This window comes from Corallococcus sp. AB032C (assembly GCF_003668935.1).
Classification (GTDB): Bacteria; Myxococcota; Myxococcia; order Myxococcales; family Myxococcaceae; genus Corallococcus; species Corallococcus exiguus.
Genome location: NZ_RAWP01000015.1, coordinates 57168 through 113135 on the forward strand (window position 1 = coordinate 57168; position 55968 = coordinate 113135).

General features: G+C 69.2%; 54 protein-coding genes (2 of these 54 running past the window's edge). 26 read left to right on the top strand and 28 right to left on the bottom strand.

What is annotated here, in order from left to right:
• The 4 genes in view from D7X99_RS09270 to D7X99_RS09285 are tightly spaced (each overlapping or abutting the next) and all read right to left on the bottom strand, a layout consistent with a single transcriptional unit that may run on beyond the window.
• A protein-coding gene (locus D7X99_RS09270) for a 1,4-dihydroxy-2-naphthoate polyprenyltransferase (protein WP_121777449.1) crosses the window boundary here: on the bottom strand, nucleotides 1-741 show its 5' portion. Its footprint begins 180 nt before the window's first position; 741 of the gene's 921 nt are visible here — the first part of the coding sequence; it begins with the start codon at nucleotides 739-741; the stop codon falls past the left edge of the window.
• Complete coding sequence (gene menH / locus D7X99_RS09275) at nucleotides 738-1589, bottom strand: 2-succinyl-6-hydroxy-2,4-cyclohexadiene-1-carboxylate synthase (protein ID WP_121777450.1); 852 nt, start codon at nucleotides 1587-1589, stop codon at nucleotides 738-740. Before menH ends, D7X99_RS09270 begins: the two co-directional genes overlap by 4 nt.
• Nucleotides 1580-3352 carry a 2-succinyl-5-enolpyruvyl-6-hydroxy-3-cyclohexene-1-carboxylic-acid synthase gene (gene menD / locus D7X99_RS09280; RefSeq protein ID WP_233613226.1) on the bottom strand — a complete coding sequence of 591 codons (1773 nt, stop codon included), beginning with the start codon at nucleotides 3350-3352 and terminating at the stop codon, nucleotides 1580-1582. Before menD ends, menH begins: the two co-directional genes overlap by 10 nt.
• A complete protein-coding gene (locus tag D7X99_RS09285; protein ID WP_121777451.1) occupies nucleotides 3349-4644 on the bottom strand; it encodes an isochorismate synthase MenF in 1296 nt (431 codons plus the stop codon). The genes menD and D7X99_RS09285 overlap by 4 nt, the downstream gene beginning before the upstream one ends.
• Before the next feature lie 147 nt (nucleotides 4645-4791).
• On the opposite strand from D7X99_RS09285, the gene aroF reads away from it, so the two are divergent.
• The 8 genes from aroF (at nucleotide 4792) to D7X99_RS09325 (ending at nucleotide 12970) form a co-directional block, all read left to right on the top strand.
• Nucleotides 4792-5688, top strand: a complete 897-nt coding sequence (gene aroF / locus D7X99_RS09290) for a 3-deoxy-7-phosphoheptulonate synthase (RefSeq protein WP_121777452.1) — start codon at nucleotides 4792-4794, stop codon at nucleotides 5686-5688.
• Nucleotides 5685-6374: a bifunctional demethylmenaquinone methyltransferase/2-methoxy-6-polyprenyl-1,4-benzoquinol methylase UbiE gene (gene ubiE / locus D7X99_RS09295; protein WP_121777453.1), complete on the top strand. Its 690-nt coding sequence runs from the start codon at nucleotides 5685-5687 to the stop codon at nucleotides 6372-6374. The genes aroF and ubiE overlap by 4 nt, the downstream gene beginning before the upstream one ends.
• A 103-nt stretch (nucleotides 6375-6477) precedes the next feature.
• Nucleotides 6478-6954, top strand: coding sequence for a shikimate kinase (locus tag D7X99_RS09300; protein WP_233613229.1), 477 nt, complete (start codon nucleotides 6478-6480; stop codon nucleotides 6952-6954).
• The gene (locus D7X99_RS09305; protein WP_121777455.1) at nucleotides 6951-8201 is read left to right on the top strand and encodes a shikimate dehydrogenase; all 1251 of its coding nucleotides are present in this window, start codon (nucleotides 6951-6953) and stop codon (nucleotides 8199-8201) included. The genes D7X99_RS09300 and D7X99_RS09305 overlap by 4 nt, the downstream gene beginning before the upstream one ends.
• Nucleotides 8198-9217 (top strand): chorismate synthase, encoded by a 1020-nt coding sequence (aroC, locus tag D7X99_RS09310; protein ID WP_121777456.1) that lies wholly within the window; start codon nucleotides 8198-8200, stop codon nucleotides 9215-9217. The genes D7X99_RS09305 and aroC overlap by 4 nt, the downstream gene beginning before the upstream one ends.
• Nucleotides 9214-10284, top strand: coding sequence for a 3-dehydroquinate synthase family protein (locus D7X99_RS09315; RefSeq protein WP_121777457.1), 1071 nt, complete (start codon nucleotides 9214-9216; stop codon nucleotides 10282-10284). The genes aroC and D7X99_RS09315 overlap by 4 nt, the downstream gene beginning before the upstream one ends.
• A complete protein-coding gene (locus D7X99_RS09320; RefSeq protein WP_121777497.1) occupies nucleotides 10281-11576 on the top strand; it encodes a 3-phosphoshikimate 1-carboxyvinyltransferase in 1296 nt (431 codons plus the stop codon). The genes D7X99_RS09315 and D7X99_RS09320 overlap by 4 nt, the downstream gene beginning before the upstream one ends.
• Before the next feature lie 86 nt (nucleotides 11577-11662).
• Nucleotides 11663-12970 (top strand): citrate synthase, encoded by a 1308-nt coding sequence (locus D7X99_RS09325; protein WP_120576549.1) that lies wholly within the window; start codon nucleotides 11663-11665, stop codon nucleotides 12968-12970.
• 78 nt (nucleotides 12971-13048) lie between these two features.
• On the opposite strand, the gene D7X99_RS09330 is transcribed toward D7X99_RS09325, so the two are convergent.
• Nucleotides 13049-14869 (bottom strand): long-chain fatty acid--CoA ligase, encoded by a 1821-nt coding sequence (locus tag D7X99_RS09330; protein ID WP_169824602.1) that lies wholly within the window; start codon nucleotides 14867-14869, stop codon nucleotides 13049-13051.
• A gap of 95 nt (nucleotides 14870-14964) precedes the next feature.
• Here D7X99_RS09330 and D7X99_RS09335 point away from each other — a divergent pair, with 95 nt between their 5' ends.
• From D7X99_RS09335 to pyk, 3 genes are all read left to right on the top strand, one after another.
• Nucleotides 14965-15327, top strand: a complete 363-nt coding sequence (locus tag D7X99_RS09335; RefSeq protein WP_158620561.1) for a hypothetical protein — start codon at nucleotides 14965-14967, stop codon at nucleotides 15325-15327.
• Nucleotides 15328-15456: 129 nt separating this feature from the next.
• Entirely contained in the window at nucleotides 15457-16251 is a 795-nt protein-coding gene (locus D7X99_RS09340) for a bifunctional nuclease family protein (protein WP_169824601.1), read from the top strand.
• 210 nt (nucleotides 16252-16461) lie between these two features.
• Nucleotides 16462-17862, top strand: a complete 1401-nt coding sequence (pyk, locus tag D7X99_RS09345) for a pyruvate kinase (RefSeq protein WP_121777458.1) — start codon at nucleotides 16462-16464, stop codon at nucleotides 17860-17862.
• 39 nt (nucleotides 17863-17901) lie between these two features.
• Here the strand turns inward: pyk and D7X99_RS09350 are convergent, their stop codons facing one another.
• The 9 genes from D7X99_RS09350 to D7X99_RS09390 all read right to left on the bottom strand — a co-directional run bounded on the left by D7X99_RS09350 (nucleotide 17902) and on the right by D7X99_RS09390 (nucleotide 27395).
• Nucleotides 17902-18567, bottom strand: a complete 666-nt coding sequence (locus tag D7X99_RS09350; protein WP_120576546.1) for a hypothetical protein — start codon at nucleotides 18565-18567, stop codon at nucleotides 17902-17904.
• A 19-nt stretch (nucleotides 18568-18586) separates the two neighbouring features.
• On the bottom strand, nucleotides 18587-19714 hold the full coding sequence (gene carA / locus D7X99_RS09355; protein WP_121777459.1) for a glutamine-hydrolyzing carbamoyl-phosphate synthase small subunit: 1128 nt from the start codon (nucleotides 19712-19714) through the stop codon (nucleotides 18587-18589).
• A complete protein-coding gene (locus D7X99_RS09360) occupies nucleotides 19714-21015 on the bottom strand; it encodes a dihydroorotase (protein WP_169824600.1) in 1302 nt (433 codons plus the stop codon). The genes carA and D7X99_RS09360 overlap by 1 nt, the downstream gene beginning before the upstream one ends.
• Entirely contained in the window at nucleotides 21012-21905 is an 894-nt protein-coding gene (locus D7X99_RS09365) for an aspartate carbamoyltransferase catalytic subunit (RefSeq protein WP_121777460.1), read from the bottom strand. The genes D7X99_RS09360 and D7X99_RS09365 overlap by 4 nt, the downstream gene beginning before the upstream one ends.
• Nucleotides 21906-21981: 76 nt before the next feature.
• Nucleotides 21982-23229 carry a signal peptidase I gene (gene lepB / locus D7X99_RS09370; protein WP_121777461.1) on the bottom strand — a complete coding sequence of 416 codons (1248 nt, stop codon included), beginning with the start codon at nucleotides 23227-23229 and terminating at the stop codon, nucleotides 21982-21984.
• A 5-nt stretch (nucleotides 23230-23234) separates the two neighbouring features.
• On the bottom strand, nucleotides 23235-25046 hold the full coding sequence (gene lepA, locus D7X99_RS09375) for a translation elongation factor 4 (protein WP_120594043.1): 1812 nt from the start codon (nucleotides 25044-25046) through the stop codon (nucleotides 23235-23237).
• Nucleotides 25047-25212: 166 nt separating this feature from the next.
• Nucleotides 25213-26157, bottom strand: coding sequence for an NAD-dependent epimerase/dehydratase family protein (locus tag D7X99_RS09380; RefSeq protein ID WP_121777462.1), 945 nt, complete (start codon nucleotides 26155-26157; stop codon nucleotides 25213-25215).
• Between the two features lie 71 nt (nucleotides 26158-26228).
• On the bottom strand, nucleotides 26229-27188 hold the full coding sequence (locus D7X99_RS09385; protein ID WP_121777463.1) for a UDP-glucuronic acid decarboxylase family protein: 960 nt from the start codon (nucleotides 27186-27188) through the stop codon (nucleotides 26229-26231).
• Nucleotides 27189-27212: 24 nt separating this feature from the next.
• Nucleotides 27213-27395 carry a ribbon-helix-helix domain-containing protein gene (locus D7X99_RS09390; RefSeq protein WP_120576540.1) on the bottom strand — a complete coding sequence of 61 codons (183 nt, stop codon included), beginning with the start codon at nucleotides 27393-27395 and terminating at the stop codon, nucleotides 27213-27215.
• 93 nt (nucleotides 27396-27488) lie between these two features.
• On the opposite strand from D7X99_RS09390, the gene D7X99_RS09395 reads away from it, so the two are divergent.
• On the top strand, nucleotides 27489-28088 hold the full coding sequence (locus D7X99_RS09395; protein WP_121777464.1) for a hypothetical protein: 600 nt from the start codon (nucleotides 27489-27491) through the stop codon (nucleotides 28086-28088).
• 57 nt (nucleotides 28089-28145) lie between these two features.
• On the opposite strand, the gene D7X99_RS09400 is transcribed toward D7X99_RS09395, so the two are convergent.
• The 4 genes from D7X99_RS09400 to D7X99_RS09415 all read right to left on the bottom strand — a co-directional run bounded on the left by D7X99_RS09400 (nucleotide 28146) and on the right by D7X99_RS09415 (nucleotide 32078).
• On the bottom strand, nucleotides 28146-28532 hold the full coding sequence (locus tag D7X99_RS09400; RefSeq protein ID WP_223738386.1) for a cupin domain-containing protein: 387 nt from the start codon (nucleotides 28530-28532) through the stop codon (nucleotides 28146-28148).
• Nucleotides 28533-28537: 5 nt separating this feature from the next.
• On the bottom strand, nucleotides 28538-29485 hold the full coding sequence (locus tag D7X99_RS09405) for an SPOR domain-containing protein (RefSeq protein ID WP_121777465.1): 948 nt from the start codon (nucleotides 29483-29485) through the stop codon (nucleotides 28538-28540).
• 186 nt (nucleotides 29486-29671) lie between these two features.
• Complete coding sequence (mnmA, locus tag D7X99_RS09410) at nucleotides 29672-30718, bottom strand: tRNA 2-thiouridine(34) synthase MnmA (RefSeq protein ID WP_121777466.1); 1047 nt, start codon at nucleotides 30716-30718, stop codon at nucleotides 29672-29674.
• Nucleotides 30719-30812: 94 nt separating this feature from the next.
• Nucleotides 30813-32078, bottom strand: coding sequence for a CCA tRNA nucleotidyltransferase (locus tag D7X99_RS09415; protein WP_121777467.1), 1266 nt, complete (start codon nucleotides 32076-32078; stop codon nucleotides 30813-30815).
• Nucleotides 32079-32297: 219 nt separating this feature from the next.
• Here D7X99_RS09415 and D7X99_RS09420 point away from each other — a divergent pair, with 219 nt between their 5' ends.
• Complete coding sequence (locus D7X99_RS09420; RefSeq protein WP_120576536.1) at nucleotides 32298-32687, top strand: hypothetical protein; 390 nt, start codon at nucleotides 32298-32300, stop codon at nucleotides 32685-32687.
• A gap of 71 nt (nucleotides 32688-32758) precedes the next feature.
• Nucleotides 32759-32911, top strand: coding sequence for a hypothetical protein (locus tag D7X99_RS42735; protein ID WP_158626965.1), 153 nt, complete (start codon nucleotides 32759-32761; stop codon nucleotides 32909-32911).
• Here the strand turns inward: D7X99_RS42735 and D7X99_RS09425 are convergent, their stop codons facing one another.
• Entirely contained in the window at nucleotides 32912-33958 is a 1047-nt protein-coding gene (locus tag D7X99_RS09425; protein ID WP_121777468.1) for an alpha/beta hydrolase, read from the bottom strand.
• A 173-nt stretch (nucleotides 33959-34131) separates the two neighbouring features.
• Here D7X99_RS09425 and D7X99_RS09430 point away from each other — a divergent pair, with 173 nt between their 5' ends.
• The 5 genes from D7X99_RS09430 (at nucleotide 34132) to D7X99_RS09450 (ending at nucleotide 37692) form a co-directional block, all read left to right on the top strand.
• Complete coding sequence (locus tag D7X99_RS09430) at nucleotides 34132-34650, top strand: glycoside hydrolase family 16 protein (RefSeq protein ID WP_147476095.1); 519 nt, start codon at nucleotides 34132-34134, stop codon at nucleotides 34648-34650.
• A 119-nt stretch (nucleotides 34651-34769) separates the two neighbouring features.
• Entirely contained in the window at nucleotides 34770-35114 is a 345-nt protein-coding gene (locus D7X99_RS09435) for a hypothetical protein (RefSeq protein WP_121777470.1), read from the top strand.
• Between the two features lie 37 nt (nucleotides 35115-35151).
• Complete coding sequence (locus D7X99_RS09440; protein ID WP_121777471.1) at nucleotides 35152-35775, top strand: DUF1877 family protein; 624 nt, start codon at nucleotides 35152-35154, stop codon at nucleotides 35773-35775.
• A gap of 324 nt (nucleotides 35776-36099) precedes the next feature.
• On the top strand, nucleotides 36100-36945 hold the full coding sequence (locus tag D7X99_RS09445; protein ID WP_121777472.1) for a kelch repeat-containing protein: 846 nt from the start codon (nucleotides 36100-36102) through the stop codon (nucleotides 36943-36945).
• Nucleotides 36946-37011: 66 nt separating this feature from the next.
• The gene (locus D7X99_RS09450; protein WP_121777473.1) at nucleotides 37012-37692 is read left to right on the top strand and encodes a tyrosine-protein phosphatase; all 681 of its coding nucleotides are present in this window, start codon (nucleotides 37012-37014) and stop codon (nucleotides 37690-37692) included.
• A gap of 46 nt (nucleotides 37693-37738) precedes the next feature.
• Here the strand turns inward: D7X99_RS09450 and D7X99_RS09455 are convergent, their stop codons facing one another.
• Nucleotides 37739-37921 carry a hypothetical protein gene (locus D7X99_RS09455; RefSeq protein ID WP_121777474.1) on the bottom strand — a complete coding sequence of 61 codons (183 nt, stop codon included), beginning with the start codon at nucleotides 37919-37921 and terminating at the stop codon, nucleotides 37739-37741.
• A gap of 687 nt (nucleotides 37922-38608) precedes the next feature.
• On the opposite strand from D7X99_RS09455, the gene D7X99_RS09465 reads away from it, so the two are divergent.
• The gene (locus D7X99_RS09465) at nucleotides 38609-39598 is read left to right on the top strand and encodes an aldo/keto reductase (protein ID WP_121777476.1); all 990 of its coding nucleotides are present in this window, start codon (nucleotides 38609-38611) and stop codon (nucleotides 39596-39598) included.
• Nucleotides 39599-39616: 18 nt separating this feature from the next.
• On the opposite strand, the gene D7X99_RS09470 is transcribed toward D7X99_RS09465, so the two are convergent.
• Entirely contained in the window at nucleotides 39617-40522 is a 906-nt protein-coding gene (locus D7X99_RS09470) for a LysR family transcriptional regulator (protein WP_121777477.1), read from the bottom strand.
• A gap of 78 nt (nucleotides 40523-40600) precedes the next feature.
• Nucleotides 40601-41506 (bottom strand): LysR family transcriptional regulator, encoded by a 906-nt coding sequence (locus D7X99_RS09475; protein ID WP_121777478.1) that lies wholly within the window; start codon nucleotides 41504-41506, stop codon nucleotides 40601-40603.
• Between the two features lie 146 nt (nucleotides 41507-41652).
• Here D7X99_RS09475 and D7X99_RS09480 point away from each other — a divergent pair, with 146 nt between their 5' ends.
• Nucleotides 41653-42696, top strand: coding sequence for an NAD(P)-dependent alcohol dehydrogenase (locus D7X99_RS09480; protein ID WP_121777479.1), 1044 nt, complete (start codon nucleotides 41653-41655; stop codon nucleotides 42694-42696).
• Nucleotide 42697: 1 nt separating this feature from the next.
• Here D7X99_RS09480 and D7X99_RS09485 read toward each other — a convergent pair whose 3' ends face one another.
• Genes D7X99_RS09485 through D7X99_RS09495 form a run of 3 tightly spaced genes read right to left on the bottom strand, consistent with a single transcriptional unit; the run spans nucleotide 42698 to nucleotide 47151 of the window.
• Nucleotides 42698-44290, bottom strand: coding sequence for a DUF1501 domain-containing protein (locus D7X99_RS09485; RefSeq protein WP_121777480.1), 1593 nt, complete (start codon nucleotides 44288-44290; stop codon nucleotides 42698-42700).
• Nucleotides 44291-44300: 10 nt separating this feature from the next.
• Complete coding sequence (locus D7X99_RS09490; RefSeq protein ID WP_121777481.1) at nucleotides 44301-45305, bottom strand: hypothetical protein; 1005 nt, start codon at nucleotides 45303-45305, stop codon at nucleotides 44301-44303.
• A gap of 1 nt (nucleotide 45306) precedes the next feature.
• Nucleotides 45307-47151, bottom strand: a complete 1845-nt coding sequence (locus D7X99_RS09495; protein ID WP_233613230.1) for a hypothetical protein — start codon at nucleotides 47149-47151, stop codon at nucleotides 45307-45309.
• 292 nt (nucleotides 47152-47443) lie between these two features.
• Between D7X99_RS09495 and D7X99_RS09500 the strand changes: the two genes are divergently transcribed.
• The 3 genes from D7X99_RS09500 (at nucleotide 47444) to D7X99_RS09510 (ending at nucleotide 50616) form a co-directional block, all read left to right on the top strand.
• Nucleotides 47444-48622, top strand: a complete 1179-nt coding sequence (locus D7X99_RS09500) for a right-handed parallel beta-helix repeat-containing protein (protein ID WP_121777482.1) — start codon at nucleotides 47444-47446, stop codon at nucleotides 48620-48622.
• Nucleotides 48623-48767: 145 nt separating this feature from the next.
• Nucleotides 48768-49646, top strand: coding sequence for a flagellar motor protein MotB (locus D7X99_RS09505; protein ID WP_121777483.1), 879 nt, complete (start codon nucleotides 48768-48770; stop codon nucleotides 49644-49646).
• 187 nt (nucleotides 49647-49833) lie between these two features.
• Nucleotides 49834-50616 (top strand): fatty acid desaturase, encoded by a 783-nt coding sequence (locus D7X99_RS09510; protein ID WP_121777484.1) that lies wholly within the window; start codon nucleotides 49834-49836, stop codon nucleotides 50614-50616.
• On the opposite strand, the gene D7X99_RS09515 is transcribed toward D7X99_RS09510, so the two are convergent.
• Nucleotides 50613-51497: an NAD(P)-dependent oxidoreductase gene (locus D7X99_RS09515; RefSeq protein WP_121777485.1), complete on the bottom strand. Its 885-nt coding sequence runs from the start codon at nucleotides 51495-51497 to the stop codon at nucleotides 50613-50615. The two genes, D7X99_RS09510 and D7X99_RS09515, sit on opposite strands and share 4 nt — an antisense overlap.
• A gap of 185 nt (nucleotides 51498-51682) precedes the next feature.
• On the opposite strand from D7X99_RS09515, the gene D7X99_RS09520 reads away from it, so the two are divergent.
• Both D7X99_RS09520 and D7X99_RS09525 read left to right on the top strand, forming a co-directional pair.
• A complete protein-coding gene (locus tag D7X99_RS09520; protein WP_120579023.1) occupies nucleotides 51683-52699 on the top strand; it encodes an alcohol dehydrogenase in 1017 nt (338 codons plus the stop codon).
• An 80-nt stretch (nucleotides 52700-52779) separates the two neighbouring features.
• A complete protein-coding gene (locus D7X99_RS09525) occupies nucleotides 52780-54309 on the top strand; it encodes a M28 family metallopeptidase (RefSeq protein WP_121777486.1) in 1530 nt (509 codons plus the stop codon).
• Between the two features lie 55 nt (nucleotides 54310-54364).
• On the opposite strand, the gene D7X99_RS09530 is transcribed toward D7X99_RS09525, so the two are convergent.
• Both D7X99_RS09530 and D7X99_RS09535 read right to left on the bottom strand, forming a co-directional pair.
• Complete coding sequence (locus D7X99_RS09530) at nucleotides 54365-54562, bottom strand: hypothetical protein (RefSeq protein WP_121777487.1); 198 nt, start codon at nucleotides 54560-54562, stop codon at nucleotides 54365-54367.
• 170 nt (nucleotides 54563-54732) lie between these two features.
• Nucleotides 54733-55968, bottom strand: the 3' portion of a protein-coding gene (locus D7X99_RS09535) for a sodium-translocating pyrophosphatase (protein ID WP_121777488.1). 843 nt of this gene lie beyond the right edge of the window; the window shows 1236 of its 2079 coding nt (coding positions 844-2079); the start codon falls outside the window, past its right edge; it ends in the stop codon at nucleotides 54733-54735.

The following is a 55968-nucleotide window of genomic DNA, read 5'->3' on the forward strand; positions in this document are numbered from 1 at the left end:
GAACAGCACGAACGGCGTGACGTAGGAGGCCACCAGCAGCAGCACGTACTCCGCGCGGCCGAAGCCCTGGCCGAAGCGCACCACCATCGTGCGCTTGTTGGCCTTCACGTCCGTGCTCGCGTCGCGCTGGTTGTTCACCACGATGAGGCACGTGCCGATGGCGCCCACCGGCAGCGACGCCCACCAGGCCGCCGGGCTCACGAAGCCGGCCTGCACGTAGTACGTGCCCGTCACCGCGACGATGCCGAAGAAGATGAGCACGAACAGGTCGCCCAGGCCGAGGTAGGCCAGCGGAAACGGGCCTCCCGTGTACGCGTAGCCGCACAGCAGCGAAGCCACCCCGATGACCACGATGGGCCAGCCACCCACCGCCACCAGGTACAGGCCCACCAGCGTCGCCAGCGCGAAGCACCCGAGGCCGCCCAGCAGCACCGTGCCCGGCGCGATGAGCCCGCTCTGCGTCACGCGCTTGGGCCCCAGGCGCTCCTCGGTGTCCGCGCCCTTCTTGTAGTCATAGAAGTCGTTGATGAAGTTGGTGCCGATTTGAATCAGCACCGCGCCCACGAGCGCCGCGAGCGCGGGCAACAGGCGCCCCACGCCGTTGCCGTACGCGAGCGCCGTGGCCACCAGCACCGGCACCGCGCCCGCCGTCAGCGTCTTCGGACGCACGGCCATCAGCCACGTCTTCAGCGTGGGCCGGGGACGAGCCGCATCGGGAGGGGTGCTCACCAGGGTTGTCACGAGTGGGTCGCCTCTCGCGCCAGGATGGCGTGTTCGAACTGCGGCGCTTCGTACCAGGGCGTCTGGAGGAACGAGAGCACTTCGCGCACGTACTCCTCCGGCGCCTCCAGGTGCGGGGCGTGGGTGACCCCCGCGAAGGCGTGGCGCCACACCACCGGCAGCTCCGCCGCCATGCGCCTCGCCAGGGTCGTGAACTTCTCGTCCTGATCACCGGTGAGCAGCAGCGTGGGCAGCCGCTGGCGGTGCAGCGCGGGCCAGTAATCCGGCTGCACGCCCAGGCCCAGGGTCTCCAACGCTCCGGCCAGGCCCTGCGCCGTGCATGCCTTGCGACGCTCGCGCAGCGCGGCCTGCTCCGGATCCGGCAGGCGGCGCAGTCCGTCGAAGAGGGGCAGCGCTTCCCACCGCTCCACGAAGGCGTCCACGCCCTTCGCACGGATGAAGTCCACGAGCTTCGCGTCGGCCTCGCGCCGCTCCGAGCGCTCCTGGCGGCGGTGCAGCCCAGGCGAGCCGCTCTCCATGATCAGCCGGCCGAAGCAGTCCGGTGCGCGCACCGCGGCGCCCAGCGCCACCCGCGCCCCCTGCGAATAGCCGAGCAGATCCACCTGGCCCCCCAGCTCGCGCGCCAGTTGGACCACGGCGTCCACCGTCTCCAGGAAGCCGTCGCGGCCTGTCTTCTCCGGCAGCGGCGTGCGGCCGTGGCCGGGCAGGTCCACCGCCACCACTCGCACGGAGCGGCCCAGCAGCGGACGCAAGTGCTCGAACGTAGCGCCGCTGCCGGTGAAGCCGTGCAGCGCCAGGAGCGTATGGGGGCCTTCACCCCAGCTGTCGTAAGCGAGCGTCACGCCCATGATCCTTCTCCCAGTGCGGCGGCCATCCGCGCGAAGAGGTGTCGGTGCGCATCCACGTTGGTGGACCGGTCCACCAGGACCTCCACCAGGTGGAGTCCTCCCTCCAGCCCGGTGCGAACCGCCGCGCGCAGGGCCGTGGGTGTCGTGGGCCGCTCGAAGCGGGCGCCCGCGAGCGCCGCCGCGTGCGACAGATCCACGCCGTGTGGCGTGCCGAAGAGGGCCTCGAACTCGTCCGGCTTCGCCACCTGCGCCAGCGGCAGGAAGGAGAAGATGCCGCCGCCATCGTTGTTCACCACCACGACCGTCAGCGGCACGCGCGCCCGCGCCGCGGAGACGAGCCCGCCCACGTCGTGCAGCAGCGCCAGGTCGCCGGACAGGAGCACCGCCGGCCTTCCCGCCGCCGCGGCCATGCCCGCCGCGCTGGACACGATGCCGTCGATGCCATTGGCCCCGCGGTTCGCCAGCACGCGCAGCGGAACACCGCCACCGTGCGCGAACGCATCCACCGCGCGGATGGGCATGCTGCTGGACACGAAGAAGAGCGCGTTCGCCGGCAGCGCCGCCACCACCTCGCGCGCCAGCCGGGGCTCGGTCAGCACGTCCGGCTGTTCTCCGAGCGCCTGCTCCAGCGCGTTGCGCGCCACCCGCTCCGCGTTGACGAAGTCCTGCGCCCAACGGCCAGGGCCTCGCGACAGGCCTTCCGTCAGCGTGCGGCACGCGAGCACCGCGTTGCCTTCCACCACCCGCGTGGCACGGTGCGCCGGGTCGTACAGCGCGCCCTCGTCGCTGAAGGCGGTGATGTCCGCGCCGGAGGTGTCCAACCACTGCTGCGGCGACTTGGGCGTCAGGCCTCCGCCAAAGCGCAGCACCAGCTCTGGCGTGTGGCTGCGCGCGAACGGCTCATGGCGCAAGAGCGCGTCGTAGAGCGACACGGTCAGCGGGCCGCCTCCGTAGCGCGCCTGCGACGTGGCCTCCGCGAGCACCGGGTAGCCCGTCGCCTGGCTCAGCGCGGTGATGGCCTCCGCGAAGCCGTCGTCCTCGTCGCGAGGGCCGCACACGATGACGCCGCGCTCGGTGGCCGCGATGCGCGTGCGCACGTCCTCCAGCACCGCCGCATCCGGAGCCCGCGACGACTGCGCGATGCGGGTGAGGGGCGCATCCGACCGCCCTTCCCTCGCGAGCGCCGTCAGCTTCTCCGCGCCGAAGTCCTGCGGGATGGGCGCCAGCGGTTCACGGAACGGCACGTTGATCTGCACGGCGCCTCGGGGTGCGCGGCACGCGGTGCTCACCGCGCGGGCGGCCGTGGCACGCAGGTGCGCGATGGCGGGGCTGCTCGCCTCCGGCATGCCCACGTCCGCGAACAGCCTCGCGAAGTCGCCGTAGAAGCGCGCCTGGGGCACCGTCTGCGGCGCGCCCCAGCCCTGCAGCTCCAGCGGCCGGTCCGCCGTGAGGATGACCAGCGGCACCTGGGCCATGGCCGCCTCGATGACGGCCGGGAAGAAGTGCGCGCCCGCCGAGCCGCTCGTCGCGACCAGCACCACCGGCTGACGCGACTGCTTCGCCATGCCCAGCGCGAAGAAGCCCGCGCTCCGCTCGTCGATGACGGACCAGACGCGCAGGCCCGGCGTGTGCGCGCATGCGAGCGCCAGCGCCGATGAGCGCGAGCCCGGACACACCACCGCGTGCCGCACGCCGCCCCGCACCAGCTCCTCCAGGAGGGCCCGCGACCACAGCACGTTGAGGTTGGCGTCCAGGGACTTCACCGGCCCCCCAGCGCGCGCAACATCGCCAGACTCTTCATTTCCGTCTCCCGCCACTCGGACTCCGCGCTGGAGCCCGCGACGATGCCCGCGCCCACAAAGAGCCGGGCCTTCGCCCCGCGCACCAGCGCCGAGCGCAACGCCACCACCAGATGCGCACGCCCGGGGCCCACCCAGCCCACCGGTCCCGCGTACCAACCCCGGTCCAGCGACTCGTGCTCCACCAGGAACGACAGCGCGCGCTCGCGCGGCGTGCCGCCCACCGCGGGCGTGGGGTGCAGCGCCGTGACGACCGTCGCGGTGTCCACGCCGTCCGCCAGCTCCGCGCGGATGCCCGTGCGCAGGTGCACCACGTTCTTCAGCGCGAGCACCGACGGCTGCGCGTCCGCGGACACGCTCGCCGCAACCGGCTTCAGCGCCTGGAGGATGTAGCGCACCACCGCTTCATGCTCGCGCCGGTCCTTGTCGCTGGCGTCCAGCGCATCCGCGCCACCCGGCGCCGCGGACCCCGCGAGCGCTTCCGTCTCCAGCCTGCGCCCGTCCACCCGGCACAGCGTCTCCGGCGTCGCGCCCAGGAAGCCCGTGCCGTCCGGCGCGCGGAAGAGGAACGTCGCGCATCTCGGGTTCTGCTCGCGCAGCCGCGCCAGCACGTCCACCACGTCGAAGGGCTCAGGCCCCTCCGCCTCCAGCGCCCGCGCCAGCACCACCTTGTGCAACTGGCCCGCGCCAATGGCCTCCACCGCGCGGTCCACCAGCGCCTCGAAGTCCGGCCGCGACGAAGCCGTGCGCAGCGCGACCGGCGCGCCCACCGGATGGCGATAGGACTGGGGGAAGGACGCTCGCACGCGCTCCAGCCGCGAGCGCACCACGTCCTCCGCGCCTGGCCCCTCTGGAGCGAAGACCGCGACCGCCAGCGCGCTGCCCTCGCGCCACACCAGCACCTCCGGCAGCGTCCAGCGGGCCAGCCCGTGCGAGCGCCACTCGCCGTCCACCGGCTGCGTGGGACTGAACCGCATGCCGCCGAACCAGGGGCCCGGCATTTGAGTGGACACCGCGTCCAGCCACCGCACGCTGTCGCACCCGAGCGCGCCCAGCACCGGCGCCAACTCGCCAGGCGCATGCGCCTCGAGCACGCCCGCCTCGCCCCACCCCGCCACCGCCTCGCGCGCCACCGGACGCTCCCAGTACACGGAGGGAACGCCGAGGCTGCCCGCCCCAGCCAATGGATCCACTCCAGGCAAGGGCATCATCCCGGCGACCCATCGCGGGCCCTCAGCGGGACTGAGCGGCGTCATCAGCCATTCTCCTGAACCTCGGGGGATGCGGGTGACATCACCTTCGATTGTCTTCTAAGCGATCTCGGCTATACATGCACCAAGGAGTTCAAAACCGCTTGAACTCCATGGAATCCAAATTCCAGTAACTCCAGTGAGGGAGCCGCCGTGGGAGGCCAGCAACCAGACGACCCAGCCGGGCGGCGCGACCCGGGTGCACACCGCGTCCTTCGCGCAGCGCGTCCAGCCGGCACGCGCGTCCAGGTGGGGGCCGTGGAGGTGGGCGGGCCCGGCTTCGTCGTGATGGCGGGGCCGTGCGCGGTGGAGGGCTCGGAGCAACTGGAACTGGCGGCACGCGCGGTGGCGCAGGCGGGGGCGCACCTGCTGCGCGGAGGCGTGTTCAAGCCGCGCACCAGTCCATATGCGTTCCAGGGAATGGGGGAGCCGGGGCTGAAGCTATTGGTGGACGCCGGACGGCGCCACGGACTGCCCACCATCAGTGAGGTGATGGAGACCGAGCAACTGCCCCTCATGGCGCAGCACGCGGACATCCTCCAGGTGGGCGCGCGGAACATGCAGAACTTCGGGCTGCTGCGCGCGCTGGGGAAGCTGCGCAAGCCGGTGCTGCTCAAGCGCGGGCTGTCCGCCACGGTGCAGGAGTGGCTCAACGCCGCCGAGTACATCCTCGCGGGCGGCAACGAACAGGTGATGCTCTGCGAGCGCGGCATCCGTACCTTCGAGACCGCGATGCGCAACACGCTGGACCTGGCCGCGGTGGCGTGGGCGAAGGAGCGCACGCACCTGCCGGTCATCGTGGATCCTTCGCATGCGACGGGCATCCCGTCGCTTATCACTCCCATGTCGCTGGCTGCCGCGGCCTGCGGGGCGGATGGATTGTTGATTGAAGTCCACCCCCGGCCGGAGCAGGCATTGTGCGACGGGCAGCAGGCGATGTCGCCCGGGGATTTCGCTACGTTGATGCAACGGCTGCCGGGCGTGCTCGCCGCGGTGGACCGTCACCTTTGGACGCCGGCGGGGCCGGCACAGATCGCGGGGGCGCGATGAGCACCGAAGTCCGTCAGATGTTCTCCTCCATCGCCACGCGCTACGACGTGACGAACGAAGTCCTCTCCTTCGGCATCCACCGGCTGTGGCGGCGCACCGCGGTGAAGCTCAGCGGCGCGAAGGAAGGCAGCCAGGTGCTCGACTGCGCCACCGGCACGGGCGACCTGGCGCTTTCGTTCAAGCGCAAGGTGGGCTCCACGGGCCGCGTGGTGGGCACGGACTTCTGCCCGGAGATGCTGGAGAGCGCGCCGGCCAAGGCGGCCAAGGCGGGGCTGGAGGTGGAGTTCCAGGTGCAGGACGCCATGGCGCTCACCCTCCCGGACAACAGCTTCGACGTGGCGTCCATCTCCTTCGGCATCCGCAACGTGGATGATCCGGTGAAGTGCCTCCAGGAGATGGCGCGCGTGGTGCGCCCCGGAGGCCGCGTGGTGGTGCTGGAGTTCGGCCAGCCCACGGGCCCGTACGGCGCGCTGTTCCGCTTCTACAGCAAGACGGTGATGCCGGCGATTGGCGGCCTGCTCACGGGCAACCGCGCGGCGTACCAGTACCTGCCCCGCACCGCCGCGGCCTTCCCCGCTGGCGACCGCTTCCTCTCCCTGATGGACCAGGCCGGCGCCTACTCCGAGCGCGCCGCCCACCCCCTGCTGTTTGGAACCGCCTACGTCTATGTCGGAACCGTCCGTTGAGGCCCGGCGCCTCCTTGTCTCGCAAGTCGTCGCGTCGGTAGATCCCAGACTCCAGCAGGTGCTCCAGGGGGCCCTTACGTCCCCGGGGCCCTGCCCTCGCCCCGTGGGCGCGCAGACCGTCGTCATCGCGGGACACCGCGCGGCCGGCAAGACGCGCCTGTTGCCGCTCGTCTCGAAGCTGCTCGGGCGTTCTGGCCTGGACCTGGACGCGGAGCTGGAGCGCCGGCATGGGCGCCCGCTCCGCTCCTGGGTCGCGGAGTCCCCCACCACCTTCCGCGCCGCCGAGCGCGAGACGCTGGGCCTGTTGCCCTCGGGCAGCGTGGTGGCGGTGGGCGGTGGCTTCCTGTCGCACCATCCGGAAGCGCTCGCGGGGCACTTCACGCTCGTCGTCCCCGTCACCTTCGACACGTACCGCGAGCGGCTGATGGCGGACACCACGCGCCCGCGGCTGCGCACGGATGTGTCGCTGGAGGAAGAGCTCCACTCGCTGTTCCACGAACGCGAGGCGATGCACGCCCGCGTCACCACCATCTCCCTGGCGGACTTCCTCCGGGGCTGTCTTGCCCAGGAGCCCGCGTGATGGCCACCCGGCGCATCATCACCCTGCCCCCCACCCTCACCGGCGCTGACGCCGTGGCCTTCGCGCGGGACGGACTCAAGCGTGGCGCGGACATCATCGAAGTGCGGACCGACCTGCACGCGCCCGGTGACATCGACCCGGAGGCACTCGCCCGCGTGATGCCGCTGCTCGTCTCCGAGCGGGGCAAGCCGCTGCCCTCGCCGTGGGTCCAGGCCGCGTGGCGCGTGGACCGCGACGTGGAGCGCGCGCAGGACATGGACGCGCCGCCGGGGAAGCTGCTCGCGTCGCACCACGCGGAAGGGCCGCTGACGACGGCGGAGGCGCTCAAGCGCTGGTCCCGCCCCATTCCGCCGGACGCGATGGTGAAGCACGTGGAGCCCATGGATGGGCCCGCGCACCTGGACGTGCTGCTGGAGACGCAGGCCGCGCTGTCCCAGCGCTTCGGCGCCGAGCGCGTCACCGTGCTGGGCATGGGGCCCGTCGCCATCCCGGCGCGCGCGGTGCTCTCGCGAAGGAACGGCCTGGAGTACGTGGCCATGGGCGGCCCGTGGACGGCGGCCCCGGGACAGCGCCTCTTGGACGATGTGGTGCGCGAGCACCGCAAGGCGAAGGATCCGCACACGCCGCGCTTGGGCATCCTGGGCACGGCCATTCCGCACTCGCGCTCGCCGCGCATCCACCGTCAGCCGTTCGACCGCATCGACCTGGCCGAGGACGCGCCGGTGGAGGCAGTGGTGGACGCGCTGCTGCCGCACTACGCGGGCTTCGCCGTGACGAGCCCGTTCAAGATGCGGCTCGCGAAGCACACGGGCTCGAAGCTGGACGCCATCAACACGCTGGTGCGCCGGGGCTCGCGGTGGGAGTCCTTCAACACCGACACGGAAGGAGCTCGCGCCGTGCTGGAACGCCTGGGCACGAAGGACGTGGCGGTGCTGGGCGACGGCGGTTCCACGCAGGCCCTGCGGCTGGTGGCCGCTGAACACGGGCTCGCCCTGCGGGTCGTCAAGCGCGCGGAGATTCACGCACCGCTGTCCGGGGATTGGGTCTGGACGTGGCCGGACCGCGTGGCTGCCCCCGAAAACCTGAGATTCCAGGGGGCACGCGTGGCGGTGATCGCATACGGTGCGCCCGGCCGGCGCGTCGCCGCGGAGATCGTTCGCCGCGGGGGCACCCCTCTCCTGCTAGGTGCGGCGTGGTTCGTCGCCCAGGCCCGGCGGCAGCGACAACTCTGGGAAACGGCGACATGAATACCTTTGGCACCCTCTTCAGGCTGACCACCTTCGGCGAAAGCCATGGCCCCGCCCTGGGCTCCGTCATCGACGGCTGCCCCGCGGGCGTTCCGCTCACGCGCGACCTGATCCAGGCGGCGTTGGACCGCCGGCGTCCCGGGCAGTCCGCCCTGGTGACCCCGCGCAACGAGCCCGACACCGTCGAGATCCTCTCCGGCGTCTTCGAGGACAAGACGCTGGGCACGCCCATCGCGGCCATCGTGCGCAACGCGAACCAGCGCTCGCAGGACTACAACCAGCTGGCCTCCGTGGACCGGCCGGGCCACGCGGACGCCGTGTGGCGGGAGCGCTACAAGCACCGCGACCACCGTGGCGGTGGCCGCACCAGCGGGCGCGAGACGCTCTGCCGCGTCATCGGCGGCGCCATCGCGGAGGCGTACCTCGCGCGCGACCTGCCTTCGCTGAGCACCGTCGCCTACGTCTCCCAGGTAGGCGAGCTGGTCGCCCCCGTGCCGTCGCCGGGCCTCACGCGCGCCATGGTGGACGCGCACCCCACCCGCTGCCCGGACCCCGCCGTGCGCGAGGAGATGGCCCGTCAGATTCTCGCCGCGAAGGAGGCTGGAGACAGCCTGGGCGGCTCCATCGACGTGCGCGTGGAGGGACTGCCCGTGGGCCTGGGCGAGCCCATCTTCGGCAAGCTGAAGGCGCTCATCGCGCAGGCACTGGGCAGCATCGGCGCCGTCACGGGCGTCGTCTGGGGCCCGCCGGATCTGCTCCAGCGCATCGGCCAGCCCGGCACGAAGTTCCACTCCGTGAAGGACGCTTACGGCGGCATCCAGGGTGGGCTCGCCAACGGTGAGCCCATGCAGGTGCGCGCCTATTTCAAGCCCCCCGCGACGCTGGCGGATCACGCCAAGGGCGGCCGTCACGACCCGTGCATCATGCCCCGCGCCGTCCCGGTGCTGGAGGCCATGGTGTCGCTCGTCATCGCCGACCTCGTCCAGCAACTCAACGCCCGCCCCCACTCCGCATGAGCTCGCTTCCCCCCGGTTCCTACCGCCCCCCGAACGACCGTTGGGGTTCCTTCACGAAGCTCGCCGCGAAGCTGCCCGAGGGCAGTGTCGCCGTGGTGGACCGCACCGTCGCGCGCTTCCACCCCACGCTCATCCCCGCGCTGGAGGCCCGCAAGCCGCGCGCCATCATCCAGCTGCTCGGCGGTGAGCGCGCCAAGAGCCTCATCTCGCTCCAGAAGGTGCTCGCGGGCGGCATCACACTGCCGCGATCCGGCACGCTCGTCGCCGTGGGCGGTGGCACCGTGGGCGACGTGGCCACGGTGGCCGCGCACCTGCTCAAGCGCGGCGTGCGGCTGTTGCAGGTGCCCACCACGCTGCTCGCGGCGGTGGACAGCAGCCTGGGCGGCAAGGGCGCGGTGGACCTCGTCGTGCGCGGCCGCGTGGTGAAGAACCCCGCGGGCGTCTTCCACTACGCGGATGAGACGTGGCTGTGCCCGGAGCTGTACGCCACGTTGTCCGACGCACAGGTGCGCGAGGGCTCCATGGAGGCGTGGAAGATGGTCGCGTCGCTGGATGCGTCCCTCTTCAAGCGCTACGTGCGCACGCCGCCGAAGCTGGAGAAGCTGGTGAAGGACGCGCGCGGCCTGAAGGAAGGCATCTGCGCGAAGGACCCGTACGAGCACCAGGGCCTGCGCCGCGTGCTCAACTTCGGCCACACCTTCGGCCACGTGCTGGAGAGCCTGTCCCGCTTCAAGCTGTCGCACGGCGACGCGGTGGGCCTGGGCATCCTCTGGGCCCTGGACGTGGGCCGGCACCTGGGCATCACCCCGGAGCCGGTGGCGCACGAGGTGGAGCGCGCGCTGGCCCGGGGCCCGGGCGTGCTCGGCCGCGACCGCGCCGCGGAGATCGCCCGGCGCGCGTCGCTGAAGGACGTGGTCGCGCTCCTGGACGCGGACAAGAAGGCCGGTGCCAACGGCGAGCTGCGCATGGTGCTGCTCACCGCAGTGGGCACCGCCGAAGTCGTGGATGTGATGCCGAAGACGTGGCGGACCCTGTGGCCCGCCTGGACCCGTGGAGCCCGCCCTTGAGCCACGCCTCGCCGAGCCGCCTCACCGTCGACCCGAGCGCCTTGAGCGCCTCACCGCTCACCCCGCCCGTGTCGAAGTCGGACGCCCAGCGAGCCCTGGTGTTGGGACACCTCACGGGCGCCTGGCCGCTGCCGTCGGTGCAGGCGGAATCGGACGAGGACCTTCCCGCCGACGTGCGCGTGCTGCGCCGGGGCGTGGAGGCCCTGCGCCTTCCCGCGGGCCCCGTGCGCGACGTGGACTGCGCGGACGGCGGCGCCCCCTTCCGCATCCTCATCACGCAGGCCGCGGTGACTCCTGGCGTGCGCGTGCGCTTCACCGGCACGCCCCGCCTGGGTGAGCGCCCGCACGGCCCGCTCTTCACGTCGCTGAAGCAGGCCCTGGGCCCCGCGGGCCTGACGCTCACCGAAGGCACCCCGTGGCCGGTGGAGCTGCACGCGCCCCAGGACACCACGAAGGTCGCGCCGGTGTTCCGCGTGCCGGGCGCGCAGAGCAGCCAGTATGCATCCAGCCTGCTGCTGGGCTGCGCCGAGCGCTTCCTCCGGGAGAAGCGCGCGTGGAGCGTGGAGATTGAAGGCACGCTCACCAGCGCCGGCTACATGGACCTCACGGTGGCGTGGCTGCGCCGCTTCGGCTTCACCGTGGAACAGTCCGAAGGTCACTATTCCGTCACGGGTTATCAGGCGCCCGAATCCGTCCCATCACTGCCGGGCGACTGGTCTTCACTGGGTTACCTGGTGCTCATCGCCTGGCGCACGGGCGGCACGGTGGAGCGCGCGGAGCCCCAGAGCGCCCACCCGGACCAGGCGATCCTCCGGCTGGCCGCTGAAGTGGGTCTGAAGATGCTCCCGTCGGGCGCGCCCAACACCTGGCGCTTCGAGGGTGACGCCACGGGCGAGCTGCACGCGACGGGCAAGGAGTGCCCGGACCTGCTGCCCACGCTGGCGGCGCTCGCGTGCGTGCTGCCCCGGCCCACCACGCTCAGCGACGTGGGCATCCTGCGGGTCAAGGAGAGCGACCGGCTGGAGGGCATCCGCACGTTGGTGGCGGCCTACGGCGGCACCACGGAGCTGTCGGCTGGAGCCGACAGTGAGACGCTCCGCATCCTCCCTCCGAAGGTGAAGCCCGCGCGCTTCGCCATGGACAGCCGGGGTGACCACCGCCTGGCGATGTCAGCGGCCACCCTGTGTGTGCTGTCCGGGGTGCCTCTGGATCTGACGGGGCCGGAGTGCGTGGAGAAGAGCTTCCCGGGATTCTGGCGGCAGCTCGCGCGGGCCGGCGTCCGCTATTCCTGAGCGGGATCGCGGACCGGAAACTTCGCCTCCAAGACTTATCGATCTTTTTTGTTGAAAGCGTCTGCCGCCCTGTGAAATCTCCGCCCATGCCCAAGGACACGCTGACCGTCACCGACAATCGGACCGGGAAGACGTACGAGATCCCGATCGAGAACGGCTGTATCCGCACCCCCGACCTGCGCCAGATCAAGACCGGCAGCGATGACTTCGGTCTGATGGGTTACGACCCTGCGTTCCTGAACACGGCGAATTGTAAGAGCGCCATCACGTTCATCGACGGCGACAAGGGCATCCTCGAGTACCGCGGGTACCCCATCGAGCAGCTCGCGGAGAAGTCCTCCTTCCTGGAGGTCGCCTACCTGCTGCTGAAGGGCGAGCTGCCCACGCAGAAGGAGCTGGAGAACTTCACGTTCAACGTGACCCACCACACGCTGGTGCACGAGAACATCAAGTCCTTCATCGACGGGTTCCGCTACGACGCGCACCCCATGGCCATGCTGGGCTCCACGGTGGCGGCGCTGTCCGCGTTCTACCCGGACGCGAAGAACATCAAGGACGCGCGCAGCCGTGAGATCCAGATCACGCGCCTCATCGCGAAGATGCCCACCCTGGCCGCGTTCTCGTACCGCCACGCCATGGGCCTGCCGTTCGTCTACCCGGACAACGACCTGTCCTACGTCGCCAACTTCCTGGCGATGATCAAGCGCATCGGCACGAGCGCCTTCAAGGTGCACCCCACGCTGGAGAAGGCGCTGGACGTGCTCTTCATCCTGCACGCGGACCACGAGCAGAACTGCTCGACCACGTCCGTGCGCACGGTGGGCTCCTCGCAGGTGGACCCCTACTCCGCGGTCGCCGCGGGCGTGGGCGCGCTCTACGGCCCGCTGCACGGCGGCGCCAACGAGGCGGTGCTCCGCATGCTCCGCGAGATTGGCAGCAAGTCCAACATCCCGGAGTTCATCAAGCAGGTGAAGGGCGGCGAGGGCGAGAAGAAGCTGATGGGCTTCGGCCACCGCGTCTACAAGTCCTACGACCCGCGCGCGAAGGTCATCAAGCGCGTGGCGGACGAGGTCTTCGACGTGACGGGCAAGAACCCGCTGCTCGAGATCGCACTCGAACTGGAGCGCATCGCGCTCGAGGACGAGTACTTCGTGAAGCGCAAGCTGTACCCGAACGTCGACTTCTACTCGGGCCTCATCTACGAGGCGATGGGCTTCCAGGCGGAGATGTTCCCCGTCCTGTTCGCCATTCCCCGCACGGTGGGCTGGTGCGCGCAGTGGGAGGAGATGGTGACGGACAACGAGCAGAAGATCGCCCGTCCCCGTCAGGTCTTCACCGGCGCCGCGCGCCGCGACTACGTGGCCCAGGACAAGCGCACCCCCGGCGGCAAGTAGTCACCGCGGGCGGTAGCAGCCACTGAAGCACGAAGGGGCGCGGGACTCACATCGAGTCCCCCGCCCCTTTCGCTTTGCCTAGCCGTGGGCGACGCCAGGCGCGCCTGGCTCGTTGTAGAGCGCTTCGATGGCGTCCGCGTACTTCTGCTCCACCACCTTGCGGCGCATCTTCATGCTGGGCGTGAGCTCGCCGCCGTCGATGGAGAACTCCCCCGGCAGCACGCGGAAGCGCTTGATGGTCTCGAAGCGCGACAGCTTCGGGTTCACGTCCCGCTCGAAGGCCTCGTACAGGTGCTGCTGGAGCCGCGGGTCCTTCATCAGCGTGGCCACGTCCTCCGGCCAGCCCTTCTCCCGCGCCAGCTTCCGCACCCGGTCCGGCTCCAGCGTCACCAGCGCCACCAGGTAGTTGCGCCGGTCCCCCACCACCAGCGCGTGCCCCACGGGGGACACGCCCTTGAGCAGCTCTTCGATATTGGCGGGCGACGTCTTCTTGCCGCCGGAGGTGACGATGATCTCCTTCTTGCGCCCGGTGATGCGCAGGAAGCCCTCGGAATCCAGCTGCCCCACGTCGCCCGTGTGCAGCCACCCGTCCGCCAGCAGCTCCTGCGTGGCCTCCGGGTTGCGGTGGTAGCCCAGGCACACGTTGCCGCCCTGGACGAGGATCTCCCCGTCCTGCGCGATGCGCACCTCCACGCCCAGCATGGGGCGGCCTACCGTGCCCATCCGGGCGCACTCGGCGGTGCTCACCGTGGCGGGGCCGGACACCTCCGTCATGCCCCAGACCTCCAGCAGGACGACGTCGATGGAGGCGAAGAAGTCCAGCACGTCCCGGCCAATGGGCGCCGCGGAGGTGGAGAACAGCTTCGCCTTCTCCAGGCCGATGCGCGTCTTCAACGGCTCGAACACCAGCCGCCGGGCCAGCGCGAACTTGGCCTCCATGAACGACGGGACGCGCTCCTGGCTCAGGACGCGCGTGTTGCGCTCCAGCGCCGTGGCGCGGGCCCACTCCACCAGCCGACGCTTCAGGGGCGGCTGCGCGGCCAGGCCCTCCTCCGCCTTCGTCTTGAACTTCTCCCAGACGCGCGGCACCGCGAAGAAGACGGTGGGGCGCACCTCCGTGAGGTTCTTGCCCAGGGCGTCCAGCGAGTCCGCGAAGTACACCTGCGTGCCCATGAGCAGCGGGCTGTGCAGGGAGACGATCTGCTCCGCGATGTGGGACAGCGGCAGGTACGACACCAGCCGCTCGTCCTCCATGTCCTGGAAGCCCATGGTGTCGCCCAGCTGCTTCGACGTCCAGGCGAGGTTGCGGTGGCTGAGCGCCACGCCCTTGGGCTGGCCGGTGGTACCGGACGTGTAGATGAGCGTGGCCAACGCGTCCGGATGGAGCGCGTGGACGCCGTCCCAGTAGGGGGCTTCATCCGCCTTCGCGCCAGAGGCCAGCACGTCCGCGTAGCGCAGCACGCCTTCGGGCAGCGGCATGGGCGCGTCCACCACGATGAGGTGCTGGAGCGCGGGCAGCCGCTTCTGGACCTCCAGGGCGGTGGCCAGGTGCTTCGCGTTCTCCACCAGGAGGAAGCGCGCCTCGCAGTGGCCCAGGATGTAGACGAGCTGGTCCACACTGCTGGTGGTGTAGAGCCCCACCGGGATGCCGCCCAGGGACATGGCCCCCAGGTCCGCGACGTGCCACGCCTCGCGGTTGAAGCTCAGGATGCCCAGCGGGTCGCCTTCCTGGAACCCCAGCGCGTGCAGCCCCAGGGCGAAGCGCTTGACGCGCTGGGCATAGTCGAACCACGAGGTGGGGACATAGGCGCCTCCATGGCGGGACCAGAGCGCCGGGCGGTGTTCCAGCCGCGCGGCCTGGTCATGGAGCGCATGCAGCATTGTCTTGGGCAGGTCCATCTGGCGAAACGTAGTGGAAGCTCCCCGCCCGTTCCACGTCCCCGCGTCTCAGGCGTTGACAGCATGTTCACCAGCTTTGTATGCCGCGCCCGACCATGAGCATCGACTTCACCTGTCAGAAGTGCGAGGCCAGCTTCGAGTTGGAAGCCCAGGACCTCATCGAGGGGACGGAGAAGATTGTCTGCCCCCACTGCGACGCGAAGGCGCCCGCCAACCTCTCCGAGGACTTCGTCGCCGCGCTCACGGAGATGCGCGCGCAGATCGCCACCCTGAGCAAGAAGTTCGCGGTGACGATGACGCTCGAAGCCGAGGAGCTCGAGGACGAACTCGACGACGAGGACGAAGACGAGGAAGAGTCCGACGACGACGAGGATGACGACGAGGACGAGGACGAGGACGACGAAGAGTCCGAGGACGACGAGGACTACGACGACGAGCCCGAGGACGGCGACCGCTAGTCGCCTGGCGCCCCTTGTTCCCGGCTGCCCGCCCGCCCTCCAACCGGGTGGGCCAGGGCCCGGGGGCTGCTCGCGACGGCGGAGGGGCGGTGCCCTCCCGGTGAAGGGGGAGGTGCGTAGCTTAGGGATGTGAAAACGTCCAACCGCGCCAACTTCTTCGTCGCTCCGTTCACGGCTGTGGTGCTGGCGCTGGGGGGAGCGTTGTTCCTCCCCGCGTTCGGGATCCCCGGCGCCAACGCCGCCGCAGACTCAGCGGCGGCAAGCAAAGAGAGGCCCTGCATCACCGAGAAGGGCAGTGACCCCAAGGCCTGCTCGGAGCTGGTGGAGCTGGAAGTGAAGGACGTAGTGCCCTTGATGGAGGCGCAGACGCACGCCGTCGTGCTGACCACCAAGGACGGGGAGACGGTGCTGCCCCTCTTCGTGGACGAGGGCGCGGCGGTCTCCATCGCCTTCCGCCTCGCGGAGCGTCCGCCCCCGCAGCCGCTGTCGCAGGACCTGCTGGACGACGTGGTGAACAAGCTGGGCGGCAAGGTGACCGAGGTCCGCATCGACGACCTGCGCGACAACGTCTACTCCGGCCGCGTCTTCCTGCAGCAGGGCAAGAAGGAGCTGGCGCTGGACGCCCGGCCTTCGGACTCCATCGCCATGGCCATGCACAGCCAGGCCCGCATCCGCGTGACACGCAAGGTGCTGACCATGGCGGGCATCACCCGCTCGGAGATTGAGGCCCTTCAGAAGCAGCAGGACCTGGGCGTGGGCGGCAGCGGCGGCCTGGGTGAAGAGGACATGGGTCCCCTGCCCCCGCCGCCTCCCATGGGCCCCAGCGCCGGCCACCCGAAGCCTCACTCGGAGGACATCGGCATGGACCACGCCACGAAGCCGCTGATGGAGCCCATGGGCAAGGGCCAGGAGATCGACCTCTAGGCGTCCGCGAACAGGCCCGACCTGGAACGAAAAAAGCCCGGCCCCCCCTCCCAGGGTAGCCGGGCTTTCTTCGTCTCAAGCGTCTGAGAGCCACGAATGGCGTGCGCCGGCCTGCGGTAACTTTCCGTCCAGCGCGTGAAGCGAAGAGTTAGTCCTTCGGGCGCAAGCCTGTCAAGACGCCCACCCCGTGGCGCTAGGATGGGCGGACCTATGCGCAAGGCGAAGATCATCTGCACGCTGGGTCCGGCTTCGGACTCCAAGGAAGTCATCGAAGGGCTGGTGAAGGCGGGCATGAACGTGGCCCGGCTCAACTTCTCCCACGGGACGCACGACGAGCACCGCCAGCGCGTCCAGCGCATCCGCGCGGTGTCGAAGAAGCTGGGCGTGCCGGTGGCCATCCTCCAGGACGTGCAGGGCCCCAAGGTGCGCCTGGGGCGCTTCGAGGGCGGCCAGCTGATGGTCACGGCCGGCGACACGGTGACGGTGACGACGCGCGCGGTGCTGGGCCAGGGGAAGATCATCCCCACCCCGGTGCGCACGCTGCCCCGGGACGTGGAGAAGGGTCACGAGGTGCTCCTCGACGACGGCCGGGTGCGCCTGCGCGTGCTGAAGGTGAGCGGCCAGGACGTGTCCTGCCGTGTGGAGGTGGGCGGGCTGCTCAAGGACCACAAGGGGCTCAACCTGCCCGGCACGGCCATGTCGGTGCCCACGCTGACGGAGAAGGACAAGGTGGACCTGGCGTTCGGCCAGGAGGTGGGCGTGGACTACGTGGCGCTGTCCTTCGTGCGCTCCGCCCAGGACGTGCGCCAGGCACGGGCGCTGGTGGCGAAGGGCAAGCCGCCCATCATCTCCAAGATTGAAAAGCCCCAGGCGGTGGAGAACCTGGAGGCCATCGCCGCGGAGTCGGACGGGGTGATGGTGGCCCGCGGCGACCTGGGCGTGGAGATGCCACTGGAGCAGCTGCCCGCCATCCAGAAGCGCGTCGTGCGGGAGGTCAACCGCATGGGCGGCATCGTCATCGTCGCCACGGAGATGTTGGAGAGCATGGTGCTCAACGCCCGGCCCACGCGCGCGGAGGTGTCGGACGTGGCCAACGCCATCCTCGACGGCGCGGACGCGGTGATGCTCTCCGGGGAGACGGCCGCGGGCCGCTACCCCGTGGAAGCGGTGGCCACCATGGCGCGCATCGTGGAGGAGACGGAGCGCACCGGCCTCATCACCCTGCCCCACTCCCCCTTCGAGCGCTCCGAGGACCTGGGCACCGGCGTCGCCGCGGCGGCGGTGGCCGCGTCCCGGCAGCTGAACATCGGGACCATCATCGCGTACACGGAGAGCGGCCACTCCGCGCGGCTCATCTCCGAGTTCCGCCCCGGCGCGCGCATCCTCGGCCTGACGCCCAACGCGGACACGGTGAACCGGATGGCGCTGTACTGGGGCGTGACGGGCCACCTGGTGAAGCGCGTCAGCACCACGGAGGCCATGCTCAAGCAGGTGCGCCGGCTCTGCCAGGAGCTGCGCTTCTGCGAACCCGGCGCGCCCTTCATCCTGGTGGCCGGCGTGCCGCTCAACGTGCCGGGCAACACCAACATGATGAGCATCCACCGCATCTGAAGCGGCATGCGGTGGAGGCTCAAGGGCAGAGGGCCCTCGCTAGAGGACCTTCTGCTCGAAGTCGTAGATCTTCTCCACGGACAGCTGGCGGTAGCGCTCCACGTTGAGGGCCCGGCGGGCACACTCCCACACCAGGTCCTTGGCGGGGCGCTCCGGCTCCTTCTTCTTGCGGCGCTTCACCTCGGCCTTGATGGACTTGAGGGCCAGCGCCGGGTGGTAGCAGAAGGCGGAGGAGAACAGCAGGTGGCCGCCGAAGGGCACCAGGCGCGCCTCCAGCACGTCCCCCGTCTCCAGGCCCGCGATGTGGCGGCGCTCCGTCACGTCGAAGTCCTTGCCGGAGAAGAGCTCGCGCAGGCGCACCATGCCCTTGGCCAGCTTGCGCACCTCGAAGAGACCGTGGACCGTCTCCGTGAAGCTGCGGAAGGCGTTGGCCTCCTCCGGCGGCGCGGACTGCAGGCGCTGCTCGTACAGCTCCGCGGCCGGCGTCTTGCCCGTGAGCGGCGAGACGCGGTCGTAGAGGTAGTAGTCCAGGAACGACGCCATCCGCAGCTCGAAGAGCTTGTCGTCCTCGAAGACTTCTCCGGTGAGGCGGAAGTACTCCGCCTTCGCCTCCAGGAGGTCCGGCTTGCGCGCCTCCGAGCTGCCGAAGGCGATGAGCTGGTCCAGGTAGGGCTGGTACGACATCGGGGTCAGCGCGGTGTCCATGGCCGGTGCGAGCCTCTTCCTACGAACCCGCCATCAGCGTCGCGAAGCGGCTGAACAGGTAGCGCGCGTCGTGAGGGCCGGGCGAAGCCTCGGGGTGGTACTGCACGCTGAAGGCCCGCGCGTCCGGAACGGCCAGGCCCTCCACCGTGCCGTCATTCAAGTTGATGTGCGTGACGACGGCCTTGCCCTTGAGGCTGGCGTCGTCCACCGCGAAGCCGTGGTTCTGCGCGGTGATCTCCACCTTGCCCGTCGTGAGGTCCTTCACGGGCTGGTTGCCGCCGCGGTGGCCGAACTTCATCTTGTACGTCCGGCCGCCCAGCGCCAGCGCCATGATCTGGTGCCCCAGGCAGATGCCGAACACCGGCACCTTGCCCAGCAGCGCCGCCACCGTGCGGTCCGCGCCCTTCACCGCGGCCGGGTCGCCCGGGCCGTTGGCCAGGAAGACGCCGTGCGGCTTCTTCGCCAGCACCTGCTCCGCCGTGAAGTGGGAGGGAACCACCGTCACGCGGCAGCCCACGTCCACCAGGTACTGGAGCATGGAGCGCTTGAGGCCGTAGTCGTACGCGACGACGTCGAACTTCAGCTCCGGCTCCGGGCGCTTGTCACCGGTGGCCAGGAACACGTCCGGCGACGGCGTGGTGAAGAGGTAGGGCTCCTTGCAGGACACGCCCGTGGCCAGGTCCAGGCCCTCCATGCCCACGGCGGTGCGCGCGCGCTCGGACAGGGCGGCGGCGGACACGTTCTCCGTGGAGATGATGCCCGTCTGCGCGCCGTGCGTGCGCAGGTGGCGCACCAGCCGGCGGGTGTCCACGCCTTCAATGCCCACGCGGCCGTGACGCGCGAGGTACGCGTCCAGCGTCTCCTGCGAGCGCCAGTTGGAGGGCGTCTTCGTCAGCGAGCGCACCACCATGCCCACCGCGTGCGGCAGTCCCGCCTCCTCGTCCGCCGCGTTCGCCCCGATGTTGCCCATCTCCGGGTACGCCATGGTGACGATCTGCCCCACGTACGAGGGATCCGTGAGGATCTCCTGGTAGCCGTACATGGACGTGTTGAAAACCACCTCGCCCACCGTCTCGCCGGAAGCGCCAAAGGCGCGTCCCTCGAACGTGGTGCCATCCGCCAGTGCGAGTACCGCCCGCTTCGTCATCACCGCGACTCCTTGAGCTGACCGTCCTCGAACACACACCGGCCGCCCACCCACGTCTGCGTCACGCGACCCTTCAGCGTGCGCCCGTGGAAGGGCGTGTTGCGACTGCGGGAATAGAACCGGTGGGCATCCACCGTCCACTCCTCCGAAGGTGACACCAGGGTGATGTCCGCCGGGGCACCAGGCGCCAGGTGACCGCCCGGCAGGCCGAATACCCTCGCCGGCCCGTCCGACAAGAGCTCCACCGCCCGGCGCGGCGTGAGCACGCCCTCGTGCACCAGCGCCAGCGTGAGCCCCAGGGCCGTCTCCAGCCCGACGATGCCGTTGATGCCCTTCTCGAACTCCACCAGCTTGTCGGACACGCCGTGCGGCGCGTGGTCCGTGGCGATGGCGTCCACCGTGCCATCCACCAGCGCCTCGCGCAGCGCCTTCACGTCCACGTCACTGCGCAGGGGCGGCGCCATCTTCGCGTGGGTGTCGTAGTCCCCCACCGCCCGGTCATCCAGGGTGAAGTGGTGCGGCGCCACCTCGCAGGTGACGCGCAGGCCGCGCGCCTTGGCCTCGCGGATGAGCCGCACGCTGCCCTCGCAGGACACATGCGCCACGTGCAGCCGCCCCTTCGTCTCCTCCAGGAGCACCAGGTCGCGCGCCACCATGGCCACCTCCGCGGAGGAAGGAATCCCGCGCAGGCCCAGCCGCGTGGACGTGGCGCCCTCGTGCATGGCGCCGCCGGCGGACAGGGTGAGGTCCTCCTCGTGCACCATCACCGGCACGTCGAACTGGGTGGCGTACTGGAGCACCCGGCGCATCAGGCCCGCGTTCATCACCGGGCGGCCGTCGTCGGTGAGGGCCACGCAGCCGGCGCCAATCAGCTCGCCTGCTTCCGACAGCTCCTCGCCCTTGAGCCCCTTGGTGATGGCGCCGGCCGGGTACACGTGGCACAGGGCCGCGTCCCGAGCGCGCGACAGCACCAGCTCCGTGACGAGCGCGCTGTCGTTCACCACCTTGGTGTTGGGCATGGCCACCACGCCGGTGAAGCCGCCCGCCACCGCCGCGCGGCAGCCGGTGAGGACCGTCTCCTTGCCCTCTTCTCCCGGCTCGCGCAGGTGCACGTGCAGGTCGATGAAGCCCGGCACCAGCCACTTGTCGGTGGCGTCCACCACCCGCGCGTCCTTGGGCGCGGGAAGCGGGCCTTGCGACACCTGGGCCACCCGGCCGTCCGTCACGAGGACGTCACGAACGCCGTCCACGCCATTGCGCGGGTCGATGACGCGCGCCCGCTGGAAGAGCACCGTGGTCATGATGCGCACGCCTCCAGGACAGCCCGGCGCACCGCGACGCCGTTGGCCACCTGCTCCAGGATGACGCTGCGAGGCCCGTCCGCCACCACCGGCGACAACTCCACGCCGCGGTTGATGGGGCCCGGGTGCAGCACGACGGCTTCCGGCTTCATCCGCTCCGCGCGGGCGGGCGTGATACCGAACAGCCGCGAGTACTCCCGCTGGGACGGCAGGAAGGCTTCCGACATGCGCTCCGTCTGCAGCCTCAGGCACATCACCGCGTCCGCCTGGGGCAGCACGGCGTCCAGTTGATGCGTCACCTCTCCGCCCATCTCCTCCAGCCCTGGCGGCAGGAGGGTGGGCGGTCCGCAGAGCACGACCCGGGCCCCCAGCGCCTTCAGGCACAAGAGGTTGGAGCGCGCCACGCGGCTGTGCTGCACGTCGCCGACAATCAGCACCGTGCGCCCGTCCAGGCGGCCCCAGCGCTGGCGCAGGGTGAAGGCGTCCAGCAGGGCCTGGGACGGGTGCTCATGCGCCCCATCGCCCGCGTTGACCACCGCGCACCTCACGTGCCGGGCCACGAGCCCCGGCGCGCCGGAGGAGCGGTGGCGGATGACGATGACCGCCGGCCCCATGGCTTCGATGTTGCGCGCGGTGTCCAGGAGCGTCTCCCCCTTGGACACGGAGGAGCCCGCGTAGCTCCAGTTGAGGACGTCCGCGCCCAGCTTCCGCGCGGCCACCTCGAAGGAGGAGCGCGTCCGGGTGGAGTCCTCGAAGAAGAGGTTCGCCACGACGCGGCCCCGCAGAACGTGCGAGGCATCCGGTCCGCCGGGCAGGTGCGCCTGGGCGCGGTCGAGCAGTGCTTCCAGCTCGTCCCGCCGCCAGCCTGCGATTCCGAGAAGATGTCTCATGGGCCGGGGCCGCCGCGTACCGCGCGCCGCACGTTGCGTCAAGCACGGCGCGTGGCTGCGACCCGTCCAGCGTCCGTCAGCGCACCGGCTCGAAGAAGCGGTCGACCCTCAGGCCCGTGCCTCCGAACAGATTGCCCAGCAGGCCACCCCAACCGAGCGACAGCCAGACGACCATGGCCTTGCCCTTGATGTGGCCGTACGGCACGTAGGCGACCTCGGCGCCGCCCGGGCCGCCCAGGTTGTAGCGACTGTCCGCGCTGTTGTCCCGGTTGTCGCCCATCACGAAGACGCTGTTGGCGGGCACTGTGTAGGGGCCCTCGTGCTCGCGGCCCGGCAGGCGCATGGGGTGCTGGAGCGACGAGTGCACCACCTCGCCCAGGGTCTCCCGGTAGAGCACCTCTTCCTGGTCGAACCAGCGGCCCGTCAGGTCGTCCTGGTTGTGCACCACGTAGTCCGGCGTCACCAGCGTGCGCGGCTGCGGCTCGCCGTTGATGCGCACCACCCCGTCGACGATCTCCACCGTGTCGCCGGGGATGCCGATGACGCGCTTGATGAAGTCCTTGGACTCGTCCACCGGGTTGTTGAAGACGATGACGTCCCCGCGCATGGGCTCCCGCACGATGCGGAACGGGACGAAGTTCGTGTACGGGATGCGCACCCCGTAGATGAACTTGTTGACGAAGACCTGATCGCCAATCTGCAGCGTGGGCAGCATGGAGCCGGACGGGATGCGGTACGGCTCGATCAGCACCGTGCGGATGATCACCGCGATGAGCAGCGCCTTGCCGAAGCCGCCCAGGAAGTCCCACACGGACTGCTTGCGGTACGCGCCCAGGTGCTCCTGGGTGAGCTTCTCCAGCGCCTGGGTCTCCGTGCGCAGCAGCTCCGCGTTGGCCGCCACGGACGCGGACTCCACGCGCAGGGCCTGCTCGGTGATGCGCTCCGCCACGGCCGGGGACACCTTCGCCCCCAGGCGCGCGAGGATGCGCTCGTCCTCGGAGATGAGCTCGTGCGCCTCGTGGCGCAGCGTGCGCAGCAGCGATTCCTTCCGGGAGGCGTTGCGCCACACCAGCAGGCCCACGAAGGCCAGCACCATCAGCAGGCCGAAGCCCTTGATCAGCGGCTGGGCCCAGGACGCGGTCCCGGGCGCCATCTCAATCAGCGTGACGTAGGGGATGAACGCCAGGCCCACACCGCACAGCGGAGCCCAGAGGCTGGTGAGCAGCTCGCGCCACATCAGCTGGCGGCGAGCCTTGAGCTGCTCCGGAGTGCGGCGCGCGGCCATGGCCGCTCCCAGCTTCATGGAAGGACTGGCCGTGCTCATAGGGCTTACTGCTCCGTCTTGAGGACCGCGAGGAAGGCTTCCTGCGGAATCTCCACCGTGCCCACCTGCTTCATGCGCTTCTTGCCCTCCTTCTGCTTCTCCAGGAGCTTGCGCTTGCGGCTGATGTCGCCGCCGTAGCACTTGGCAAGGACGTTCTTGCGCATGGCGGAGATCGTCTCGCGGGAGATGATCTTCGCGCCGATGGCGGCCTGGATGGCCACCTCGTACATCTGCTTGGGAATCACTTCCTTGAGCTTCTCGCAGACCTCGCGGCCGCGCAGGTACGCGCGCTCGCGGTGCACGATGACGGAGAGCGCGTCCACCGGCTCCCCGTTGATGAGGATGTCCAGCTTCGCGAGGTCCGCCTCCGCGTAGGAGGACAGCTCGTAGTCCAGGCTCGCGTAGCCGCGCGACACGCTCTTCAGCCGGTCGAAGAAGTCGAAGACGACTTCCGCCATGGGCATCTCGTACGTCACCTGCACGCGCGTGCCGCTGGAGCCCAGGTACTTCATGTCCTTCTGCACGCCACGCCGGTCCTGGCACAGCTTCAGGATGGCGCCCAGGTGCTCGTTGGGCACGTGGATGTGACAGGTGAGGATGGGCTCCTCGAACTTGGTGATGTTCTGCGTCGGCGGCAGCTTCGCCGGGTTGTCCACCAGGAGCACTTCATCCTTGGTGGTGGTGATGCGGTAGACCACCGACGGGGCCGTGGTGATCAGGTTGAGGTTGTACTCGCGCTCCAGGCGCTCCTGGACGATCTCCATGTGGAGCAGGCCCAGGTAGCCGCAGCGGAAGCCGAACCCCAGCGCCGTGGACGACTCCGGCTCGTAGGTGAAGGCGGAGTCGTTGAGCGTGAGCTTCGCCAGCGCGTCGCGCAGGTTCTCGTAGTCGGACGAGTCCACCGGGAAGATGCCGGAGAACACCATCGGCTTGACTTCCTTGAAGCCCGGGAAGGGCTGCTCGGTGGGCCGCGCCTCCTCCGTCACGGTGTCGCCGACCTTCGCGTCCTGCAGCTCCTTCACGTTGGCGACGAGGACACCCACCTCGCCCGCCATGAGCTGCGTCACCGGGCGCGAGAACGGGCTGAACACGCCCAGCTCCTGCACCTCGAAGACCTTGTTGTTGCTGAACATCTTGATCTTCTGCTTCAGCTTCAGCGTGCCTTCCAGCACGCGCACCAGCGTCACCACGCCCCGGTAGTTGTCGTACCAGGAGTCGAAGATGAGCGCCTTGAGCGGCGCGGACGGCGAACCCGTGGGCGGCGGCACGCGCTTGACCACCGACTCCAGGATGTCGTGGATGCCGATGCCCTCCTTCGCGGAGGCCGGCACCGCGATGGACGCGTCGATGCCGATGACGTCTTCAATCTCCCCGCGCGTGCGTTCCACGTCCGCGGAGGGCAGGTCGATCTTGTTGATGACCGGGATGATCTCCAGGTCGTGTTCCAACGCCATGTAGACGTTGGCGAGCGTCTGCGCCTCCACGCCCTGCGTCGCGTCCACGACGAGCAGCGCGCCCTCGCACGCGGCGAGGCTGCGGCTCACCTCGTAGGCGAAGTCCACGTGTCCCGGCGTGTCGATGAGGTTGAGGACGTAGTTCTGGCCGTCCTTGGCGGTGTACGTCATCCGCACGGACTGGGCCTTGATGGTGATGCCCCGCTCTCGCTCGATGTCCATGTTGTCGAGGAACTGGGCCTGCGCCTCACGCTTGGTCAGCGTGCCTGTCTTCTCCAGGAGGCGGTCGGCCAGCGTCGACTTTCCATGGTCGATGTGGGCGATGATGCAGAAGTTGCGGATGTGCGCGTTTTCAGCCGGCATGGTCAGGGCGCTCGTCGGTCGCGAAGCGGGCGTAGGTAACACCGAACCGCCTGAAAATCCACGACCGGCGCACACCTGCCCGCCGGGCACTCCACCCGCCTGACGCCCCTTGTTCCCCCCGGCATCCAGGCCGGGGGGACTTGAGCGGCGCGACGACGGCCCGGACTCAGCCCCGGGCGCGGACGGGCCCCGCGGCCTGCTCGCGGAAGAACTGGAGCGTGTGGCGCAGGCCCTCCGCCAGCTGCACGGACGGCTCCCAGCCCAGCACCTTCTTCGCGTGCGCCGCGTCGATGCAGGAGCGCAGCTGCTCGCCCGGCTTGCCCGGCGCGTGCGCGGCCTTCAGCGAGCTGCCGCCGGCCTCCGCGATGAGCTCGTAGAGCCGGTTGATGTCCGTCTCCACGCCGGTGCCGATGTTCGCGGCGCCCACGTAGTCGCTCTGGAAGGCCAGGTAGTTGGCGCGGGCCACGTCCGGACCGAAGACGAAGTCACGCGTCTGCTTGCCCTCTCCGTAGATGGTGCAGCCCTGCCCCGCGATGACGCGCTGGCTGAAGATGGCCACCACGCCGGCCTCGCCGTGCGGGTTCTGCCGGGGGCCGTACACGTTGGCGTACCGCAGGGCGACGTACGGCAGGCCGTACTGCGCGCGGTAGTAGCCCAGGTACAGCTCGCCCGCCGCCTTGGAGACGCCGTAGGGCGACACCGGCCGCTGGGGATGGTCTTCGCGGGCGGGGAAGTAATCCTGCTCGCCGTAGATGGCGCCGCCGGTGGAGCTGAAGATGACCTTCTTCACGCCGGACTGGCGCGCGGCCTCCAGCAGGTTCGTCATGCCGCGGATGTTCACGTCCGCGTCGAAGCCGGGGTCCTCCACGCTGCGGCGCACGTCCATCTGGGCGGCCAGGTGACAGAGCACCTGGGGCTTCTCCGTGCGGACGAGCTCCGCGGCTTCCGGGCTCCGGATGTCGTGCACGGCCAGCCGCACGCGCGGATCCAGGTTCTCCTTCTTGCCGCTCGACAGGTTGTCCAGCGCGATGACCTCGTGGCCATTGCGCAGGAACTCATCGCACACGTGCGAGCCGATGAAGCCCGCGCCGCCCGTTACCAGGACTTTCACGCCGTTCTCCCCAGGCCCGGCTGCCACGAGGGCCGGGCCGACTACCTCGCGTTCACTCGCGCGCGGCCAACCTAAGTCCCAGAGGGGCGACCGGCAACCTCACGGAAGTAGGCGATGGTGTCCCGCAGACCATCTTCCAACTTCACCTTGGGCTCCCACCCCAGCAGCGTGCGCGCGCGGGTGATGTCCGGCTGACGCTGCTTCGGATCATCCTTGGGCAGCGGGTGGTAGACGATCTGCCTACCCCCACCGGCCGCTTCGCGCACGGCCTCCGCGAACTGCTTGATGGTCATCTCGCGCGGGTTGCCGATGTTCACCGGGCCCCGGACGTCCGACAGCGCGAGCCGCACCAGGCCGTCCACCAGGTCCTTCACGTAGCAGAACGAGCGCGTCTGGCTGCCGTCACCGAAGACGCTGAAGTCCTCGCCCTTGAGCGCCTGACCCACGAAGGCGGGCACCACGCGGCCGTCGTTGAGGCGCATGCGCGGGCCGTACGTGTTGAAGATGCGCACGATGCGGACGTTCACGCCGCGGCTGCGCTCGTACGCGGCGCTGATGGCCTCCGAGTAGCGCTTGGCCTCGTCGTACACCGAGCGCGGGCCAATGGGATTCACGTTGCCCCAGTAATCCTCCTTCTGGGGGTGCACCAGCGGGTCGCCGTACACTTCCGACGTGGAGGCCATGAGGAACACGGCCTTCTTCTTCTCCGCAAGCTTCAGCGCGTTCTCCGTGCCGATGGAGCCCACGCGCAGCGTTTCGATGGGGAGGTTCGCGTAGTCGATGGGCGACGCGGGCGAGGCCAGGTTGAGGACGAAGTCCACCGGCCCGTCCACCTCCAGGCCTTCCGTGATGTCCTGGTTCACGAACTGGAAGCCCGCGCGCGGCTTGAGCGTGCGGACGTTCGCCTCATTGCCCGTGATGAGGTTGTCCACCGCGAGGACGGACTCCGCGCCGTCATCCAGCAGCCGCTCACACAGATGCGAGCCCACGAATCCGGCCCCACCCAACACCACCGCCCGCTTGCCACGCATGCTCGTCACGTCACGCCTCGTTCGTCAGGAGAGTTCGTCGAAGGTTGCCTGGCCCGGCAGCTGCGCTTTGTACTTCTCCAGCACCAGGTCGATGCCCTGCCGGATGTATTCGGCCACGGGCACCTTCGACTTCTGGTTCAGCGCCTTGAGCAGTTCGTTCTGCTCCGGAGTGATGTAGATGGTGGTGCTGACTTTCTTTCGGGCCATGGCGATACGTGAAAATATATGGAATGACGTGGCCTGCGAAAGCACGGAAGTGAAGCGGCGCGAACATGGCGCCCCACCTGCTCGGGAGGCACCTTGGCTTCTAGCAACCGTTTGATTTTCCTGGGCTTCCTGGCTGTAGGTGCGCTCGCGGGCTGCGCCTCCCAGAAGGCCGTGGAGACCCATGACGCAGTGCGCAAGCGCCCCGAGGGGGAAGCTGTCCGGGGGAAACAGGACCCGGGGGAGACCGTCACGGAGCTGGACGCCAACGGCGACGGCCGCACGGACGTCTGGGAGTACCGGCTCAAGGACGTGCTGGTGCGCAAGGAGCTGGACCTGAACTGGGACGGCCGCGTGGACGTCACCCAGTACCTGGATCCGCAGGGCGCGAAGGTCCGCGAGGTGATGGACCTGGACTACGACGGCAAGGTGGACGCCACGTACCACTACGCCGAAGGCAAGCGCACGAAGGGTGAGCGCGACCTGGACGGCGACGGCCGCTCGGACTCGTGGCTGTACTACGAGAACGACACGCTCGTGCGGAAGGAGCGCGACGCGAACCACGACGGCCGGGTGGACTACTGGGAGTACTGGGAGAACGGCCAGGTGGATCGCATTGGCGAGGACCTGGACGGCGACGGCACCGTGGACCAGTGGACCCGCAATCCGAACGCGGCGGCGAAGTCCAAGGAGTGACGTCGGAGGCCCGGCCGGCGCACCGTGAAGGCGCGCCAGCGGGCTTCACAGCGGGGACTACGGAGCGCTGGTGCCCGTGCGCCCGTAGGAGTCCTCCAGGCGCACCACATCATTCAGCTCGGGGGTGCTGACCTCGAGGATGTCGCAGTCGGTGATGGCGACCATGCGGTGCTTGGTCAGCGGCTTGATGTGGTAGCTCTCACCGGGATTCATCTCCTTCTCGATGAGGCCCTGGCCCTCGTCCACGACGAAGAGGAGCTTGCCGCTCTGGACGTGGATGGTCTCGTCCTTCACGTTGTGGAACTGGAGGCTCAGCTTGTGGCCGGCCTTCACGTGCAGGAGCTTGCCCACGTAGCGCTCCGTGTGGGCCCAGATGAGCTCGTGGCCCCAGGGCTTCTCCACCCGCTTCGTCGTCGTCATTTGCTTCGTCTCTTCCTTGCCCAGCAGCGCTAGTTCGTGCCGGCCACGTACGCGTCGAGCTGGGTCTCGCGCTTGAAGTCCGTCAGGTACCGACCCGCGGCTTCCTTGCTGGCGAAGCTGCCCATCCGGACGCGGTACCAGGTGCCCTTTCCGGACACCTCCGCCGTCAGGATATAGGGGGCATAGCCCTTGTCGCGCAACCGCGCGGCGAAACGGTCGGCGTCCTGGCGGCTCTGGAAGGCGGAGAGCTGGAGTGTGAACGCCCCACCCTTCACGGCCTCCGACGGACGCGGCGGCTCCGCGGGCAGCGCCTGGGCCCGGGCGATGGCCTCCTTCATGCCCCCGTCACGCGCGGCGGTGCGGGTGGCGACCGGCGTCTCCTCCACCTTTCCCTTCACCGGCTCCACCACCTTGGGTTCTGGCTTCGGCTCAGGCTTCGCGGCGGCGACCTTGGCGGGCTCTTCGACCTTGGGCTTGGGCTCCGGCTTCGCGAGCGGCTTGCCGTTGGCGATGGCGTCCTCCTCGGCGGTGTCCATCGCGGGCAGCTCGCCCGTGTCGGGGTCCGGCGTGGGGGCCAGGGCGGCGGGCTTCGCGGCGACCTTGGGGGCTTCCGCGGGCTTGGGCTCCGGCTTCACTTCGGGCTTCGCGGCGGCGGCGACCTTGGGGGCCTCCGGCTTCGCGGCGGGCTTGGGCATCGGCGGCAGGGGCTCGGAGCCCGTCTTGCGGGTGAGCTCGTCCGGGAAGGTGAGCGGCGGATCCTGGCGCGCGTCGTTGAGGACCTGCGCGTTGGCGTCCAGCGCGGAGAGCAGGTCCGGGGCTTCGGCCGTCTGCGCGTCGCTGGAGAGCTTCTTGCCCACCACCACGCCCAGCACGAACACGGCGCCCATCACGACGATGCCGGCGATCAACAGGCTGACGATCTGCCGGTTGTCCAGCGAGACGTCGAACTTCTCCTTCATCCGATGGGCGTCACGCATGGCGGGGCAGACCTCGATCGCGCGCTCACGGCCCGTGTAACGGCCTGTAGCGACAGCGTGCGCGCAAGCTACGCCCCACCCCCAGGCGGGTCAAATTCGCGGAGGCAGTGGAACACGCGGCGCGCGCGAGGCCGGAAGTCCGGCCCCGGCTGCATCAGTGAATGACGGAGGACGCGCCAGGTCGGCTCAGACGATCCACCCGCCGCCGAGCACGCGATCCCGGTCGTAGACCACCGCGGCCTGCCCCGGCGTGACGGCGCGCGCGGGCTCGTCGAGCTTCACGGACACCAGCCCGTGCTGCGAGATGTGGATCCGTCCCGGTGCGCCCGCATGGCGGTGGCGGATCCGGACCTCCACCGCCTGTTCGGGCGGGGGCGGCCCGTCCACCCAGTGCGGCTGGAGCAGGCCGAACTGCGCGCGGCCGGTGCCCTCCGCGGGGCCCACGACGACGCGGTTCGTCTCCGGATCCAGGCGCTGCACGTAGCGCACTTCGCCGCCGCCCAGGTTGAGGCCCTTGCGCTGCCCTACGGTGAAGCGGTGGATGCCGTTGTGCGTGCCCAGCACCTTGCCCTCCGGATCCACGACCTCTCCGGACGGCTGGGGCCCGGCAACCTTCTCCACGAACCCGGCGTAGTCGCCGTCCGGCACGAAGCAGATCTCCATGCTCTCCGGCTTGTGGGTGGTGGGCAGGTGGTGGCGCTCGGCGACGGCGCGCACCTCCGGCTTGGTGAGGTGGCCCACAGGGAAGAGGACGTCCTTCAGCTCCTCCTGGCCCAGGGTGAAGAGGAAGTAGCTCTGGTCCTTGGCGGCGTCCACGGCGCGGCGCAGGTGGAAGCGGCCGTCCACCTCCTCCACCTGGGCGTAGTGGCCCGTGGCGAGCCGGGCGCCCAGGGCGCGCGCGCGCTTGAGGAGGAAGTTGAACTTCACGTCGCGGTTGCAGCTCACGCACGGGATGGGCGTCTTGCCGCCCAGGTACGACTGGACGAACGGGTTGACGACCCGGTCCTGGAAGATCTCCTCGGCGTTGGCCACGTAGAACGGAATGCCCAGCGTCTGGGCCACCGCGCGGGCGTCGTCGATGTCGTCCGGACTGCAGCAGCTGCCACACTTCGCGGCGCCCTCGTAGGACCAGACGCGCAGGGTGATGCCGATGACCTCGTGGCCCTGCTCCTTGAGCAGGGCGGCGGCGGCCGAGGAATCCACTCCGCCACTCATCGCAACGACGACTCGCATGGGGCTCCTTCCTACACGCCCCCAGGCCGCGACGCACGGCCAGAGGCGCTCCGGGCCCCCTCCCCTGCCCTCCGGCCGGGAAGAGGCCCCCGTGTCATGAACCGCGCGCCGCCCAGGCCGTGAGCAGGGAGCGGAGCGCATCCGCGGTGTTCAGCGACGGGTCATCGAGCACGGATTCGACAAGGTACCGGGTCGCCTCGCCCACCTTCGGCGAGGGGCCGATGCCCAGCGTCTTCATGATGTCGCCCCCGGTGAGCGCCAGCTCCTTCGCGGACAAGGGGGGCTTCGCGGCGGCCAGCGCCTCCAGCCTCCCGGCCAACGCCTCCACCGCGGGCAGGCGCTCCGGGGCCCGGACCTGGACGCGGGCCTTCGCCACGGAGAGGAGCGCGGGCAGGTTCACCAGGCCCACGCGGGCGAGCAACCGGCGCAGCGCGGGGTCCGCGTCGTCCACGCGCGTCTCCAGCTTCGCGTGCTCGACGAGCAGGCCGATGAGGTCCGCGGACTTGTTGGGGAACTTCAAACGCAGACACAGCTCACGGGCCTGCGTCGCGGTGTCGATGTCCGCGAGCAGCGTGGCCACGCGCAGGTCCGCGTCCAGTGGCGCGGCCTGCACGGCGGCGCGGGCGAGCCGGGCGGCTTCCACGTCCGCATGAGCCACCTCCGGAAGGAAGACCTCCATCAGCCCCGTGTCCGCCAGCAGGTGCAGCCCCATCTCCGCGCGGGGGGACAGCAGCAGCTTGAGCAGCTCCTCGCGCACGCGCTCCAGCGCGACCTTGCGGAACACGGCCAGGGTCGCGGGGATGGCGTCGCGGGTGTCGGGGTCCAGCGTGAAGCCCAGCACGGCGGCGAAGCGCACGGCGCGCAGGGGGCGCAGGCCGTCCTCGGAGAAGCGCTCCTGGGCGGAGCCCACGCAGCGGATCAACTTCGCGGGCAGGTCCACCTGGCCGCCGAACGGATCCACCAGCTCGCGGTCCAGCGGGTTGTACGCCATGGCGTTGATGGTGAAGTCGCGCCGCGACAGGTCCTTCACGATGTCCCGCTCGAAGGACACGGAGCTGGGGCGCCGGCCATCCAGATAGTCCCCTTCCGAACGGAACGTCGTCACCTCCACGTGGTTGCCGCCGGTGACGACCGTGACGGTGCCGTGCTGGATGCCGGTGGGGATGACCTTGCGGAAGGCGCGCTGGACCTCTTCTGGCAGCGCGCTGGTGGCGACGTCGAAGTCCTTCGGATGGACCTTGCGGACCATGTCCCGCACGCAGCCGCCCACCAGGTACGTGGGGTGGCCCAGCTCGCGCAGGCGGGTGATGACTTCGAGCACGGGCTTCGGAATGTCGGCGTCGTGGAGGTTGGCGATCATGTCCGCGAGGGTGGGAGGAGACGGGCGCGTACGTTGCCGTCTTCCGGCGGGCCTTGCCACTGCGATGGCCCTCGCGAAGGCCGGCATACGACAAATGACGTATACGTGTGCAAATGAAAGTCTTCAGGAAACTCCAGCCCACATGCCCCGACAATCATTTCAACGCATCACCTACCGCGGGCAGGGGCCAACGGGCCGCCGCCCCCAGCGAGGCAAACCATGTTCAAGGTCACCAGCAACCACACGTTCAAGAACCCCTCCCGCCTGCAGATTGATCAGACGACGCAGGGCAAGACGAGCGACTACAGCCACGCGGTCAGCGGCGTGAACCAGATCCTCGACAAGGGCAACTTCGGCATCTCCGACCGTTCCAAGAACAGCGTCATCGACAACGTCAAGAAGGTGGAGACGGGCGCGCGCAGCGAGGTCAACGCGCACCAGCGCGAGGCGCTGAACTTCGGCCGCGACGCCTTCGTGAGCTTCAGCAAGGGCCAGTTCAAGCAGGGCGCGGTGGAGGCCCTCGGCTCGGGGCTCAACGCCGCGGCCTCGGGGTTCAAGTCCACGTACACGCCGACGCCGCACGAGAAGCAGGGCATCGACCCCTGGTGACCCCTGCCTGCTGACAGGCCAGGCATCACGCACGGCGTCTGGCGGGTGCATCTGTTAACGATGCGCCCGCCATGTCCGAATCCCGAACCACCGCGGTGCACGTCCACGACGCCTGCGAGGTGTACGTGGGCCGTGCCTTCCGCGCCTGGGCGAAGCCCGGGCCGCTCAACCCCGTGCCGGGCCACGCGGACGTGCTGGCCGCGTGGCTGGAATCAGGGGATTGATCAGTGACGCGCGCTCTCCCGTTCGCGAGCCTGCGCGGGCTGGGACGTGAGCGTCGCCTCCACCTGCCTCCGCGTGCCCAGGGCTTCCGACAGCGTCACGCAGGCCTGGGCGATGGCGTTGCGCGCGGCGAGTGAGTCCGCCAGCGGATCCAGCATCACGAAGTCGTGGATCATCCCATCGTACTGGAGGGCCAGCGTGGGGACGCCCGCGTCCACGAGCCTGCGCCCGTAGGCCTGGCCTTCGTCGCGGAGCACGTCGCACTCTCCATTGAGGATCAGCGCCGGGGGCAGGCCTCGCAGCTGCGCGTCGGTCGCGCGCAGGGGGCTGACGGTGGGCTCCGTGCGGACGGTGGAATCCGGTACGTAGTTGTCCCAGAACCACTGCATGCCGCTGCGGGTGAGGAAGTAGCCGTCCGCGTAGCGCGCGTAGGACCCCGTGTCGAAGCGGGCATCCGTGACGGGATAGAACAGCACCTGCTGCAGGATGCGCGGACCGCCGCGTTCCTTCGCCACCAGCGTGAGCGCCGCCGCCAGGGTCCCGCCAGCGCTGTCTCCCACCACGGCGATCCGCTGTCCATCCAGGTCCGCTTCGCCGCCGTTCTTCGCGACCCATTGCAGCGCGGCGTAGGCCTGTTCGATCTGCGTGGGGTACTGCCCTTCCGGAGCAGGCGTGTAGTTGACGAACACGACCGCGCACCGCGCGCCCACGGCCAGCTCACGGATCAACCTGTCGTGCGTGTCCTTGTCGCCCAGCACCCAGCCACCGCCGTGGAGGTAGAGCACCACCGGGAGCGTCTCCGACGCGTCCGCGGGCCGCACGATGCGGACGGAGACCTGTCCGTCAGGGCCCACCGGCAGGGAGCGGTCCTCGATGCGGGCCGGCTTCCGCGCGCTCTTTCCCGCCTGCACGCTCCGGAGCACGCCGCGCGCCTCCGCGGGAGACAGGGTTTCGAGCGCGGGCCCGCCCGCCTTCTTCAGCTGCTCCAGGAAGGCACGGACGTGGGGATCCAATCCGGAGTCGGAAGGCTGCTTCGTGTCGGTGGGCATGGCGTCTCTCCTCCTGGGCCGAGAATGGCCACGCACGACAGGAGTGGGAGACGCAGGCACACGGTGGGCTTGTCCGACGCGCCGCATCTGCTATTTACAACTATGCATGTATTTCTAGTTTATCACGGAGAGTGTCATGTTCGCCGTCAAAGGTCGTCAGCATCCAGAGCGGCGTGTTGAACAAGTACCTGCACACCGAGAATGGCGTGCACATGGTGGCGGCGCTGACGCCGAAGATCCCTGGAGCAAACGCGTCGGGTGGCTTGCCTGCCGGACGCTACGCGGTGCGCTTCCGGGCTGATGCGGTGCCCGGCTACAAGGTCGCGTGGCTGCTCTGGCCGGACAGTGAGGTGTGGCCGCGCGATGGAGAGATCGACTTTCCGGAAGGCGACCTGAACGGCACCATCTCCGGGTTCATGCACCGGCAGAACGGGACGTCGGGCGGGGATCAGGACGCGGCCTCTTCGAGCGCGCGGTTCACGTCCTGGCACACGGCCATCATCGAATGGAGCCCGGGACGCTGCCGCTTCATCCTCGATGGCACGGTCATCCTGGACAAGACCAGCCGCGTGCCGAACACGAGCATGCACTGGGTCATCCAGACGGAGACCGACCTGAGCGGCACGCCGCCGAGCAACAGCGCCGCGGGCAACGTGCAGATCGACTGGGTCGCCGTCTGGGTGCCGAAGTAGCACGGGCATGATGCCGTCGGGCATTCCTCTCATGGGGGATGCCCGTGCGCTCCGCGCGGTGGGAAGGAATGACGCGGGCCTGATCCACGGGCCCCTCTTTCCCAGACAGCGGAGTCGCCATGTCGGTCCAGTACGATCCCAACATCATCACGAAGCACGCGCAGGCGCTGTACAACCGGGCCTCCGGCATCATCTTCGCGTGGAGCGTCATCGGCTTCATCGCGGGACTGGTGATGACGACAGCCATGAACACAAACGCACCAGGTCTCATCGTGGTGCTGGGCGGACTGGTGGTGGCGTTTATCGGCGCCATGTTTGGCCGGGGCCGTGCCTTCGCGCTCCAGCTTCAGGCGCAGGTGGCGCTCTGCCAGGTCGCCACGGAGGCCAATACGCGAAGGGCCGCGAATTCAGCGGCTGCCGCGGTGCCGACCACCGCCCCTGAATCGGTGAATCGCGCGGGCTAGCTGATTCGATGGCTGCGGAGCTGCTAGGACGGGCCCCATGGGACTTGATGCGAGTTACCAGGCCCTTCCCGGCGGTTCCCCGCTGCTGGAACTGGCGCGGCGGAACATCGGCGTGGGCGAATGGCTGTGGTCCGTCAACTCGCGGCTCCGGGATCCGCGTGAGGAGAACCTTGCACCAGGCGACCCGGAGCCAGGCGAACTCCTGCTCCTGAACGCCGTGAAAGAGCTGTTGCGTACCCGCCCCGACCTGGGGACGCAATACGTGGACCTCGACCGGAGGTGGGATCACCTGCACTTCGTCCTGTCCGACCGCCGCCGGAACCCGCAGAAGTTCGAGGGCGACGACTCGCTGGCCGGAATCGCGATCAAAGGTGAGGAGAAGATCGCCTCGCATGTGACGGGAGGACAGGGCACGCCCATTCGCTACACGCGGCCGGAGACGGTGGAGCGCATCGCCCGGATGCTGGAGGCCGTGCGGTTCGACACCCTTCGCGAGCACTTCACCTACGAAAGCATGAGCGAAACGGGCGTCTACAAATGCCCGCACGAGAACTTCATCGATGAGAACTGGAAGTGGCTCACCGAGTACTTCGACCGCTTCCGCGCCTTCTACGTCACGGCCGCGAAACACGGAGACGGCGTCCTCGTCTGCGTGGACTGATTCTAGCTCAGGACCTGTTTTTCCCGCACCCTGAGACAGGTCCGGGTGTCTTGATACACCCGATTTGTGTTCATGTTTCATGAAAGGAATCCAGACACCGCGTGCCATTGTCGCGGGCCCATTTCCCGGGAGCCCACATGCGCACCTCTTCTTGGATGTCCCTGGCCGTCGTTCCATTGCTGTTGAATCTCGCGTGCAGTCCCGAGAGCGAGCTACCCGAAGAGGACGCCGTGTCCTCCCAGTCGTCCGCGCTCGTCTTGTCCGGTGGTTCGATGCTGTCCGCGCGCTACCAGCACACCGCCACGCTGCTCGCCAACGGCAAGGATGATGGGACAGGCCGCGGTGCGGCTCGCGGATGGCCGCGTGCTCGTGGCGGGTGGAAGCAATGGCACGACGTCCTCCAGCAACCACGCGGAGATCTGGAACCCCACCACGGGGACGTGGACCACCGTCGCGTCGATGAACACGGGCCGCAATGGCCACACCCTGCAACTGCTCTCCAGCGGCAAGGTGCTGCTGACGGGCTATGCCACCGCGGCGGAGCTGTATGACCCAGCCGCCAACACCTGGACGAACACCGGCGCCACGGCCGTCCAGCACTTCTCCGCGCCGTCGGTGACTCGGCCGGATGGCACCATCCTGATGGCGGGTGGCTCCTACAACACGATGCAGGTGGAGCTGTTCTCCCCCGCGACCAGCACCTGGAGCACGGTGGGGACGCTCTCCCAGTCCCGCGTGGACCACCCCACGGTGGCGCTGGCGAACGGAAAGGTCCTGTTCCTCGGAGGGACGACCTACAACGCCCAGGGCAACATGCAGGCGCTGGCGAGCATCGAGGTCTTCGATTCGTCCGCCACGTGCACCCCGACGACGTGCGCGGCGCAGGGCAAGACGTGCGGAACCATCTCCGACGGCTGTGGTGGCACCCTCACCTGCGGCACCTGTAGCGCCGGACAGGCCTGCTCCGCCAGCAACGTCTGTGTCGCCGCCTCCTGCACCCACAACGTCTGTACGACGGGTTCGTCGCTGAACAAGGATTGCAACTCCTGCACGTTCTCGGTGTGCAACCGCGACCCGTACTGCTGCACCACGGCCTGGGACAGCATCTGCGTCAGCGAGGCCAACTCCTGGTGTGTCATCGCGCAGCCGGGCTGCGTCGTGAGTCAGTAACAGTCACTTCCGGGTCGGCCTCCGCAGCGTGGAGGCCGCCCGGGTTTCCGCTACGCTGCGCCGCGCATGAAATACACGTTCGTCTTCACCACAGCGGCGGCACTCCTCACCTTCCTGGCGCAGCGGATCCAGGGCTTCGGCTGGCTGCTGCTATGGCCCGCGCTGAGCTTCGCGGTGGTTGCGCTCGCGTACGCCGGACTGGGATCAAAGGCCTTCGGGAAGCAACCGGATGGACGCATGCGGCCATGGGCCGTGTTCGCGCTCCTTCCCTACCTGCTGCTTACGTGGGGGACCTGGCATCTGGCGCGGCGCTCGTCGCGGGAGCGTGCCTTTGACGAAGTGGTGCCCGGGGTCCTGGTGGGACGCCGATTGCTCCCTGGCGAGCTGCCCTCGGGTGTCACGGTCGTGCTGGACCTGACTTCCGAGTTCATCGAACCGGAAGGCATCCGCGCCGCTGGCCGGTACGTGTCCCTGCCCATCCTGGACGCATCGACGTTGCCCGTGGAGCACGTGGTCCCGGTCCTTCGGGAGCTGGCCGCCCTGCCCGGGTCGGTCTACGTCCATTGCGCGCAGGGACATGGGCGCACCGGGATGATCGCCGCCGCGCTCCTCGTGGCGCGGGGGGATGCTCCGGATTCAAAGGCGGCACTCGCTCGGGTGCGTCAGGCTCGGCCCGGGGTGCGGCTCTCCGCGTTGCAGGAGCGTGCGCTCGACGCGTTGTCGGCGGCACTCCGCTCCCATCCCTGAGCCGCGAGGCCTGAAAACACCAGGCCCCGCGGGTGCTCAGGACCGCTCAGCTCTCGACGACAGGAGGCTGCTCCGCGTCGCAGACCGGCGCGGTGTCCTCGGACTGCTGGGCCTGCTCCGTGGAGACGGCAGCGGTCTCCTTGCACTGCGGCGGATAGGCAAACGCGGCGGCAGGGGACACGGCGAGGACGGCGGACACGGCCATCAGGGACTTCCTCAGCGCGTTCATCGGCATTCCTGTTGTGAGGGGAATGTGCCTGCGCGAAAGGCCGGCATGCCTCACAGCAGATGCCAGCCCGGGGAAACAAATACAGACACCCAGCACCAACAGCGTCTTCAGCTGAACGTTCGCATCGCCCTCAAGTCTGAACTGTGAAAGTCAATAGCGGCAAGCCGCGATATCCAGCGTCCGTGGCGGGAACCAGACTGCGCGCCCACCTTTTCGTTGGAGCCGCCATGTTCCTCAGCCGTCTGTTGGCCGTTGCCGCTGCGTTTGCCCTTTCGCCCACGGCCAGCTTTGCCATGCCCATCCAATGCAGCCAGGTCTGTCCCGAGACCTACGAATGCGACATGGCGTGCGGCGAGGGCTATCGCCTCACCACGTGCCAGGCGGCGGGCTACGCCTGCTACTCTCCGGCCAGTGCTCCTGAATCGAGCGGCGAGGCACTGGTTTCGGCCTGTTCGGACTGCTCCGACGCGCGAACCAACTGCCTCTGGAACGCGGCAACCGGCGGCTCCGCGGACGTCCAGTCGTGCGTTGACGCCTACGTCGCATGCGCCGCGAGTTCCTGCGGGAGCGCGGATTAGCGCGCCACTTTCAAACTGCGTTTAACAGCCTGTTGGTCTCCCGGGGTCTAGTACTCCCGGGAGCCCGGCCGTATCTCTCCGTGCAAGAACGCACACGGGAGAGAACACGATGCAAAAGCGCAGACTCGGAAACAGCGACCTGGAGGTCTCCGCCCTCGGGCTTGGCTGCATGGGCATGAGCCACGGCTTCGGTCCGCCGGCGGACAAGCGGGAGATGGTCTCCCTCATTCGGACGGCCGTCGACCGGGGCGTCACCTTCTTCGACACCGCAGAGGTCTACGGCCCCTTCACGAACGAGGAACTCGTGGGGCAAGCCCTGTCTCCCGTTCGCGGGCAGGTGGTCATCGCCACGAAGTTCGGCTTCCACTTCGACTCCGATGGGAAGCAGGCCGGGCTGAACAGCCGGCCAGAGCACATCAAGCAGGTCGCCGAGGCCTCGCTCAAGCGGCTGAAGACCGACACGATCGACCTGTTCTACCAGCACCGGGTGGACCCGGAGGTGCCCATCGAAGACGTCGCGGGCGCGGTCAAGGAGCTCATCCAGGCAGGCAAGGTCCGGCACTTCGGCCTTTCCGAAGCGGGCGTGAAGACGATCCGCCGCGCGCACGCGGTCCAGCCGGTCACCGCCCTCCAGAGTGAATACTCCCTGTGGTGGCGTGAGCCCGAGCAGGAGATCCTCCCAACCCTCGAAGAGCTCGGCATCGGGTTCGTTCCGTTCAGCCCACTGGGCAAGGGCTTCCTGACTGGCAAGCTGAACGATGCGTCCCAGTTCGAAAAGGGCGATATCCGCAACGTCCTGCCGCGCTTCACGCCGGAGGCCCGCCAGGCGAATCAGGCCTTCGTGGACCTGATTGGCAGGGTCGCCGCCCAGAAGAATGTGACGCCGGCCCAGCTCGCGCTTGCCTGGGTCCTGGCGCGGAAGCCGTGGCTCGTTCCCATCCCGGGCACCACGAAGCTCCATCGCCTGGAAGAGAACCTCGGCGCACTCCAGGTGACGCTGGCGCCTGACGAGCTCCGCGAGCTCACCGACGCGGCCTCGAAGCTCACGGCGCAGGGAGATCGCTACACCGAGGCAATGCAGAAGATGATCAACCGCTGAGCGCGGCCGCGGTCGCGTTCACAAGGCCTTCACAGCCAACTCGCGCGCCGCCTCGACGAAGAGTCGCAGCGGCGCGGAGCGCTGCGCACGGCTGGGGTAGTAGAGGAAGAAACCGGGCACCGTGGGCGCGTAGGCCTCCAGCACCCGCACGAGCTTCCCGGTCCGCAGCCGCGCTTCCACGGCTGGCTCGAAGGCATACGCCAGTCCCACGCCCTGCTCCGCCAGGTCCAACGTCAGGTGACTGTCGCTGCTGACCACGCCTCCTCGCACCGGCACACGCCAGTTCCTGCGGCCCCGCTCCAGCTCCCATGCATAGAGCGTCCCGGTGGAACGCATGCGGAACGTGATGCACTCATGCTTCAGCAGGTCCTCCGGGCGCTGGGGCGTCCCGTGGCGTTCCAGGTAGCTGGGGGCGCCCACCACCACGAAGCGGAACTCATCCGTGAGGCGCACCTGGACCATGTCGCGCTCGATGGCTTCGCTCAGCCGCACGCCCGCGTCGTAGCCCTCCGCCACGATGTCCACGAAGCGCTCCTCGATGACGACCTCCACCTCGATGCGCGGGTGACGCGCGCGGAAGGTGGGGACCACCGGGGTGATGAGGTAGGGCACCGCCGCCCGCGGCACGGACAGCCGGACCCGACCCACCGTCTCTCCCGGCTGCGCGGCCACCTCCCCGAGCGCGGCGATCGCCTGCCCCATCGCGGGTCCCGCGGTCTCCACGAGCCGCCGGCCCGCGTCCGTCAGCGCCACGCTGCGCGTCGTGCGGGTGAGCAGCACCACGCGCAACTGCTCCTCCAGCTGCCGCACCGAATGACTCACCGCCGCCGTGGAGACGCCCAGCTCGCGCGCGGCGCCGCTGAAGCTGCTCAGGCGGGCCACGACGAGGAACACCTGGAGCTGCGTGAAGGGTGCCGTGTTCATTCTCGAGGACCCTCTTGGGCTTCACTGTTCAGCAAGCATCGCGAGGCTACGGACTTCCCCACGCGGAGTCACCCGCGCTCACACGGCCTTGGCCGCCAGCTCCCGCGCCGCCTCCGCGAAGAGACGCAGCGGCACCGAGCGCTGAGCACGGCTGGGGTAGTAGAGGAAGAAGCCGGGCACGGTGGGCGCGTAGGCCTCCAGCACCCGCACGAGCTTCCCGGTGCGCAGCCTCTCCTCCACGGCCGGCTCGAAGGCGTACGCCAACCCCACGCCTTGCTCCGCCAGGGTCGCGGGCAGATGGATGTCATTGGTGACGACGCCGCCGCGCACCGGCACGCGCCAGTTCTTGCGCCCGCGCTCCAGCTCCCACGGGTAGAGCGTTCCGGTCGTCTGGGAACGGAAGGTGATGCACTCGTGCTTCAGCAGGTCCTCGGGACGCTGGGGCATGCCGTGGCGCGCGAGGTAGCCGGGCGACCCCACCACCACGAAGCGGAACGCCTCCGTGAGCCGCACCTGCACCATGTCGCGCTGGATGGACTCGCTCAGGCGCACGCCCGCGTCGTAGCCCTCCTCGACGATGTCCACGAGGCGATCCTCGATGACGACCTCCACCTCCACCCGTGGGTGTCGTTCTCGGAAGGTGGGGACCACCGGGGTGATGACGTAGGGCACCGCCGCCGTCAGCACGGACAGCCGGACCCGGCCCACGGCCTCTCCGGGCTGCGCGGACACCTCGCGGAGCGTGGCCAGCGTCTGCCCCACCGCCGGGCCTGCTCCCTCCACGAGCCGCCGGCCCACGTCCGTCAGCGCCACACTGCGCGTGGTGCGCGTAAGCAGCACCACTCGCAGCTGCTCCTCCAGCTGCCGCACCGCCTGGCTCACCGCGGCCGTGGAGACGCCCATCTCGCGCGCCGCGCCGCTGAAGCTGCGCAGCCGGGCCACGGCGAGGAACACCTGCAACTGCGTGAAGGGGGCCGTATTCATTCGCGAGGACCGTATCCGAAGCCACTGTTAAGCACCCGTTAAGAGCCTATTGGCTTCTCGCGCGTAGTCATCCACGGGGCTGGCGCGTATCTCTCTGCGCACGTGAACGGGGCCCACCGGCCCCATTGCTCCTGGAGAAGAGACTCATGCCCACCGCCAACGCCTACGCCGCCACCTCCGCGAAGTCACCGCTCGGCCCCCTGGCCATCCAGCGCCGGGAACCCGGCCCGCGCGACGTGCTCATCGAGATCAAGTTCTGCGGCATCTGCCACTCCGACATCCACACCGTCCGCGGCGAGTGGGGCGAGACGACCTACCCCATCGTCCCCGGCCATGAGATCGCCGGCATCGTCACCAGCGTCGGCGCCGAGGTGAAGAAGCACGCCGTCGGCGACCGCGTCGGCGTGGGCTGCATGGTTGACGCGTGCGGCGACTGCTCGTCCTGCCGCAAGGGCGAGGAGCAGCACTGCCTCAAGGGGTTCGTCGGCACCTACGGCGCCACCGGACGGGACGGACAGCTCACGCAGGGCGGCTACTCCACCCACATCGTCGTGACCGAGGACTTCGTCCTCAAGATTCCGGAAGGCATCTCGCTCGAAGCCGCCGCGCCGCTCCTGTGCGCGGGCATCACGACGTACTCGCCGCTGCGCCGCTGGGGCGCGGGCCCGGGCAAGAAGGTGGCCATCGTGGGCCTGGGCGGCCTGGGGCACATGGGCGTGAAGCTCGCTCGCGCGATGGGCGCGGAGGTGACCGTCCTGTCGCAGTCGCTGAGCAAGAAGGAGGACGGCCTGCGGCTGGGCGCGCACCACTACTACGCCACCAAGGACCCGGAGACGTTCCAGAAGCTCGCCGGCACATTCGACCTCATCGTGAACACGGTGAGCGCGAAGATCGACGTGGACGCCTACCTGTCCCTGCTGGCCCTGGACGGCGCCCTGGTCAGCGTGGGCGCGCCTCCGGAGCCGCTCTCCCTCAACGCGTTCTCGCTCTTCATGCCCCGTCGCGTGTTCACCGGATCGCTCATCGGCGGCATCCCCCAGACGCAGGAGATGCTGGACTTCTGCGCCCAGCACCACATCGGCGCGGACATCGAGGTCATCCCCGCCAGCAAGATCAACGACGCCTACGAGCGCGTCCTCGCCTCCGACGTCCGGTACCGGTTCGTCATCGACACGTCGACGCTGAAGTAGCTCAGGACCTCACGACGCCGTCGAAGACGCCGTAGCCGCCGGGGATGAAGAAGTCCTTCCCCGGCTCCAGGCCGAAGGCGTTCATCACCGTCGCCGCGATGTCCTGCGAGCGCGGCGCACGGGAGCCGCGGCTCCCGTCCTCCTCCACCAGCGCCACCGGCGCCCCCATGGGCGAGCCGTTCATCGTCTCGTCGTAGCCGCCGAGCATCTGGTTGCCCTGGATGCCGCCGCCCACGAGCAGCGCGCACGTCGCCGGGTGGTGGTCGCTCCCCTGCTTCGGGAACGTCCGCCCGAAGTCGCTGTAGACATACACGAGCGTCTCATCCAGCAGCGACCGGGATGGGTCGGACTTGCTCGGGGTGAGGCTCATCTCGATGCACAGGCGCCCCACCATCTCCAGCGCGATGCGCAGGTGGTTGGTGTGCATCTGCACGCCGTTCGCGGTGTGGGTATCGAAGGAGTTGTTGTTGAAACTCGTGGCCCGCAGGTTCACGGACGTCACCAGGTCCGACTTCAACAACTGCAACGCGAAGTCATACGAACCCATCGACGAGCCCTGGCCACACGAATCCGCGAAGCCGATGCACGCGGACCAGTCCACCGGGTAGCGAGGGTCCGCCTTGAGCTTCTCCCACGACGGCGTGGCGGCCAGCACCGATAGGATGTCGCGGCGGATGGTCCGGCTCGCGCCCTTGTAGGTGTCGTAGAGCTGCTCGAGCATCGCGTCCGTGCCGCTCGTGGAGATGCCCCGCTCCTCACGGAGGGCCTTCAGGATCGCCGCGTCCACCGCCGTCGCGGGCACCGTCCCCGGAAGCGCCGAGCCGTCGAACGCCAGGTCAGGCACGTCGTCGCGCGTGCGCAGACCGTTCCAGGCACCGCCGCGCCGGTCGGACAGCGTCGGCTCCACCGTCGACGCGGAGCGCAGCACCGTCGGGTTCGCTCGCGCGGGCAACCCGAACGCGGTCGGCAGCGCACCACCCAGGCTGACGTTGGGGATGGAGCGGTCCGGGAAGCGCTGGGCCATGGCGTTGGCGATGACCGCCTGCACCGCCGGAGCCCGGAAGCTCGAACCCGCCACGCCGCACATGCTGGCGACGATGCCGCTCGCGTGCGCTGCCGTGTTCTGGTCCGCGCCCACCAGCAGCGCGGCCTTCTCATAGAGCTTGTACGTGGGGTCCGCCCACGAATAGCCCCACGGCCGGTACCGCTGGTTGTTGTTCGCCGCGGGGTTCGTGCCCTGCGAGTCGGAGGGGTTCGACCAGTTCCAGTAGATGGGCCCGCGCAGCTTCCGCACGGGCCCCGGCGCGTCCAGGTCCACCGGCGAGCGGTCGAAGTTCTCCACCTGTCCGGGCGCGTAGCCCACGGGGATGAGGCCCCCCAACGGCGCCGGGATGAACTTCGTGATGCCCGCGCTCGACAGCGGGGAGAAGAAGCTCTCCCAGTGCAGGCCTCCATCCAGCCAGATTCCCAGGAGCTTGGTGGGACGTCCCGGCGTGGGCGCGGCCGAGGCCGTGGACAACCCGTAGCGCGCCATGAGTCCCATTTGCGTGGCCCCCAGGGCCAGCTCGAACAGCTTGCGACGCGTGAGCTTCATGGTTGCCCCTTCAGTAGAAGATCCAATGCGGGTGGCGGATGAAGTACGAGCACACGCCCACGTAGGCGGGCTCGGTGTCCGTCGGGGTCGAAAGCGGCACGAAGACATCCGCGTAGAGCGCGTCCACCTGCGCATCCGTGAAGCGCTCCCCCAGGAAGCGCAGCGACCAGCGGCGCAGCGTGGCCTTCACGTCCACTGCGTCGGCTGTGCGCTTGGAGCCCGCGGGGAAGAGCGCCGTGTTGCCCGTCTTCGCCAGGGCCAGGCGGCACCAGCGCTGCGACACCTGCGTCAGCGTGAGCGCGAACGTGGGGGACGTGGTCCGGTCCGGCGTCGACTGGTTGAACACCGAGCCTCCGCCCAATCCGTAGAAGCGCTCGCCCGTGGTGTGCTGCCGGGGAGCAGGCACCGCGTCCGGCGGCTGCATCGGGTAGCGCTCATCCTCGTAGGACTCGGCCATCGGGATGCCGAACTCCGTCGCGGAGGAGAAGAAGTCGTCATGCGTGAGGCCCAGCTGCTGGTAGAGCGCCCGCTGCACCTGCGTCGCGCTCATGCGAGTGATGCGCGGCGCCTCGGGGTCCGGGCGCGCGTCGCGCTGCTGGGTGGAGAGCGATTGGATCCACGCGCGGACGTCCGCGACGGACAGCTTCGCCGTGCCGTCGGAGACGAGCTGCGCGTAGGACTTTTCTCCAATGGGCATCTGCTTGAACGCGGCGCTGCCCCGGCCCTCCAGCAGGCGGATCAGCTCGCTTTCTTCCGGGCTGCCCGCCTTCACCAGCCGCGGGTCGGACACGAGCAGGCTCTGGAACGCGTCCACCGACGCGAAGTACCCACGCGCGCCCTGCGCATGGCAGCCCTCACAGTGCGGCTGGAGGCCCTGCATGATGCGCACGGTTTCGGAGCTGGCCGGGGTGCCGCAGGCCTTCTGGGCCTGCGTGGACGGAACGGACGCGGTGCCATCCCTGCCGCACGCGAGCGACACGGGGAGCACGAGCAGGAGGAGTGCGAAGCGGTTCATTTCAGCGCCCCCGCTGGAAGAGGTGGGACTGCGTGAGGGATTTGACGAACGGGCGGACCTTGCGGCCCCCCGAGACGAAGCGCTCCACCTGCGCGTCCAGGTAGCCCGCCTCGCGCGCCGGGTCGATGTCCCGTCCCAGCACCTGCGCATGGAGGTGCCGAACCACGCAGCGGTCGAAGGCTCCCGCCGCGACGATGAGCTTCGCGAAGCCGAGGGGACCCACCGTCCCGTCCCCCACCTGCCCCAGCAGCGTCTGCTCTGGAGGGAGGAAGTCGATGAAGAGGGCCTCGGGGTTCGCCTGAGCCTGGGCCTCGGTGATGGGCGTGAGCATCGTGTCGGCCACGTACCACCGGTTCCAGTGGCTGAACGGATCCCCGCCGTAGGGGTACTCGCCCCGGCGCCACGAGACGGGCCAATGCCAGGCGGTGCCCACGCCGGGCATCAGGTACTTCGCGCCATGGCCCTCGGTCGCCGAGCCCTCCTTCGCGAAGCGCTTGAAGTGGATGGCCGCGGGGTCGAGCCGGCGGTGGCAGTGCTGGCAGGGACCCTCGGTGCCCGGATCGCGGCGGTACTCGTTGAACTTCTGTCCCAGGGGCGGCGCGAGGACCTCGCACGCCAGCGTCTCCAGGGCCCGCGCACCGCGCACGCGCTCGCGAGGATAACCCGCGAGGAACCCCATGCTGGTGAGCATGCCCGCGGCGGGAATCCCCCGCGCCGGAATGACCGTCGTGCGAGGGTCGTAACGATAGTCGCGCTCCGCCAGGAGGAAGGGGTCGCGCGCGGGGACCTGATACTCGCGCCAGGCGAGCGGATCCCCCGGAGCGTGCTCCGGATCCACCGGCGCGGCGGAGAAGCGCGACGGCCGCCACCAGGAGTCATCATCGAGCAGTCCGGTCGCCCCGCCCTCGATGCCCTGCATCACGTACGCGGCCTGGAGCCGGGTGGGCGCGACGGAGTAGCTCCCGAGGATGAGGTCCGTCACCGGCCGGTCGTGCCACGCGAGGTGGGCGAAGAGGCGGGCGGGCTCCTCCGCGACGAGCCGCCGCTGGCCCTGCTCGTGGTAGTGCAGGTAGTCCTCCCAGCCGGCGTACTGCTGGAAATCGGCGTGGCAGCGCACGGCGTTGGGGCCGCAGCCGCACGTGCCCACCGGCCCGGCGGTGGCGCAGGTGATGGGCACGGGGTTGCCGTTGACGGATCCGGTGCCCGTGGCGGAGGCGTTGGCTGCGGACCCCACCAGCGTCACCGTGGTACCCGGGGCCCACCATGGCTCCACGGCGCGCTCGTCCACGGGCGTGCCATCCGCCTTCACCCCGTTGCAGGCGATGTCGTCGCCCCGGAAGTACTTCCAGGCGCCAGCCTTCGCGGTGCCCGCGGCGCAGCGCTGGATGGACCGCTGCTGCTGCAGGCCGTACTCGGGCGCGTCGGCGGTGAGAGGGACAGGCGGGATGTTGAACCAGTCGCGCGCCTGCTCGAACATCGTCCGGTAGAACACGGGCTGCCCGAGCGTCTCGTCGACGAAGTGCTCCACGAAGGCCCGCTGCGCGGCGTCGTCTCCCGCGGCTTCGAGCGCGGTGAACTCCTCGTCCGCCGGCGGCGTCCCGCGCAGCGCGAGCGAGGCCCGCCGCAGCAGCCGACTGGGAGCGAGCATGTCGTTCTTCTCGCCCGCGTCGGGGTCACCGGAAGGCGTGGGGTCCTCACAGCCGGCGTCCGGCGATCCCGAGGGATCCACGTCATTGTCGGACGGCCCACCCACCACACCGGTGCAGGCCGTCCAGAGGACGAGGATCAGGGCCCACCCGACGGAGCGTCGCCAGGTGCCAGGTGCCGTCGCGTCGCGCGAAGTCATGCGCCGCCGCAAGGCAATGCGTGTGCCAGATGCCCGACACTGCGGGGATTCCTTCTCTCACTCTGAGAGAGCACGCGTCGCCGTGCGAACCGCGATGAATGGCGATGGATCTCCCCCACACAGTGAGGCCCGTCCCCCCCATTTCGTCGGGGTGATCCACGTCACCCTGCCGCGCCTTCATGCTGTCGCCGTCCAGGCGAAGTGCTGCCACCCCTGGACGGGATGATGAGGGTGGCGCTTTCTCTAGGCTCTCCGCCGGTGGCCGGACGTCTCCGGCCCTGGGGGAGGCAGCATGAAGCAGACACGCGGATTCGCCATGGTGATGGCCGTGACCACCTTGCTCACGGGAGCGCCCGACGTCCTGGCCCGTGACGCGGTTCGTTCCGAGGCGGAATCCAAGGTGATCTTCACCACCGGTCATGACGTCCAGTGCGGTGACATCCTCACCGAAAACACGCTCCTCACGCATGACCTCAACTGCCCGGGCTCCGAGCCCTACGCGCTCTGGCTCAATGGCGCGGACATCCTCCTCGACCTGGGCGGATACACCATCCGCCGCACCGGCCCGGAGGTCGGGGGTTCAAATGGCATCCTGGTCGTCGACGCCAGGATGATCCGCAATGGCACGGTTCAGGGTTTTGGGTACGGCATCGTCACCACCTTCAGCTCGCCCACGCAGAACCTGCGACTGCACGAGCTCGCGCTCCTCGACAATGGTTACGGCGTCTACAGCTCTTCCAATACGAACTTCCTCATCACCGACTGTCGTCTGACCGGGAATGGCCGGGGACTGGGCAGCGAGTTCGATTCGTCCACGGGACTGTTCGACGTGCGCTCCTCGATCTTCACCGACAACGGGATCGCGATGGTGGCGGACTTCCATCACATCGACGTGATCGACTCCACCTTCACGTCCAATGGGTTGGTCAGCTACTGCTTCGGTGCTTCCTTCCGCTTCAGGGCAAGCACGATCGCGTGGAACGACGCCGTGGGCAGGATGCAGGTCGACCAGGGCGGCCCCTACACCTGCGGCGAGATGCGGTTCGAGAACTCGCTCATCGCGAACAACGCCGCGTTCGCGCCCGCCGACCGGCCGGTCTGGGAAACGAACAGGCTCGCGATGATCAACACCCTGGCCGTCAGCAATGGTCTGGGTCTCCAGGTCACGGCCCTGACGGTGTACGTGGATGGCAACACGTTCTATGACAACGGAGGCGGACTGACGCTGTCCGACCTCCCGGCGCCCGTCCCCGTCCCGCTCACGGGCATCGTCCGCGGCAACCAGTTCCTGAGCAATGACGGGGATGGACTCCGGGTGCAGCCGCCCAGCACGCCCACGGTGCTCAACAACGTCGCCCTGGGCAACGCGGGCTTCGGCATCTACGCGCCGACCGCCTTCGATGGCGGCGGAAACGTCGCGCGGAACAACACCGCGGGCAACTGCGTGGGCATCGTCTGCGCCCTGTACTGACGTCCCTGCCAGCGGCGGAGCGCTCCGGCTGCCCTGACTGAAACAATGAACCTCCAGACACCTGCACGCACCCGGGTCGCCTTGAGGCGCACCCGGGTCGTTTCACTAGCGTGGCCTCCGTTCATTCCACCCCGGAGGTCGCGACATGGAAGAGGAACGCGGAAGGGCCTGGGTGCCCTGGCTGGTGACGGCGCTGGTGGCGGTGCTCGCGGGCCTGGTGCTCTATCTGTCGCATCGCAGCACGACCCGCGCGGACGCGGAGGCGGCTGCTGCCACTGCCAAGGCGAACGAAGCAGACGCCGCGAAGCAGCAGCTGGAGGCGAAGCTGGCCGCGCTGGAGGCGGAACACGCGAAGCTGACCACGGAGAAGGATCAGCTCAACACGGAGAAGGAACAGCTCAGCCAGACGGTGCAGGAGCAGGAGGCGGAGCTCAGCCGACTCAAGGCCACCTACGAGGACCTCCAGGACAAGCTGAAGAAGGAGATCGCCGAGGGCGCCATCCGCCTGTCCCAGGACGGAGGCCGCCTCCAGGTGGACCTGGTCGATAAGGTCCTCTTCGATTCAGGCGACGCCAGCATCAGCACGCGCGGCCAGGAGGTCCTCACCCGCCTGGGCGGCGTGCTGTCCAAGGTGGATGACAAGCTCATCCAGGTGTCGGGCCACACCGACGACTCGCCCCCCACGCAGAAGCTCCAGGCCACGTTCCCCACCAACTGGGAGCTGTCCGTCGCGCGCGCCGTCAACGTGGTCCGCTTCCTCCAGGAGAAGGGCGGCGTGCCCGCGAAGCGCATGCTCGCGGCCGGCTACGGCGACACGCGGCCCCTGGGGGCCAATGCCTCGCCGCAGGGCCGCGCGCGCAACCGCCGCATCGAGTTGCTGTTGATTCCGGAGCTGGCCGCGAAGAGAAACCCCGCCATAGCGAAAGCAGCGGCCCCCTCGAAGGCGACGCCCGTGAAGGGTGCTCCCGCGAAGGCGGCTGCCACGAAGCCCGCCGTCGGGAAGAAGTCCCCGTCCGGCCGGTAGAGGCGCGCGGGCGCTATTCAGGGAGGGGGGACGACCTGCCCCCTGCCCTGTCTTCTATCCATGAATCCGCCAGCTGATGCCCCGCTGGACCGCGTCCTGCTGGGGGGAACAGGGCTTGTTAGAACAGCCGCGAGCATCTGGCCGTGGTGCTGTCGCTGTTCCCTCGTCGTCGGGTTTCGCCCTCGACATGGCACACCTGGAACTGCTGCGCAGCGTGAAGTGGAAGGACCTGCGGACGCTCTCGACGCGGGAGTTGCTGATTGAGAACAACCTGACCATTCCCTGGTTCGTGTTCTCGATGCTGCTGGCGTACTTCGAGCACTACGCGCTCGCCCTGCCCTTCTCCGCCTTCTACTTCCTCACGGGCCTGAGACAGGTGCACAACGGCTTCCACCGCGCCCTGGGTACGAACAAGTTCCTGACGTGGCTCACGCTGTATCTCAACAGCGTGCTGATGGTGGCCTCACTCCACGCGGTGAAGTTCAACCACCTGAGACATCACCGGTACACCCTGGCGGAGGGGGACTACGAAGGAAAGTCAGCGGGCATGTCGTGGTACGGCGCCATCCTGTACGGCCCCGTCCACATGTTCCTGATCCACAAGGTGACCCTCCAGAAGGGAGACACGAAGTACCGCTGGAACGTCCTCTTCGAGCTGGCCTCCATCGCCGTCTTCGTCACCGGAGTCTTCCACCTGCGGCTTCACTTCCTCATCTACCACGTCGGGGTGATGGTCCTTGGCGAGTGCCTGATGGCCTTCTTCGCCGTGTGGACCGTGCATCACGACACGCAGGACGACCCCACGATGGCAAGAACCCAGCGCACCGGCTGGAAGAACCTGCTCACGTTCAGCATGTTCTATCACCTGGAGCACCACCTCTTCCCTGCGGTCCCCACCATCAAGCTGCCGGAACTGGCGAAGCGCCTGGACGCGGCGCTTCCCGAAATGCAGAAGCGTGGGACCTTCTAGGGAACCGCCTTCAGCGTGCGGAACACCGCGGGCAACTCCTGCTCACCCAGCCCCGCGCCAAGTGCCCGCCGGTAGTTCTCCAGCAGCTCCCGGGGGAAGCGGGCGCTGATTCGGGCGTCCGTGCTCAGCCGGACGATGTGTTCGATGGCCGCGACGTGGGTGTTGAGGCTGCACTGCTGGCCGGTGAAGTCGTTGCGCTCGATCATGTCCTGCGCGGCGTCCGCGGTGACGGAGATCAAGCCCAGGAAGGAGTTCTTCTGGGCGAAGAAGGCCTTCGGATCCAGCCCCTCGGCCTGACACATCGCCGCGGCGTGGAGGACCGCCAGGGAGCCTCCGTAGTAGGCCTCCAGGATCGCGCAGTCGAGCGTCGCGGCGGAGCCGATCTTCTCGTCGACGTAGACGGAGTTCTTGGCGATGGCCTGGAGGGTCTCCTGGTTCCGCTCGAACACCGCTCGCGACCCGGCGTAGTAGACCGTCGCGTAGTCTGTGGCCACGAACGCGGGATAGGCGAGGATCGCCGCATCCAGGTAGTCCACGCCGTGGGCCCTCGCCCACTCCAGGCCTCCACGAGCGTCCGCCGGTGAGCCGCTGGTGAGCTGGACCAGCGTCGTTCCGGAGAGTGCCGATGCGATGGCCGGCGAAGCGACCAGCTCCGACCACGCCGCGTAGTTGGACAGCGAGACGACCACGAGCGAGCGCCCGGCGACGGCATCCACCAGGTTCTCGAACGCGACGGTGCCACCGCCCACGGCCCTGGCCTTGCCCGGCGTCCGGTTCCACACCGCGACGTCGTGCCCCGCCGAGGCGAAGGCTCGCGCCAGCGCGCTGCCCATGAGACCACTGCCAATCACCGCGAGCTTCGTCGAACGGCTGGACGTCATCGTCACGCTCCTGTTGTGAGGAACCCAGCCTCGAAGCGAGAGCACTCCGCGTCAACCCGGACGCTTGCTGAACGACCTGCCTGGCCAGGGCAGGTCTTCTCTGTCCGCTCACCAACCCGGCGTCCTCCCTCACTCCAGGTGCGCCCGCACCGCGTCATCCCCATCCCTCCCCCCGAGGAGACGCCATGGCCAGGAAGATGAAGGCAGTGCAGGTGCCGAAGGGTGGAGGCCCGCTCGAGATTGTCGAGCGTGAGATCCCCGAGCCCGGTCCCGGGCAGGTCCGGATCGCGGTGGAGGCGTGTGGCGTCTGCCACAGCGATGCCATCACCAAGGAAGGCTGGATGCCCATCCAGTACCCCCGGGTGCCGGGCCACGAGGTGGTGGGCCGCATCGAACGGGTGGGCCCGGGTGTCACGGCCTGGAAGGAAGGACAGCACGTCGGTGTGGGCTGGCACGGGGGCCATTGCGGCCAGTGCGTCGCGTGCCGCAGCGGCGACTTCGTCACCTGTGAGAAGCAGCAGATCTGCGGCATCAGCTACGACGGTGGCTACGCGGAGTATCTGGTCGCGCCCCAGGAGGCGCTGGCCCGGGTCCCGGAGGGGATGAGCTCCGAGGATGCCGCGCCCCTGCTCTGCGCGGGCGTCACCACGTACAACTCCCTGCGCAACATGGGCGCGCGGCCGGGGGACCTGGTGGCGGTGCAAGGCATTGGCGGGCTGGGCCACCTGGCCGTCCAATACGCCAGCAAGTTCGGCTACCGGACCGCCGCCATCTCGCGCGGCGCGGACAAGAAGGCCCTGGCGATGGAGCTGGGCGCGCACGAATACATCGACACGGAGAAGGGCCCTGCCGCGGAGGCCCTCCAGAAGATGGGGGGCGCGCGCGTCATCATGATGACCGCTTCGAGCAGCAGCCTCGCGGGCGAGCTGGTCGGAGGCCTGGGACGCAACGGCACCCTGCTGCTACTGGGCGCGGGCTCGGAGCCCATCCCCGTCAACAGCCTGTCCCTGATCACGAAGCGCACGCGCATCCAGGGCTGGCCCAGCGGCGTGCCCCAGGACTCGCAGGAGGCCATGGCCTTCAGCGCGCTCGCGGGCGTGCGCTCGCGCAACGAGGTGTTCCCCCTGGACCGCGCCGCGGAGGCCTACGAGCGGATGATGAGCAACAAGGCCCGCTTCCGGGTGGTGCTCAAGATGCGCTGAAGCCTTGGCGGGACTCGTGCTTGCCGGGGAGCGGCCGGGGTGGGGATGCTTGCGCCATCCTCTTCCCCGGTGCCCTCCGCATGTCCCCTTCCCGTCCATTCATCCGCCTCGCGGCGCTGTCCCTCGCCCTGGCCCTCCCGGTTCCCTCCAGGGCCGAGGAGGCACCGCCTTCCGTGCGCGAGCGCGAGGCCGCGCTGCTCATGGGGAGCGTGCTGGGGGCAACGCCCATGCTCGAGGACCTGCGCTCGCTGGTGGATGAAGTGGGCGGGAGGGCCACGGGCTCCGAAGCCAACCAGCGCTCCGTGTCATGGGCGTTGGAGCGCTTCCGCGCCGCGGGCGTGACGGCGCGCGCGGAGCCCTTCCGCGTGCCGGCGCTGTGGCTGGAGCGCGCCGCCACCGCGTCCGTGCAGGGCCAGGACGTGCGCTTCGCCCCACGCGTGGCCGCGATGCCCTTCTCCACCGCCACGCCCAAGGGAGGCATCACCGCGCCGCTGTTGGACGTGGGCCGAGGCACCGAGGCGGACTTCAAGCGCCTGGGCACGAAGGCACGAGCCGCATTCCTGCTGGTGGAGACGGACGAGCTCAAGGACGTCGACGGGCTCTTCCGTGAGTACGACATGGCGGATGGCATCGAGTCCCGCGCGTTCGCCGCGGGCGTGGCCGGCATCGTCTACATGGGCAGCCGTCCGGGCAACCAGCTCTACCGGCACAGCGTCTCCGTGGGCCCCAGGAACACCCGCCCCATGATGGTGATGGAGCGCGACGGCGCGAAGCGCGCGCTGCGGCTGCTGCGCACCGGCAAGGCGCTGAACCTCACCACGGTGCTGGACCTGCGGACGGGCGGCCCCTACGAATCACGCAACGTCATCGGAGAGATTCGCGGCACCACGCATCCCGACGAAGTCGTCGTTCTGGGGGCGCACCTGGACAGCTGGGACCTGGGCGGCGGCGCGCTGGACAACGGCGCCAACGTCGCGATGCTGATCGATCTCTCCCGGCAGATGCAGCGCCTGGGCTTGAAGCCCGCGCGCACCTTGCGCTTCGCGCTGTGGAACGGCGAGGAGCAGGGCATGTACGGCTCGGCCGGCTATGCGCGCACGCACGCGGCGGAGTTGGATCGGCACACCCTGGCGCTGTCGGTGGACATCGGCTGCGGGCGCATCACCGGCTTCTACACGAACGGCCGGCCCGCGCTGGTACCGCTGGTGGATCAGGCCCTGAAGCCAGTGGCGGGCCTGGGCCCCTTCACGCAGGTGGACGTGCCGGTGGTGGGCACCGACAACTTCGACTTCATGATGCACGGCGTGGCCAACCTCATCGCCAACCAGGAGCCGGCCACGTACGGGCCCAACTACCACGCACGCTCGGACGAGTTCGAACAGTGCGACGCGCACACGCTGCGCGCCAACGCGGCCGTGGTGGGCGCGCTCGCGTGGGGTTTCGCCACCATGGAGGAGAAGCTGCCCCGGCAGAGCCGCGCGGAGGTGGAGGCGCTCGTGCGCGACACCGACCTGGGCCAGCAGATGAGGTCGTTCAACGTCTGGGAGGAATGGACCGCCGGGACCCGGGGGCATCCGCTCGAAGGGAAGCCTGCCCCGTCACCGCGCTGAAGGAGGCAGCCATCCGGGCCCCAGGCCGCTCACCTGGGGACCGTGACGGCCAGGCTCAGAGGGCCGGCTGCTCCTGATGCATCCGGGCCTCCACCTGGCGATGGATGACCAGGAGCTGGTCGAGCCTGCTCTTCAGCTCCTCACGCAGCTCGAGCTTGTCGGTACGGACGATCTCGTCCCGCAGCGCATCGGCGCTTTCGGCCAGCACGGCGTCGAGCAGGTGAATCTGCTGCTGGGAGAACTCCAGGACCATGGGACACCTCATCGTCAGGAGAACAGCGAGCGGCACACATTACGAAGTGTAAGCACGCGCTCGCCCACCGCCCTCTGACGCGGCCGACATTGCCTGGCCGGGTGTCTGGTCTCCTACACCCAGGGTGCGGCGCCCGCAGCCGGGTGGCCGCACCCCAGGGACGGCTCAGCTCAGCGCAGCGCGATGAGCGAGGCCACGAGCAGCGACACGACGCTCATGACCTTGATGAGGATGGCCACGCCCGGGCCGGAGGTGTCCTTGAAGGGGTCGCCCACCATGTCGCCGACGACGGCGGCCTTGTGGACGGCCGAGCCCTTGGCGTGGCCCGGCAGCTTGCCCTTCTCGATGAACTTCTTGGCGTTGTCCCACGCACCGCCCGCGTTGGCCATGTAGAGGGCCATGGTGGCGCCGACGACGAGCGCACCGGCCAGCAGGCCCGCCAGCGCGCCAGGGCCCAGCAGGTAGCCCACCAGCGGCGGGGCGACGATGGCGATGAGGCCCGGGAAGATCATCTCGCGCAGCGCACTCCGGGTGGCGATGTCGACGATCTTCTTGGGTTCCGGCTCGGCCTTGAGCTCCATCAGGCCAGGGATCTCACGGAACTGGCGGCCAATCTCCTCCACGATGGCACCGGCGGCGCGGCCCACGGCGAGCATGGTGGATGCGCCCACCAGGAACGGGAGGATGGAGCCCAGCAGCATGCCCACGATGACGTTCGGGTTGGTGAGCTCCAGGCTCATCTCCGCCATGCCGTTGGCGACGCGCGTGTGGTTGACCTCCAGGTTGAACGCGGAGAACAGCGCGATGACCGTGAGGGTCGCGGAGCCGATGGCGAAGCCCTTGCCGATGGCCGCCGTGGTGTTGCCCACCGCGTCCAGCTCGTCGGTGATGGCGCGCACTTCCGGGCCCAGCCCGGACATCTCGGAGATGCCGCCCGCGTTGTCGGAGATGGGGCCGTACGCGTCCACCGTCATCACGACGGCCGTACCGCCCAGCATGCCCACCGCCGACAGCGCGATGCCGTACAGGCCGAGCGCGCGGTCCGCGATGTAGGCCACCAGGGCGATGGTGGCCATGGAGATACCCACGCTCTCCATGCCGACGGCGAGGCCGCGGATGAGGTTGGTGCCCGCGCCCGTGATGGAGGACTCCGCGATGCGCTGCACCGGCGTGGACGACGTGTAGTAGTCCGTGACGAGGCCGATGATGGCGCCGCCGAAGGCACCCGCCGCCAGCGCGATGGTGATGTTCTGGGACAGGCCGAACACGTTCATCAGCACGAACGACAGGCCCACCAGGATGACCGGGGGCATGATCAGCGCGCTGCGCAGGACCTGCGCGGGGTTCATGTGCTTGAGCGCACGGGCGATGAAGATGCTCAGCAGGCTGACCACCAGGCCGATGGC

Coding starts and splice junctions, on each gene's coding strand:
- menH (WP_121777450.1), bottom strand. CDS start 1,589: ATGGGCGTGACGCTCGCTTACGACAGCTGGGGTGAAGGCCCCCATACG.
- D7X99_RS09285 (WP_121777451.1), bottom strand. CDS start 4,644: ATGACGCCGCTCAGTCCCGCTGAGGGCCCGCGATGGGTCGCCGGGATG.
- ubiE (WP_121777453.1), top strand. CDS start 5,685: ATGAGCACCGAAGTCCGTCAGATGTTCTCCTCCATCGCCACGCGCTAC.
- aroC (WP_121777456.1), top strand. CDS start 8,198: ATGAATACCTTTGGCACCCTCTTCAGGCTGACCACCTTCGGCGAAAGC.
- D7X99_RS09315 (WP_121777457.1), top strand. CDS start 9,214: ATGAGCTCGCTTCCCCCCGGTTCCTACCGCCCCCCGAACGACCGTTGG.
- D7X99_RS09325 (WP_120576549.1), top strand. CDS start 11,663: ATGCCCAAGGACACGCTGACCGTCACCGACAATCGGACCGGGAAGACG.
- D7X99_RS09330 (WP_169824602.1), bottom strand. CDS start 14,869: ATGGACCTGCCCAAGACAATGCTGCATGCGCTCCATGACCAGGCCGCG.
- D7X99_RS09335 (WP_158620561.1), top strand. CDS start 14,965: ATGAGCATCGACTTCACCTGTCAGAAGTGCGAGGCCAGCTTCGAGTTG.
- pyk (WP_121777458.1), top strand. CDS start 16,462: ATGCGCAAGGCGAAGATCATCTGCACGCTGGGTCCGGCTTCGGACTCC.
- D7X99_RS09350 (WP_120576546.1), bottom strand. CDS start 18,567: ATGGACACCGCGCTGACCCCGATGTCGTACCAGCCCTACCTGGACCAG.
- carA (WP_121777459.1), bottom strand. CDS start 19,714: ATGACGAAGCGGGCGGTACTCGCACTGGCGGATGGCACCACGTTCGAG.
- D7X99_RS09360 (WP_169824600.1), bottom strand. CDS start 21,015: ATGACCACGGTGCTCTTCCAGCGGGCGCGCGTCATCGACCCGCGCAAT.
- D7X99_RS09365 (WP_121777460.1), bottom strand. CDS start 21,905: ATGAGACATCTTCTCGGAATCGCAGGCTGGCGGCGGGACGAGCTGGAA.
- lepB (WP_121777461.1), bottom strand. CDS start 23,229: ATGAGCACGGCCAGTCCTTCCATGAAGCTGGGAGCGGCCATGGCCGCG.
- lepA (WP_120594043.1), bottom strand. CDS start 25,046: ATGCCGGCTGAAAACGCGCACATCCGCAACTTCTGCATCATCGCCCAC.
- D7X99_RS09385 (WP_121777463.1), bottom strand. CDS start 27,188: ATGCGTGGCAAGCGGGCGGTGGTGTTGGGTGGGGCCGGATTCGTGGGC.
- D7X99_RS09390 (WP_120576540.1), bottom strand. CDS start 27,395: ATGGCCCGAAAGAAAGTCAGCACCACCATCTACATCACTCCGGAGCAG.
- D7X99_RS09405 (WP_121777465.1), bottom strand. CDS start 29,485: ATGCGTGACGCCCATCGGATGAAGGAGAAGTTCGACGTCTCGCTGGAC.
- mnmA (WP_121777466.1), bottom strand. CDS start 30,718: ATGCGAGTCGTCGTTGCGATGAGTGGCGGAGTGGATTCCTCGGCCGCC.
- D7X99_RS09415 (WP_121777467.1), bottom strand. CDS start 32,078: ATGATCGCCAACCTCCACGACGCCGACATTCCGAAGCCCGTGCTCGAA.
- D7X99_RS09420 (WP_120576536.1), top strand. CDS start 32,298: ATGTTCAAGGTCACCAGCAACCACACGTTCAAGAACCCCTCCCGCCTG.
- D7X99_RS42735 (WP_158626965.1), top strand. CDS start 32,759: ATGTCCGAATCCCGAACCACCGCGGTGCACGTCCACGACGCCTGCGAG.
- D7X99_RS09425 (WP_121777468.1), bottom strand. CDS start 33,958: ATGCCCACCGACACGAAGCAGCCTTCCGACTCCGGATTGGATCCCCAC.
- D7X99_RS09435 (WP_121777470.1), top strand. CDS start 34,770: ATGTCGGTCCAGTACGATCCCAACATCATCACGAAGCACGCGCAGGCG.
- D7X99_RS09440 (WP_121777471.1), top strand. CDS start 35,152: ATGGGACTTGATGCGAGTTACCAGGCCCTTCCCGGCGGTTCCCCGCTG.
- D7X99_RS09445 (WP_121777472.1), top strand. CDS start 36,100: ATGATGGGACAGGCCGCGGTGCGGCTCGCGGATGGCCGCGTGCTCGTG.
- D7X99_RS09450 (WP_121777473.1), top strand. CDS start 37,012: ATGAAATACACGTTCGTCTTCACCACAGCGGCGGCACTCCTCACCTTC.
- D7X99_RS09455 (WP_121777474.1), bottom strand. CDS start 37,921: ATGAACGCGCTGAGGAAGTCCCTGATGGCCGTGTCCGCCGTCCTCGCC.
- D7X99_RS09465 (WP_121777476.1), top strand. CDS start 38,609: ATGCAAAAGCGCAGACTCGGAAACAGCGACCTGGAGGTCTCCGCCCTC.
- D7X99_RS09470 (WP_121777477.1), bottom strand. CDS start 40,522: ATGAACACGGCACCCTTCACGCAGCTCCAGGTGTTCCTCGTCGTGGCC.
- D7X99_RS09475 (WP_121777478.1), bottom strand. CDS start 41,506: ATGAATACGGCCCCCTTCACGCAGTTGCAGGTGTTCCTCGCCGTGGCC.
- D7X99_RS09480 (WP_121777479.1), top strand. CDS start 41,653: ATGCCCACCGCCAACGCCTACGCCGCCACCTCCGCGAAGTCACCGCTC.
- D7X99_RS09485 (WP_121777480.1), bottom strand. CDS start 44,290: ATGAAGCTCACGCGTCGCAAGCTGTTCGAGCTGGCCCTGGGGGCCACG.
- D7X99_RS09490 (WP_121777481.1), bottom strand. CDS start 45,305: ATGAACCGCTTCGCACTCCTCCTGCTCGTGCTCCCCGTGTCGCTCGCG.
- D7X99_RS09495 (WP_233613230.1), bottom strand. CDS start 47,151: ATGACTTCGCGCGACGCGACGGCACCTGGCACCTGGCGACGCTCCGTC.
- D7X99_RS09500 (WP_121777482.1), top strand. CDS start 47,444: ATGAAGCAGACACGCGGATTCGCCATGGTGATGGCCGTGACCACCTTG.
- D7X99_RS09505 (WP_121777483.1), top strand. CDS start 48,768: ATGGAAGAGGAACGCGGAAGGGCCTGGGTGCCCTGGCTGGTGACGGCG.
- D7X99_RS09510 (WP_121777484.1), top strand. CDS start 49,834: ATGGCACACCTGGAACTGCTGCGCAGCGTGAAGTGGAAGGACCTGCGG.
- D7X99_RS09515 (WP_121777485.1), bottom strand. CDS start 51,497: ATGACGTCCAGCCGTTCGACGAAGCTCGCGGTGATTGGCAGTGGTCTC.
- D7X99_RS09520 (WP_120579023.1), top strand. CDS start 51,683: ATGGCCAGGAAGATGAAGGCAGTGCAGGTGCCGAAGGGTGGAGGCCCG.
- D7X99_RS09525 (WP_121777486.1), top strand. CDS start 52,780: ATGTCCCCTTCCCGTCCATTCATCCGCCTCGCGGCGCTGTCCCTCGCC.
- D7X99_RS09530 (WP_121777487.1), bottom strand. CDS start 54,562: ATGGTCCTGGAGTTCTCCCAGCAGCAGATTCACCTGCTCGACGCCGTG.